The organism is Zhongshania aquatica (genome assembly GCF_027257955.1).
Taxonomy (GTDB): Bacteria; Pseudomonadota; Gammaproteobacteria; order Pseudomonadales; family Spongiibacteraceae; genus Spongiibacter; species Spongiibacter aquatica.
On the sequence record NZ_JANZNQ010000003.1, the window covers coordinates 1 to 57,671 of the forward strand.

Below are 57,671 nucleotides of genomic sequence, written 5' to 3' on the forward strand. Positions count from 1 at the left end.
GTCGCGAGTTCTTAGATTACATTGGGCGCAATAAGTCTGAGCATACTTTCACACGTTTTCGAAATGAAACGGAACGTTTTCTGCTGTGGTTGTATTTGTTCAAATCAAAACCGATGGATCAATTACGAAAAGCTGACATTTTGGAATACGCTGATTTTTGCTGGCAGCCGCCGCCAAGCTGGATTTGTTTGGCCAACTATGAAAAATTTCAACTGAGTAACGGGTACTTTTGCCAAAACCCAGAATGGGCACCTTTTAAGTTAAAACTGGCCAAAAACACGGATCACGGTGATACACAGCCGGATAAGAAAAAATACCGGCCATCGCAGCAAACACTAACAGCAACGTTCACCGCAATAATTTCCTTTTATAAATACTTAATGAATGAAGAGTATTTATACGGCAATCCCGCGCAAATCGCTAAAACCGATTGCCGACACTTCATTAAAGACTCACAAGTTAAAGAAGTTCGACGCCTTACCGAAAGCCAGTGGCAGTATGTCTTTAATGTTGCGGAAGCCCAGGCTGAGGAAGATTATCTCTATGAGCGCAGCCTTTTCGTGATTTGTGCTTTAAAGACCCTATTTCTGCGTATTTCTGAGCTGTCTGAACGACCCAATTGGTCGCCGGTAATGAGCCATTTCTGGGAGGATAGTGACGGAAATTGGTGGTTAAAGGTCTACGGCAAGGGGCGAAAGCTAAGGGACACGACGGTTCCGAATAGCTTTATAGCGTATCTTAAACGCTACCGTGAATTTAGAGGCTTAAGCCCCCTACCATCTTCTGGCGAAAATCAGCCCATTGTCGAAAAAATCCGAGGCCAAGGCGGCATGACGTCACGTCAGCTGACTCGTATCGTGCAAGATATATTCGATTTAGCTTACGAAAAGATGCGCCGCGCAGAAGGCGATGACAAAGCCAGAAAATTAAAAGAAGCGTCAACCCACTGGTTGAGACACACCGGCGCCAGCATGGAAATAGAACGCGGTCGCGCCCTAAAAGATTTATCAGAAGATTTGGGTCACTCAAGTATGGCGACGACAGATACCGTCTACGTACAAACGGAAAATAGAGTGAGAGCGCAAAGCGGCAAGATGCGCAAAGTAAATTAGGGAAGAGCGAGTTATTTACTGCGCCCTTCCCCACAGTATCGCCCTACAATTTGTTCTTCGCGCTAACGCTGTCATTACGATGAAACAAGTAATACAGCACCGGCAATACAAACAAGGTCAACAATGTTGACGATAGAATACCGCCGATAACAACCGTTGCTAGAGATCGCTGTACCTCCGCACCAGTGCCGGTATTTAACGCCATCGGAACAAAACCCAAGCTCGCTACTAGGGCCGTCATTAATACGGGGCGCAATCGCACTAATGCTCCCTCGGTTACGGCAAGCAATAGGTCGCCTTTCTCATGCCACACATCTCTAATAAACGCGAGCATTACCAAGCCGTTTAAAACGGCAACACCAGACAGTGCGATAAAACCAACACCTGCCGAAATAGACATCGGCATATCGCGAATAACAAGTGCGAATACACCCCCAGTTAAGGCAAGCGGGACGCCGCTGAAGATGATGAAAGCGTCTTTTAGTGAGCCAAACGCCATTACCAATAGGCCGATAATTAACGCTAAAGTGAGCGGCACAACAATAGTCAGACGTTGGCTGGCAGACTCTAATTGCTCGAATGTACCACCGTAGTGCAGCCAATAGCCGGCTGGAACATCTACATCTCGGGCGATGTTCTGCTTCACCTCATCGACAAAGCTACCGAGGTCACGACCTCTTACATTGGCTGTTACAACGACACGGCGCTTGCCATTTTCTCTGCTAATTTGTGCTGGCGCAGGTGCAATGTCTATGGTCGCAATTTCAGATAGCGGTACATAGCCTCCTCCACTCAGTGGAACAGGCAAAAATGACAGCCGTTCAATGTCTAGCCGCAAGGTGTTAGGAAGTCGTACAACGATCTCAAAGCGTCTATCGCCTTCATATAATATTCCGGCGCTCTCCCCGCCTATCGCCATCGCGACCCAATCCTGCAGATCCGCTACGCTTAACCCGTAGCGGCTCAATGCGATTCGTTTTGGGACGACAGACAAGGTAGGTAGCCCAGTGACTTGCTCAACACGGGTATCAGCTGCGCCCTCGACCCTGTTAAGGACTAGCAAAATGTCATTGGCTGTAACAAGCAATTGATCCAGGTCATCGCCAAAGACCTTGATACCCAAGTCGGCTCGAACGCCGGAGATTAATTCATTGAATCGCATCTGAATCGGTTGGGTAAACTCATAATTATTGCCCGGCAGCGTTTCTAGAGTCGCTTCCATTTCTTGTAAAAATTGTTGTTTGGTTTTCGAGGGATCTGGCCACTCAGAAAGTGGCTTTAGGATCACGAAGGTATCTGCGACATTTGGCGGCATTGGATCTGTGGCAACTTCTGCGGTTCCGATACGAGAAAAGACTTTTTCTACCTCTGGGAAGGTGTTTATAGTTTTCTCTACAAGCCCCTGCATTTTGACAGCTTGCTCCAAGCCAGTACCTGGAATACGCATAGCATGTAGCGCAATATCACCCTCATTAAGCTGCGGTACAAATTCAGAACCTAATGTTGTCGCGAAATACAGACTGAGCGCTACCAATCCTCCTGCGGCAGCCAAAACTAACCACTTAAATTTCATGGCTACTGCTAGAGTTGGCCTGTACGCGTGCTTCGCGCCGCGCATCAACAGGCCTTCTTTTTCGCTGATATGTCCTTTTAGAAACACCGCCACTGCGGCAGGCACGAGTGTTAAAGACAAAATCATCGCAGAAATTAAGGCCATCACCACGGTTGCCGCCATGGGGTGAAACATTTTCCCTTCAACACCGCTCAGCGAAAATATTGGGATATACACTACGGTAATAATCGCGACACCGAAAAGACTTGGCCGGATAACCTCTGCACTTGCTTCGTAGGCCACATTCAAACGCTCACGCAACGCGAGTTGACCAGATGCCTGAGCTTGCGACAAGCGTCGAATGGCGTTCTCGACGATGATGACAGCGCCGTCAACAATCAATCCAAAATCCAGCGCACCCAAGCTCATTAAGTTTGCAGAGACTCCCGTTTTAACCATGCCTGTAATCGTCATTAGCATAGCCAAGGGAATAATTGCCGCTGTAATTAGCGCCGCTCGTAAATTGCCGAGTAAGAGAAAGAGCACTGCTACAACAAGCAGAGAGCCTTCTAGTAAGTTTTTGCTTACCGTGGCTATGGCTTTGTCTACAAGGGCTGTACGATCGTAGACCGACGTGGCTATCACACCGTGCGGCAACGACACTTGGATAGCCTCTAATTGATCAGCCACGTTTTGCGCGACAGTTCGAGAATTTTCACCAATTAACATCATCGCGGTACCGAGTACAGTTTCAACACCGTCTTGCGTAGCGGCACCGGTGCGCAGCTCTCTGCCAATCGCGATGCTAGCTACATCGCTGAGCTTTACAGGAATAGTATCCCGCTCAGAAATAATCACATCTGCAATATCGTCAATGCCTGCCAAATGGCCCGGTGAGCGCACTAATAGCTGTTGACCATTGCGTTCAATATAGCCGGCGCCGCGACTGTCATTATTGGCTTTTAATGCACTGGTGATATCACTCATTGATACATCAAATTGCAGCAGCTTTTGAATATCTGGCGTGACGTGGTACTGCTTGTTGTAGCCACCAATACTGTTGATCTCAACCACGCCTTTCACTTGCGCCAATTGAGGTTTAATTATCCAGTCTTGTATCTCTCTTAATGCAATTGCATCGTAGGGTAAGCCATTCGCCTGCAGCGCATCGGCCGATGCTTGCACGGTGTACATAAATATCTCACCAAGGCCGGTAGATATAGGTCCCATTTCTGGCACTAATCCGGTCGGCAAACTACTTTTAACAGAATTGAGCGTGTTATTGATCAGGTTTCTGGCGAAATAAATATCCGTGTCTTCATCGAATACAACAGTTACTTGAGACAAGCCATAGCGTGATATTGACCGGGTATAAGCTAACTTTGGTAAGCCGGCGAGCGCCGTTTCTACCGCGTAGGTAATCCGTTGCTCCGTTTCTAACGGTGAGAAGCCCGGCGCTGCGGTATTGATTTGTACCTGTACATTGGTAATGTCTGGCACCGCATCAATTGGTAGCTTTTGATAGCTCCAAATACCAATAGCGACAATTAAAAACGTGCTGCATAAAAACAAAATACGCCGCTCAATGGCGAGGCGTAAAATAGAATCAATCATTTCACGCCCCTTAGTGTTCGTGCTTGGATTCGGATTTTTCGATATCCGCTTTTATCAGGTAGCTATTTACTGATACATATTCTGTATTTGCGGCAGCGCCGGAGAGTACTTCGATAAATTCGCTATCTGCACGACCAAGCTTAAGGGCTGTGAATTGGTAGTCATGACCCTCCTTTATAAATATCCCTATTTTACCATCCATGGTTTGTAGTGCTGATTTCAATACGGCAAGTTCAGCCTCAAATTCATGACTAACAATGTCACCCTGCACCATCAGGCCGGGAAACCAAACGCCTTTGCTGTTATCAATTTTCACTCGAGCAATGCGATATGGCGACGAATTTTCTGCAGGCAGCAAGTGAGATATACGTGCATTCGCCTCTTGCTCGCCAGCGTAGATCTGTACGGACTGGCCAACCGCAACAAGGTAGTTTTGAGCCTGAAAAATACGCATTTCTGCCCACAAGAACTCGGTGCTTAATATAGATAACAGCACCTGGTCTTGGGTCATTTCACCGGCATTGGCATGACGCTGAGTTACAATGCCATTGATGGGAGCGCGAAGTTCATAGCGCTTTAAACTTTCATTTGACTCAACCACGGCGAGCAGATCGCCGACTTCAACCTTGTCGCCAATATTTACTGCCACGGTGCGGATCACCCCTGGGAAGCGTGCGCGAATATGGCTGCTTTGCTCTGGTGCCGTAGTTAGTCTTCCAAAGCTCGTAGTGTTCTGGCGTAATACCTTCGCTCCGACTTGAGACGTCTGAATGCCCACTTTTTTTGCCATATCATCGTCAATTTTACTGATTTGTTCTTCGCCGTGACGATCTGCACTGTGTTGGGAATCTTCACCGTCGTGGTGTTCATTCGCGAAGCAAATTTGCATTGAGATACACGAGATTATAAAAAATAGAATTTTAAAAATGTTCATCGTTTATTCCTGATATTTTTTCAGTGCCGTATCAATGTACTAAGTAATTTGCTATTGATTGATACGTCGCAGTTGATTAAGAGGCTCGGCGATGAGTTGTTCTATCACCGCCTGATTCAGAGATGCGGCCACTGCGTTGTCGATAAGAGCGCGTTTTGCATCAAGCAATTCCTTTTGCGCACTGGACCAGTCTTGGTAGCTGTACCGACCTGCCTCATAGGCCTTCTGAGTTAAATTCAATGCTTTGATCAAGTCAGGAATAATCGTCTCGCGGTATGTTGTTACCGCCTGAGAATGTTGCTGCCACTGGGAGTAGGCTTCAAATAGCTGCACATGCAATTTCAACTTGGCATCTTGGTGCAAAAGCTCGACTTCGTTATGCGCTGCACGCGCCGACCTGAGTGCGCCGGAATTCCGATTTCCGCTGAACAGCGGCAGCGACATGCCAGCGATGAGCGCGGTGTCGCCACTGCCTTCAAAATGACGCACCCCTAGCTGCCAGCTTAAATCTGCCCTTGAATTTGTTTTCGCAAGATCAAGTTCCGCGCGCTTCAAACGTTTTTCACTAGCTAATACTGCAAGCGCAGGCGACGACAGCGCACGTCGGTATAGCTCGTCAAATTCCGCAGCTTGTGCAAAACGATACAGATCGCCTTCTACTTGTTTCCAGCTTGGTGAAGTATCTCCCCAATACGCTGCAAGTTTGATCACGCGTCGTTGGTGCCCCTGTTGTAACGCATTTAGAATTAAATCTGCCTTGGCAAGAGCTGCTGTGGCACGCAGGAGATCACTCTCTGGTGTTGCGCCCTTTGCCGATCGGTGCTTGACAATACTCAGTATCTTTTTAGCGAGATCGCGGTCTTCCCTGGCCAGTGATATTCGTTCTTGAAACTCAATGGTTTCAATATAGCTCGCGGTGAGTTGCCCTAAAATATCTATGGTTGAAACTTGGCGCGCATATTCCAGCTCCTGAATCCGAGCGTCGGCAAGCGCCACTCGAGAGCGACGCTTACCACCTAATTCAATAACAGAAGATAAGGCGAGGGAAATTTCAGCCGTTTGAATTCCCGAAAAATCATGGTTCCCAGCAAAGTTCTCTACCTCTAGGCCCACAATCACACTGGGCTTTAATTGATATGATTCGCGTCGACCAAGGAGTAATTGTTCTTTGAATTCAAACTGATGGAGTTGAGGATGTTGAGCTAAGGTGTTCGCAATAGCTCTATTAAGCGTTAAGGGCTAACGTGAGTTGTCTGCGATAGCCTGTGTTACCAACACGCCAAACAATACGAGACAAGAGGATACAGCGCGGCGCACGCGCCTCCCCCATAAGCTGGAGAAAAACATAGCAAAATATTCCTGCTAGATAAAATCGAATACCGACGTGAATCGGCCGTTTCTTTGTGGCAAGAATTACGCTATGGGAGGACGATATAGTGAGGTGCTTAATTTTGTGGGGGTTTGTGTAACCGAGTTAAATTTAATGGCGGGATTCGCGAAGTTTCCTATATGACTCTGCGAGGCTGGCAACACAGAACTTGTCATACCGTGGCAGTGACAACAATGATGACAATCTAATGAGTCAGTATGTTGTTCGCTGACATCATCAACAGCTTCTAAGGTGTCGAGATGGACACTTACTACTTCATGTTGATCACTGGATTGGTGGAACTGGTGCACATCCGCTACCGCCGCTAGCGATTGCAGCAACATAACGACGGTTAGTAATAAGCGTATAGACGCGCTTCGCACCTGATTCGTAACCTTCAAAAGTTCGTGGGAGTGTTAGTCTAAGGAAAACGTAATAAAGTTCAAGGCATTTAAAATTGTAAAATAAATCGCGCATACAGGAACATTCTTCCTTTATTCACTAGGTCGCTATAAAGCAAAACCTAATTTAGTGATGTCGATTTGCCAAGATCACTCCCAGTATTGTTAACGCTGTCTGGTTTTTACCTAAGGTATTTGCGTACACTGCGCAATGTTTTATACATACCTTTTTTCAACACGTTATTCAAACTGAGTCGTTTCATGAAACACCGTAAAGACGCGCACTTTCCGACAAGTAATGAAGACGCTGCAAAGTTAGATAGCATTTGTCATCTGCCGATTAGACCCATTTTTATAATGGGATTACATCGTTCTGGTACGACATTCCTGTACGACACAGTTGCGAAGTCATTTCCATTAGCGCACTTGAGCTTATACCACTTACTGTACTTTGATCGTCTGCTCACCAATAAAAGCCATGGCACCGAGCAGCGGGATAAGGACCGGCTTAACCGATATTTTGCTGCTAACGGAATTAGCGACAGAAATATAGACGGAACGCACATAGACGCTGATGCCGTTGAGGAATATGGATTTTTACTCAGGAAAAAGTCCGGTACATTTAAACTGAATGAATCAAACACCGATTTATTTGCTTGCTTGTGCCAAAAATTACTAGCAGTACAAGAAGGCAAGAAAGCGGTATTGCTAAAGAACCCCTGGGATACGGGCAATGCCAAAAAAATTCTCAGCTATTTCCCGAATGCACGCTTCATTTACATATCACGCGAACCCATCGCAGTACTTAACAGCATGTTAAACGCCTTGCTTGCGTATTTGGAGGGCCCTCAAGACTATTTAGAAACACTATTGGATAATGGTTCGGGGCGCAGTGGCTACAGAACCGGTTATATCGCTTGGGTCATATTGCGAATCCTACGAAAATTTTTGGGACGGAATATTACCGCACGACTCGCCCGCGGTCTGCTTGCAAAGGACGTTGCACGCCAAGTGGTAATTTACCGCAAGGAAATTACTGGCATGCCCCGCAGTAGTGCGATCGAAATTGACTATAAATCTTTAGTTGCAGATCCCGCTGCAACAATGCGATTACTTGAACCTTTGCTCGACATACCGATCACCGCGACCGGAGAAAATATAGAGGTAAAGCAGCGCTCAAATTTGAACCCCGCTCTACAAAATTACGAAGAGACACTAAGCGGCTTAATTTCAAATATGACTTAATCCCACAAAAAACACCCCCCCCCCTTGTAACTTGCCAGGTAAACATCACTGCAATTTTGTCTATGTAGCGCCATTAGTGCACATGCATTCAATTAGCTCGCCCTATTTTAAGATTGGCTTACCCCACAAAACTTAGAATAATCAACCTAAATCCATGCGCTTGCCGTCATTAACGCCTCTAACATAAAAGCACTACTACACATTAGGCTAAGCGTATTTCCCAAAAGTCATAACTACACACTGAATTAATAGTGTGTCGTAATGCGGAAAATAGAGCGATTTTCATAACATTAAAATCTATTCATGAGCGCTATGTCACAATATAGTAGATGGAGACATACGTATCATGTGCCTACAGCCAACGACATTAAACTAGGTGGGATTTCGGGGCGTGTCAGTGCTGTTATTATTCTTTGCTTATTGCACTCAATTAACAAAGAGATGTTTAAGCAAAAGTACATGCTGATAAAGATATTTAGCTCTCGATGAATGAATCACCGGTTCTTGTCTTACAGAAGTTTAGGTTTGGACTTTCACGTTTATTCTAGTCGACCTGACAAAACGTAAATACACCAACTAGTGAGATTAGTCCCATGACCGAAAGCATTGCCGCAAAATTACGCACTACGGCATTAGCTCTTGCCACCACAAACGGCGGTTATTCCGCCGTAGATACGAAAAACTTCTCACTATTAAAGCATCAACGGCAAACGAATCGGCCTTTAGTGGCTCCCGAGACCAAGTTTTTACCACTCGCTCAATCGCAACGCGGTCTTTGGTTCGGTGAAAAAATAGGACCAAAAGACGCGATCTACAATATTGCCGAATATTGCGAAATTCTGGGCGAGATTCAAGCGGATCTCTTTATTGCCGCACTTAAACAGATCACTTATGAAGCAGAAACCACCCGTGTCGAAATCCACGACACGGAGGACGGTCCAAAGCAAATAATACTCGATATATATAAGGGCGAATTCCCGTTTGTAGACATGAGTGCTGAAATAGATCCGCGCGCAGCAGCCGAAGCATGGATGATGAACGAACTAAATAAACCGGTCGATCTCGCCTGTGATCCGCTCTGGTTTTGCGCGCTTTTTAAAATCAGCAACACATGTTATTTTTGGTATCAGCGCAGTCACCACGTTGTGCTGGACGGCTTTGGCGCGGGTATACTTTCTAGACGCTGTGCCGAAATATACAACGCCTATCTTGAGGGTCGAGATATTGGCCCGAGTCCATTTTTGCCCTTGAGTGTCCAGCATGAGCAAGAAGCGCAATACCGCCAATCGACGCGCTTTGAGCGCGATCGGTCTTATTGGTTAGATCAACTTAAATCCCTACCCGACCCGGTTTCATTGACAAAGCACAATGCCGTCCGCGCAGGTGGTCTACGACGCAGCACCGCGTGCTTTTCAGGTGAGCTAAGCCAACAACTACGCGAACTTGCCGCATCCACCGATGCGAGTCTCCCACAAATACTAATCGCATTATTTGCGGCGTATATTTACCGTATGACTGGCGCGGAAGATTTAGTGTTTGGGATGCCCGTAACCGCGCGAGCGAATCGGGATATGCGTAATATCCCTTCGATGATGGCCAATGCGGTATCTATTAGATTGGCGTTTGACGCTGATGTTAACTTACATAGCTTAGTTGCGCAGGTATCTAAGACCGTTCGACATTCCTTGCGTCATCAACAATTTCGTTACGAAGATCTTCGCCGCGAACTTGGCCTGCTTGGCCAAGGTCAACAAATTTCTTGGGTTGGCGTTAATATAGAGCCATTCGACTACGATTTAAAATTTGGTGGTCACAAGTGCCTTGCCCACAATGTGTCTAATGGTACGGTCGAAGATTTAACCGTATTCATTTACGATCGTGGCGAGGCTCAAGGCTTACGTGTTGATTTTGATGCCAACCCATCGCTCTACACACAGTCGGACTTAGATGCCCACTGTGATCGCTTTGAAGGACTAGTAAACGAAATTTTGGCAGCGCCAAAGACCGCTATAAGTCGCTTAAATCTTCTTTCTTCGGATGAAAAGCAGCAATTATTAGTAGACTGGAATCAAACCAGCCAGCCGTTAACAAGCACGTACCTACCTGCCTTATTCGACCAGCAGGCCGCTAAAACACCAAGTGCCATTGCACTAGTGAGTAATAATCACTCGCTTACATACCAAGCTCTACAACAGCAGGTGGATTTTTTAACTCAAACTCTCCTCGCGAGACAAATTGGTCCCGGCGATATTGTCGCTGTTGCACTGCCCCGTGATGAAAGGATGTCAGCAACTCTGCTGGCCATTATGAAAACCGGTGCTGCGTATTTACCACTAGACCCAATGGCTCCCACCGAACGTTTGGCAATGATTTTGGAAGAAGGTAAGCCCTCTCTCATTGTTTCTACCTCTGCTATTAGTCAGAAACAATTTGCGAACGCCGGAACGATTTTAAATCTCGACACTGTAGACCTCAGAGCGAATTCAGACCTAGCCCTACCGCGTGAGGTTGTAAAAGGTGATACCAGCGCATATGTCATCTATACCTCTGGCTCTACCGGGCGCCCAAAAGGCGTAGAGATTAGTCACGATGGACTATTAAACTTTCTGCTAGCCATGCAGGATGAATTACAGCTTCGCGCGGATGATAAATTATTAGCATTAACCACCGTCGCGTTTGATATTGCAGCACTAGAGCTATATTTACCTCTCATCGTTGGTGCACAGGTAGTCATCGCCAGCCGTGACGTTGCAAAAGACCCTATGGCGCTTGCATCTTTGATTAACAAAGAAAAAATAAGCGTCATGCAGGCGACACCATCCCATTGGCAGGCCCTACTTGCAGACCATGCGGATCAGATACAAAACCTGCGACCACTGGTCGGTGGTGAGGCACTACCCGCCCAACTAGCGCGTAAAATGCGTAAACTCGGCTACCCCATCATTAATTTATATGGTCCGACTGAAACAACAATTTGGTCGACGATAATGCGCTTAGATGGTGACGATCTAGATTCGCCGCCGATCGGTCGTCCCATCCGAAACACTCAAGTTTATGTGTTAGACCAAACAATGCAGCCAGTGCCGCTTGGCGCAATTGGCGAACTTTTCATTGGCGGCGCGGGTGTCGCAAAAGGGTATTTGCATAGACCAGAACTCACCGCTGAACGATTCGTCTCCAACCCCTTTGGCGATGGTCGTCTATATAAAACTGGCGACTTAGCGCGCTGGCGTGCTGACGGTGTTCTCGAATATCTAGGACGCAATGATTTTCAAATTAAAATTCGTGGATTCCGGGTTGAAGCGGAAGACGTTGAAGCAAACATTCAGCGCTGCGAAGGCGTTAAGCAAGCTGTAGTTACACTTCGTGAAGATCCACGCGGAGAGAAAAAACTGGTTGCCTATATTTTACCTTTCACTACTGACGATGGAAGCGCAGTTACTATAGATACGTCCATACTTCGTAAACGGTTAGAAAAAACACTGCCGGATTATATGATCCCGTCAGTCTTTACGTGTATTGAAGAACTACCTACTAATGTTAATGGTAAATTAGATCGCAAAGCCTTACCCTCGCCAATCTGGCAGATTACGCACGAGTACATCGCGCCAAGAACACCTCTAGAATCTCAGCTTGCAGAGTTGTGGTGTGAGGTATTTGAGGTGGAACGTGTTGGCATACACGATAGCTTTTTTGATTTAGGCGGTGATTCACTTACTGCGGCAAGAATGGTCGCTCGCTTACGTGAGCTATTAAAGCGGGACATTCCACTCGCCGCCATTTTCGAAGCGAGTACGATCGCTGAACTTTGTGAGCAGTTAGAGAACCAGCAAACCGTAGACCCACTTGGAATGATATTGCCGCTAAAGTCTACTGGCACATCCTCTCCCCTTTTCTGTATTCATCCCGTCATTGGCTTGAGCTGGGCGTACACAGGCTTGGCTAGATATATAGGCAGCGAGCAAAATCTGTATGGCGTACAGGCACGAGGACTTAGCCTAGACTATATCAACAATGACACAGCGAGCTTGCCGCAAAGCATTGGAGAGATGGCAAGCGAGTACATTGATCATATTCGCCGTGTGCAGCCCGCAGGGCCGTACAAGCTTTTAGGCTGGTCGCTAGGTGGTTTGTTAGCCCATGAGATTGCTCGACGATTAGAAGCCGACGGAGAGAAAATTAGTAACCTTACCATCTTAGACGCTTACCCCTATGTTCAAGGTGAGGATAAGGTTTCAGACGAAGTCCAATTGGTACGAAGTGCACTTACCTTCATGGGTTTACCTTCTGAATCGCTGCCATACGGTTCAGAAAATATGGCGGAGCTAACGTCCCTCCTCTGCCGAGAGTACGACATTTACAATCTCCCCTTTGTCAAAGAAATGCAGCAAAGCAATAGCAATATAATCGAAGGAGTCCGTCAAATTATCGAAAATAATTTAGCGATTTCCCGTGCCTTCGTACCCGGGAGAGTATCTGCGGACATGTTATTTATTGGCGCATCACAAACCGCAAAAACAAATATGGGCGATGTGCTGCACAATAATGCAACTATCTGGGAAAACCATGTTGGTGCTCTAAAAGTACATAGTGTGGATTGTCATCATCAACAAATGTTCGACGCTGAGCCGTTGGCATCCATTGGGCCGCTAATAGCTGAATCCCTAAATGTATAAGACATCCGCTAAACAAAGTATAGGCATCAAAAAAAGGCACCTTGGCTAACAATGAATATCACTATATTCAGCATCGGAACCCAAGGAGATGTTCGGCCTTTTATCGCTTTGGGGCTAGGACTGCAAAGTGCGGGTCACAGGGTACGCATAGCAAGTGGCATGACCTGTGAAAATTTAGTGTTGAGTCACGGATTGGAATACGCTCCGCTGACCGCAGACTTTCTTGAGGTTATGGCTAAAGATCCGCGAGCCATTCAGCGTGGACTGAACCCTGTGGCCTTGATGAGCACAGCGCGTCGGCACCTAAAAGAAATGTCTGCACATTGGGCGGAAGAAGGGCTAGCAGCGGCACAGGGAGCTGATCTTCTGCTGGGGAATGGCATGATGGCCGTACTGGCGAATTCGCTGGGTGAGGCACTCAATATCCCCATGGTGGAAACTCATTTACAACCGGTGACCCCCTGCCCTGATATTCCACCGATGATGTTGACGCCACCCGACAGGCCACGAAATGGCAAAATAAATGAGATGCTATACCACGTTTTACGTGCTGTGACATGGCGAATGCTCAGCGCTGCATACAGCCCTGTGCGCAAGTCGTTAAATCTAAATTCGTTGCCGTGGTATGGTCCCTACTACCGTCAGAAAAAAGAAGACCGTCGTATTCTCTACGGCTACAGCCCTGCACTGTTACCGCCTTCGCCCAGTTGGCCCACAGGAGTTCAAGTTACAGGAAACTGGTTTCTTACCGGTGAATCTCAGTGGCAGCCTAGCGCTGAACTTGAGCATTTTCTTGCAAGCGGAGAAGAGCCAATCTATATCGGTTTTGGAAGTATGCTGAGCGACGACACGGATAACCTCAGCGCGATAATTTACGAAGTCTTAGCTCAATGTGGTCGTAGAGCGATTATTGCAACCGGTTGGGGTGGACTTGCCAAGCAGGAACAGGAACAGGAACAGAAGAATGTCTTAGTCATTGATGCCGCTCCCCACGATTGGCTTTTCCCAAGAGTCGCACTGGCGGTGCATCATGGTGGCGCCGGAACAACTGCTGCGACAATACTTGCCGGCATCCCGTCGGTTGTTGTGCCCTTCTTTGGTGACCAACCATTCTGGGCTTGGCGGCTAGCTCAAAATGGCGTAGCACCTAAAGCAATTAGGCGTGATAGCTTGACTGCTGATAAATTAGTCGCGGCGATAGCGGAAGCAAGTTCGGAAAATATGCAGGTCGCTGCCAAGTCACTAGCGGCTAAAGTGGCAAAGGAAGATGGCGTTAAAACGGCGATTTCATTGCTTGTGCAATGGGGACTAATCGATAAGGGCAATTCTCCTATTGATACGAATGCGGCATCCTGTGGAGATGAGTTATCCATTCAAAAATCATGCGAAACACAATCTACTGAGCACCCTGATTTCGGTGCGTCCCGGCCTGAACCTTCCCCCAGAACTGTATAGGGATAGTCGCGATGAATCCTGCGTCGGCGTCATTGGAGTTTGTCGCTAAAACGGACTGTCTCACTCTCGCTGGTTTTAAGGGGGTGTGCTTATTCACCCATTTCAATCCCCTACATTACAGCGATGAGTTATTTGCTGTCTACGGCGTGCAATTTCCCTCGGCCCTAAACAGTGCTAACAGTAAAAGGAAAGCTGCATTTTTAGCTGGACGGATTTCGGCTAACCTCGCATTTTTGAAGTTAGGATTAACACCTCAAACTGTGGGAATAGGTACCCATCGAAAACCTTTATGGCCGAAATCAGCTATAGGATCTATTAGTCATCACAGCAACACCGGATATTGCATGTTGATGCATCGGCCGGTTAACTTATCGCTCCAAACTGCCGTGGGGATTGATGTTGAGTCGGTGCTACCAGCGAATGAATGTCAATTACTCGCGCCCAGCGTGATATCTATACCAGAAACACAATTGCTATTAGAAAACTATCACGGACTGGATCGCGCACTAACCCTTGCATTCTCAGCTAAAGAGGCTGTATTCAAGGCGATCTACCCCGCTGTCGGTCAGTATTTCGATTTTTTAGATGTTCGTATATCAACAGTCTCTATTGAGACGGCAACATTAGAGATAACATTAGTGAAAGACCTTTCTCCAGAATTCCTCAAGGGCCATGTCTTTAAAGCACACTACCAACTTGACGACAAAAAGGTGATTAGTTGGGTGCTTCCATAATAATGACGATTCGATTCTCATCGTCATAGCCCCCTTTTAAAATTGTGTTAAACGCCTTACTCTCTCGTGCAGCGATACAACGATCGAATAGGTTAATACATGCACGACCATCACCACCATCACACCGCTTCTGAACGCATCGGCTGGGCCTTTGCCCTAAATTTCTGCTTTACGATTATCGAATTCATCGGCGGCTGGTTAACAAATAGTACGGCCATTATGGCCGATGCGGTGCACGATCTCGGTGACTGCCTGGCAATTGGTATGGCGTGGTGGTTGAACAAGCTTGGCGCCAAAGAAGCCAATAGCCGTTTTAGTTACGGCTTTAGTCGCTTTTCGTTATTAGGCGCGTTAATCAACGGTGTGATTCTTGTATTGGGTTCTTTATGGGTTCTCAGTGAAGCTATCCCCCGGCTTTTAAACCCTCAAATGCCGGATGCGCAAGGAATGCTGGGCTTAGCTGTATTGGGTATTGCCGTAAATGGCTATGCGGCATATAAACTAAACGATGGCAAAACTCTGAATGAGCGGATGCTAAACTGGCATTTACTCGAGGATGTTTTGGGTTGGGTGGCGATCTTCATCGTATCCATTGTGTTGATGTTTGTGGAATTACCGATTCTTGATCCGGTTTTATCGATTGGCTTCACACTGTTTATATTATTTAACGTCGCTAAAAACCTGACCGAAACCCTGCGCTTATTTTTACAGGCAACCCCCGATCACGAATTGCGCGAGCAGATCTTAGAAAATTTAGCTGCGCTAGATCACGTTAGCGATATACATCACCTACACCTTTGGTCTCTGGATGGCGAACAACATGTTTTAACGGCGCACCTGCTGTTAAAACAACATTATGAGCAAACCGAGCTACTCCGTTTAAAAGTATTAATTGCTAGCGCGATGAAAGGTTTTCCACTTAGTCACACCACGATCGAGTTTGAATTCCCCGATGAATCTTGTCGCGACGATGCGGCGAATGAACTAGCCCACCATCATCACTAAAGGCGGCGCACCATTTATAATGCGCTACTCGACAACCCCATAGCCGAAAGAGCGGATAATGGTCTTGGCCTTATCCGATATTAAAAAGGCCATAAATTCTTTTGCGGCGGCACTATCTTTCGCTGTTTTTAGCAGCACGGCATCTTGCTTGATCGCACGGTAAAGTTCGGGGGGGACAATCCACGCCGAGCCGCTTTTTAACTGACCATTATCCATTATTTGTGACAGCGCAACGAAGCCAAGATCTGCATTACCCGTGCTAACAAATTGGTAAGTTTGGGCAATATTTTCGCCCTTCACCCAAGACCTGCGCGTTGACTCTTCTATTGATAAATATCGTAAAACGTCGAGCGCGGCGGCGCCGTAAGGAGCTAGTAAGGGGTTAGCCAAGGCTAGCTTATCAAATGATCCTGAACGTAAAATCTCGCCATTCCCATCTACTAACCCTGACTTAGATGACCAAAGTGCTAGAGCACCTACTGCGTAGGTAACGCGGTTTTCAGGAGCGACAAAGCCCGCCGTTATTAAGGCTTCAGGTTTTGTTTGGTCAGCAGACAAAAAAACCTGAAATGGCGCGCCGTGGATTATTTGCGCGTAGAACTTACCCGAAGAGCCATAGGATACATTGAGATTATGTCCGGACTCCTTTTCAAATTCAGCACCAAGCTGCCGCATTGTTGCAGTGAAGTTAGATGCAACGGCAACAGAAAGTTGTTCTCCTCTGCTTACGCTCGCGACAAAAAAAACGCATATCGCAACCAGCGTGTGGCGGTAAGAATACATCTTTATTTTATATCCACCTTGTCAATTTTAATTATTACTCGGCCTCACTGTCACACAGAGTGTAAACGTTTTTTCAACTGTCGCTATGTTTATAGGTATCTGAATCATGTCCTGCGCATTCCATAAGGTGACTTGGTCTATGAACGCATCAGAACCGGGAAGCCCATCTTGACCTCCAAGCATCGCGAACCAATTTGAATCGGTATCGCCAAGGTCAAAGAAATATCGTGCGGTGGAACTCATGCCTACGTAATGCTTACCTTTTGCAAAGCCGTGAGCGGATTTCATTAGGGTTTCATTCGCACCGGCGACCGCAGATTCACCATAGCGCCAGCGCTTGCCTAATACGGGCAAAGCCGCAAGTGGGTGATTCATGCGTAGGCGATGGACAGCACCCCAAGTACCGTATTTTTGCAGTGCGACCTTACACTTCGAAAGTGCCTCATTTAATGCTTCTGCCAATACTGGAGCCGGGACATGTTGTATGTCTGCCATGAGTAAACTCCGTGGGTCCCAGCTCACGGTCATCACATCCATATCTTCTTTACCGTGTAGTGCTAGCGCAAAATGGTAAAGCAGAAATTCAAATACCAATGCGCCAGCGCTATCAGTTGTATATTCGCCGTTCCAGTTGGCCAAACACTCATACACGTGAGTATTCTTTATTTTGATGAACGGTAGTATTGCGTTTCTTAACTCGACCCCGGTATCGCTCTTAACATCCGTCATTAATGCCCTCAGCAGGGAACTGTCGATATTTGTAGCTTCGCTAAGAACTGATTTCAGTCGCTCTACCCTGTCGTCCGGAGAAAAAAAGCAGCTGATTAATACATCAGAGTCTACGTCTGGCTTATTATTCGAGGAGGCCACAAAACCTATGTCTGGGTTATGTATTGTCGGCAGCGCGCGTGTATCTATCATATGATTCCAATACTGATGTTCTGACACATCGAGAACCACATCGCTAGGCCTTTCGCTTGGTCGCTTAGGCAGTCGCGCAGCCATCAGTTGACCAATATTACCTGAGGTGTCGGCGTAAACCATATTTTGACCAGCAACAGCAAAGTCCTTTAAGGCTGTTTGAAACTCACCAAAAGTGCGTGATCTCGCCACACCCAACATCGCGGTGATTTCATCGCTTACCTGATGTCCAACCCATCGAAATGCAAACTTGACGTCATTTGATTTGGTATTGGAAGAATTGGCAGTGGGCGACGTTGGATTTGAAAACATCGGCGCGTCGGTAAGTAAGGGGCCGTAGTCTGAATCTCGTAAGGTGACTGTTTTGTTGCCTCCCCATCGAGTTTTAATCGTTTCTGTACGGGTTTTAAAACTACTTGAAGCTTGATGGGAAACATCGAATAGATCACTAGATGCGGCGTGCATTGACGACCCACCCCATGCTATATCGCCACTCCTGCCAACCATAACTGCAGGTAAGCCAGGCAACATATATCCCACGGCTTTTAATGTTGGACAATACAGGCCACCAAGTATCCAAAAGTTCGGTAGCACCATTGGCAAGTGTGGATCACCACTAAGCAAGGCATTTCCCGCTGCGGTCTTCTCTGCGGCGATTGCGACAGCATTAGACCCGCCGGGCTTGCCAAACAAACCGCTTAACCACTCCAAAGCATCATCGCTTGATAGATCATTATGCTTAGGGACTGGCGGGCCGCCACCGAATTTCATCAAGTGTCGCCAGACGGCAAACCAATCTTTACGTTTTCTTAAGGGTAAAAGTTTAGGCCACATTCCCCATGTAAAATCAGCGCAATTCAGCCTAGCCAATGTGAGCAGGTCTTCAACTGCCCAGCGGGTTGGTTGAACATTGAGTATTTGGAATTCTTCAGGCCAGAGCGACTTGTTGTCACTTATGTTTTCTACCACATAGTTAATGCCTGCCGCGTATGATTGCATCCACTTTTGAGTGCTTTCTGGCATTGCTGCGTAGCTTGCCTTGCTGACTTTGCCTAAATCGAGAACACGCAACGTATGATCTATGTCGTTAGCTATTGGGCCAAGTAACTCTGACAATCGTCCTTGGCTAACGTACTTAAGAAACTCAATTTGGCCAAGCCGTAAATGAGCGTGGCTAATACCGAGGCCAACCGCGAGATCACTTTCATTTTCAGCGTGTATAAAAGGTATGAGATTATCATTCCAGTGGATCTTAATACTATCTATGAGAGGCGCGTTGTCTAACGGAAGTGCATCAACGCGTTGTTTAATCGAAAAATTCTGGCGTGGGGTTTGGATATGACCGATAGTCAGGCGCAGCAATAATGCAATAATTCCTGGTACGTCCTTGAATTGAGGCATTCAATAATCCGAAGTGTGAGTCTTTAATCCACCACTGTAAACAGCGTGATTAGCTCGGTAAAGCAAACCATAAGATAAATGTGACCCACTATAAATTAATTTCTGTATTCCTTTTATTTGGTCACATAACCCCGTATGCGAAGACTGATATTTAGGGGGATAGGTCGCACTCACCAAATACATCAAAATCGAAATCAGAGGTCACATTCAAGCTCTCCGTGACAAAAAGAACAATACATATTTAGTACTTGACCCTCCCATGATGGGAGGCATTAACCTCAGTGGCGTAGGGTCAAAGTTGTGTAAGGAGCACGGCATGTCAGCACAAATCAACGAACTGAAGGAAATAGAACTTCCGATCATGGGCATGAGCTGCGCCTCATGCGCCGGACGTGCCGAAAAATCGCTTAAAGCCTTAGATGGTGTTGATTCGGTGCAGGTAAATCTGGCGACAGAGTCTGCGTATGTCGCGCTGGATAAGGAAGTATCACTGGAAACACTATGCTCCGCCATAAAACACGCGGGCTACTCAGTAGCGACCGAAGAGTTTCAAATTCTAATTACTGGTATGAGCTGCGCCTCATGCGTCGGCCGCGTGGAAAAATCGATTTATACAATCCCAGAGGTAATTGAAGTCAATGTGAACTTGGCTACTGAATCCGCTTACGTAAAGGTATTAAAGGGCCGAGTGACTAATTCTGACATTATTTCCGCCATCAAAAATGCGGGCTACGCAGCAACCACACCCGGTGAGGAATTAAATCCAGAAGGTTCCGATACACCAAGCAAACAGAATACAAATTCAAACACTCAGCACAGCAAAGAAAGTCGCCATTTATTCATTGCAGCTTGCTTATCAGCGCCCCTAGTACTGGGGATGCTAGCAAGTAGCATCGGTCTCAATGCTATGCCGCCACCTTGGCTGCAATTTCTGATTGCCACGCCAATTCAGTTTTGGCTAGGTGCCCGTTTTTATCGTGCAGCATGGTATGCCCTTAAAGCGCGTACTGGAAATATGGATTTACTAGTCGCCATTGGTACGAGCGCAAGCTACGGTCTGAGTGTATTCGAATTACTCAAACAGTATGTCATTCAACCCAGTCATACCATGGGGCACTACTATTTTGAAGCATCCGCCGTTGTCATCACTCTAATACTCCTCGGTAAGTGGTTAGAGCGGCGCGCTAAACAGCAAACCACCGAAGCAATAAAGGCATTGCAATCCTTGCGTCCGAACACCGCGAGACTCCGCAAGAACAATGTGGATACTGTAACCCCAATAGAGCATATACGCAGCGGTGATATTGTCGTGGTAAAGCCCGGAGAACGAGTTCCTGTTGATGGTTCGATTATTGAAGGAAGTGGCTATCTCGACGAATCGATGATTACCGGCGAGAGCATGCCGGTGCATAAATCCGTAGGCGACTCTCTCACCGGCGGAGTTATCAATACTGATGCATTGCTTCTCATTAAGACCACTGCGGTGGGCGCAGAAACAACTCTCGCACGTATTATTCGCTTAGTGGAAAGTGCGCAAGCAGCGAAAGCACCAATTCAAAGCCTTGTAGATAAAGTCAGCATGATTTTTGTGCCGGTGGTTATTGCAATCGCTATCGCGACTTTAGTGGCTTGGTTTTTGTATAACGGCGATATTCAAAGTGCCATTATCAATGCCGTGGCGGTATTAGTCATCGCCTGCCCCTGCGCGTTGGGATTAGCGACACCCGCAGCAATTATGACCGGGACAGGTGTTGCCGCCCGGCACGGCATTCTAATCAAAGACGCACAAGCATTGGAGTATGCTCATAACATCAATACCGTGGTCTTCGATAAAACTGGCACGCTGACCGTCGGCAAGCCAAGCTTACGGGAGTATGTTGCCTGCGATGGCGATACAGACAAACTAATGAGCGTTTCTGCCTCTCTCCAAAAAGGTAGTGATCACCCACTGGCCCAGGCGATTCTGAACGAGGCTGCCGACAAAACGTTTTCTATTGCCTCTGCAAAGGAATCGAAGGCCCTTGCCGGACGTGGAGTGTCGGCAACTGTAAACGGTAAGTTTTTTTTACTCGGCAATACTCGCCTAATGCAAGAATACAAGGTGTCTTTGACAGGCTTAGAGTCCAAAGCCAAAGAATTGGAGAACGAAGGCAATACTATATCGTGGCTTGCTGAAGCGGGCGACACACCCAGCTTGATCGGTTTGCTTGCATTCGGCGATGAAATAAAGCCCTCTGCGAAGTTAGCGATTGAGCGCCTTAGTAATAAGGGTATAAAAACGGTGATGATCACCGGTGATAATGAAGGTAGCGCCCGCGCGGTTGCCGCTAAATTAGGCTTGCACGACTATATTGCCAACGTTCTTCCCGAGGGCAAAGCCGACGCCATTCGGGAGCTACGTAACGCTAACAATATTGTTGCTATGGTGGGCGACGGTATCAATGATGCCCCCGCCTTAGCTGCGGCTGATGTTGGCATTGCCATGGCGACCGGTACTGATGTTGCCATGCATACTGCGGGAATCACGCTAATGCGTGGCGATCCAGCGCTCATTGCAGATGCCATAGATATTTCCAAACGAAGTTATCAAAAAATTCGCCAAAACTTATTTTGGGCTTTTATCTATAACTTCCTCGGAATACCTTTAGCCGCGAGTGGATTGCTCAGCCCGGTTATCGCGGGCGCGGCAATGGCATTTAGTAGCGTGAGTGTTATTAGTAATGCGCTATTATTGAAACGTTGGAAACCAAAGGCTTGAGCCAAGTCAAATACAGATTAGCGCAGATGGAAAAAGATATTTACGAGGTAGCACGAGTATGAATATTGGCGAGGCAGCTAAGGCCAGTGGAATATCTGTAAAGATGATTCGCCATTACGAATCACTTGGTCTAATAAAAGAGGCCGAGCGCACCACAGCCGGGTATCGTCTTTATTCCGAAAGTGATATTCACAGCCTGAGTTTTATTAAAAGCGCGCGATCACTGGGATTTTCTTTGGCCCAAATAGAGCAGTTGTTGTCACTTTGGGCAGATCGAGACAGAGCAAGTGCCGACGTCAAGGCCCTAGCAACAGAACATATCGAAGAGTTAAATATTAAAATACGCGAACTAACTGCAATGCGTGATTTACTAGCCGACTTAGCGTCAACTTGTCACGGTGATAATCGCGCTGAGTGCCCTATTCTCTCGGGCTTGGAACGCGACCACAGTACAGTGGATATGTAAGCTAAATTTTAATGAAAACGTACCGCACTAAAAATATAGCCCTTTGGATTATGCTAGTATTTTTCAGCAAAATGGCCTTCGCTATTGTCCAGCCACTGCAAGCCTTAACATTGTCTACGACGCCTGCAAAGATGATGTTTTCGCATCAACATGAAGAAGCGCTAAACAAATCAACTTTAGTAATGAATAGTCATTGTCAACATGATGAGGGCGGCGAATCCGACTCTCCAACGAATCATCACAACGCAGATTGCAATACGAAATGCGATTGCTGTATCGGTCATTGCAACACACCGGTCCTGTTTATCACGGGCGTTAATTACTCTGATAAACACCTTCAGCACGTTAGCGATCAACGTCCTCTCTTTAAAGCTCTGCCACTTGTCACCTCGTTGTTTAGACCGCCGATTTTGGGCTAACACAGGCTCATTCCGCCAGTGATTCGGGTTTTTCAGTAATACTGCATACCTCTATGTAAATTTAGCGTACATGAATCTTCATGTTTATTGCTCGATTCTTATGCCTTAGCTAATGGTTAGGAACTATTATGAAAACAACATCCTACGGTCTTTCACGCCGACGCTTCGTTAAAGGCGCTGCCGGTGCCGGCGCTTTAATAGGTATTGGCGGTGCGCCCCTGAGTTTTGGCTCAGATAGTCTGCCAAAGATGAAATCTCCAGAAGTACTACAGGGGCGCCATTTCGAACTCAATATTGGCTATCAACCGGTCAATTTTACCGGCAGTCACCGTATTGCCACCGCCATCAACGGCAGTGTTCCAGGCCCGATTTTGCGCTGGAAGGAAGGCGAACACATCACCCTGAGAGTGCATAACCACCTTCATCACGATAGCTCTCTCCACTGGCACGGCATGATTCTGCCAACGGGTATGGATGGCGTACCGGGAATGAGTTTTGCCGGAATAAAGCCCGGTAGTTATTTCGACTATGCATTCCAAGTTCAGCAAAACGGCACCTATTGGTACCACAGCCACTCTGGCTTTCAGGAGCAAACCGGGGTCTATGGTGCCATAGTTATCGAGCCAGCAAATCCAGATGCGGTGACTTATGACCGCGACTACGTTGTGCAGCTTTCGGACTGGTCAGATCAGCGGCCAGAAGAAATCTACAACACCCTTAAAAAACGCGGTGACTATTACAATTTCAAGCAACCGACGGTTAAGGATCTTTGGCAGGACATAAAAAACAAAGGGCTCTCCCAGAGCTGGGCAGACCGTCGCATGTGGAATGAGATGCGCATGAGTCGTTCCGATATCGCGGATGTGACCGGCTATACCTATACCTACCTCATGAACGGCAATACGCCAGAACAAGGTTGGAATGGCGTTTTCAAACGCGGTGAAAAGGTGAGGCTGCGTTTTATAAATAGCGCTGCAATGACTATCTTCGATGTGCGTATTCCCGGATTAAAAATGACCGTTGTCGCCGCTGACGGACAAAATATCGAACCAGTTAGCGTCGATGAATTTCGTATAGGTGTCGCGGAAACCTACGACGCTGTTGTCGAGCCAAGTGACGATAGTGCCTATTGCGTGTTCGCGCAAAGCATAGATCGCAGCGGTTATTGCCGAGGTACACTGAGCCCAAGCCCAGACTGGCAGGCGGAAGTACCAAAAATGGACTACTCGCCTCTGCTCGCCCATAGAGATATGGGAATGGCTATGTCTGGACACGATATGGGCGCAATGGCCGGTATGGGACCAATGCAAGGTATGGATCATAGCGGTCATGATATGTCTGGCATGACACACAATATGGACATGGGGCAGCATAGCGACATGAATATGCAGCATGCTATGCACAAAATGCCTGTCGAAAAACCAGCCCCAGCGGGTATGGGAAGTCAGCGGAAAATAGCGCATGTAAACACCGAATTTGGGCCGCAGGTTGATATGCGTTCACAGTCGCCAATGGACGGTTTAAGCGACCCAGGCGTCGGTCTTCGAGATCACCAAGAACGTTACGGACGCCGAGTACTGCGTTATTCAGATTTGCGTAATTTATATCAAACCGAAGATCGTCGTGATCCTCAGCGGGAAGTTCAATTGCATCTAACAGGCAATATGGAACGCTATATGTGGTCCATGAATGGCATACCCTTTGCCGATGCCGAGCCATTGCAATTTAAATATGGGGAGCGGCTGCGTATCGTTTTGGTTAATGACTCAATGATGACGCATCCGATACATATGCACGGTGTGTGGAGCGAGTTAGAAACTGGCGATCCTATGCATATACCTAAAAAGCATACCGTCATAGTTCAGCCGGGCTCAAAAATAAGTTATTTGGTGAGCGCCGACGCGGTTGGTCGCTGGGCCTACCACTGCCACCTGCTCTACCATATGCCGGGAATGATGCGGGAAGTGCATATTAGTGAACAAGGAGACCTATCATGAAATACGGTTTCTTAACTCCCGTTTTAGCCTGTTTACTTACAAACCTTACACCCTACGCATGGGCTCATTCAGACGCTGATCCTATTGTCAGCATGCTGTCGTTCAAACAGTTCGAGCAAAGCAAGATAGGAGATGACACGGCAGCAATTTGGAATGTAGATGCCTGGATCGGCAAGGATTATGACAAGCTGTGGATTAAAACGAATGGCGAATTCGCACACGGACAGCGGCAGGACAGCAGCATTGAAGTCTTGTATAGCCGCGCCGTTGCGACGTACTGGGATATACAAACAGGTTGGCGCGGTGATTTTAATGACACAGAAAATCGTCAGTGGTTCGCTTTCGGGCTGCAGGGCCTAACGCCCTATTTCTTTGAAACCGAGCTGACATTCTATCTCGGTGAACACGGCCAAACCGCGTTAAAAATCGACACTGAGTATGAGCTTTTATTTACTCAAAAACTCATTCTCTCACCAGAGCTTGAGGTTAACATCCATGGTCGTAACGACCGCCAAACTGGAACCGGTGGAGGTCTATCTGATATTGAAGCTGGCCTAAGATTACGTTATGAATTCACGAGAAAATTTGCGCCGTATATCGGTGTAAACTATCACAAGAAATACGGCCAAACGGCGGAGTACAGTCGAGATTCTGGAACAGATACCGAGACAATGAGTTGGCTTATTGGCCTACGATTCTGGTTTTAATGTTAACGTCGTCCCTGAGAATTGTCTTAGGAACGACGTCTTTATTCACGTTTGCGCACAGTGTTTTCAGGGATGCTCAGAATGATATTCGCGCTATTGTTGGCGTAAAATTCATTATCTGTGTTCGCAAATATGCTGCTCGTCAAAAACACGTTTAGCCCACCGTTATTTAGTAAATCTGCGAGTATACGGTGCCCCAGCTTTCCCGAACTCAATGTTATCTCGACCCTATTGCCACCAAATAATCTAGAAATAACACGCGCATACTGCCGGTCTTTTTCGACCAATCTAGAATAACTTAGTAGCACTTGCGGACGATGGCCGTTTAATTGGGCGCGCCAGATTGTATAAATTCGCTCTAAAATTTTAATGACACGTTTATTTTTGTGGAAGCGACCGCCGATACACAAGACCAGCTCTGCTCGCAATTGATAAGCCGCTATTAAGGCAGGATAACTTCCCGCGCTACAGCCCATCGTTCGGTATGTGCCGTACTGGCTTAACTGCTTATGATTGACGAGCCAGTTAATAACATCGCTGACCTTGTCTCCTAGAAATGGAATACCCTTTCGGTAAGATTGGTTTCTGGGCTCCGCGAGAATTAATACATCGTAATCCGCGGAATTAGTATGCTGAAGTAATACGGGGTTTGAAATCATCATGCTGCGATCACCTCTTCCCGGAAAGCATATCAAAAGGCCTTTTTCGCTTGGCACTCCGGCGCCAATAAATACCATGGCGGTGGGCGCGATTCGCTGTAATACAAAGGCTTCCGGCTTTAGCGTGAGGGACTCAGATAATTGTTTCTGCAGCGTGTCTAGCCAGCTGCCGATGGCTAACTGATACTTTTGATTATGGTTTGCCGCGACGAGTTGACCTTGACGATTTCGTCTACTTAAAAGGTCAATATCAAGCGGTGTCAGGCGATATTCAAGCGTCGATAGCGCCCGATTTAAATGGGCGACTGTCGGACAGACCCTAACGATGCGGCGAAAAAATCGTACTATATAAGGTAATTCCTCTGTGATGACATCGTTGTTGGAATACTGAACCTTAGTATCGATACGAGACTGCTGCGATTGCAGTGTTAATACCCGCGCAACAAGATTGCCAAGGTAGCGAAAACTAGCATACTCGTTGGGATGAATAACAACGTCATAGGCCAGCTCCAAGACCACTAATAATTCCATGCGGCCGATTGAATCTAAGTCGATTTTTCGCAGCGGAATATCCGTGTTACCAAGCTCGAATTCAGCGATTTGCGAAGCTCTTAGTGGTTTTTTTGCCTTGGAACTTAAGGCTTGGATAATAGTTTTACGTATTGAACCAGCTTTCGCGGAAAGCGTCGCTGCGTCTTGGCGAACGATTTTTCCCGCCGCATTCCTCGGGATCTCGTCGACAATAATAAGTTGCCGCGGTGCTCTTAAGCCAAGTCGTTGCTTTAAAAATTTTTCTAAGTCTTTCAGTCTAGGTCTCACCTCTTTTGAAAATACCACAAGGGCAACGGGAATATTGCCGTGTACAGCGGACGGTTTGGAGAAGACCGCGGTGTCTACGATATTTGGAAATTGGCTAATTTCGGACTCAATATCTTGCGGGTAAATATTTATGCTATTGAAGACGAACATATCGTCGCTTCGGCCGTATAAATGAATGCGCGCTTCTTTATCAAGATAGGCAATATCACCCGTGTGGAACCAGCCATCAATAAGTCGGCTTGCGGTCAATTCAGGCTTGCCAGAATAGCCACGAAACATACCTTTACAACGTACAAGCAACTCCCCAGCTTCGCCGCTAGCAAGTATTTTTCCACTTGCGCTACGCACTTGTACTTCTATTCCCGGCAGCGCTCGTCCAACACTATTATCCGAGCCGGCATCATCTGGGTCAGTAAAGGCGATAGCGCCGGTTTCTGTTGTTCCGTAGCCCGCCCGTAAATCGCGAGTAATTTTATTTCGCAGTGCTGTTCGAAGCGTCATTGAGACGTGGGAACCACCGAGTTTTAATTGAATATTAGACAAGGCCTGAATGCCGGGTATTGCCAGTAGTTCTTGGGCTTGAAACGCTGACACATGCATAACGTTGACGTTGAGAGATTGGCACTGACTGAGCAGCGAGTTATCTCTAATATCGATAAAAACGTTGGTGGCGCCCATCGCCACGCAGTAGAGGCGATGACGCTTAGCAAAATTGTGTTCCATTGAGGCCAAACAGACAAATCGCTCGTGGGCGGAAACGATGTGCCGATGGGCCTGTGCAACAATATCACTGTCATGATGAACGACCAGCTTTGGCGTACCAGTAGTCCCCGACGTTGAAAACAACAGCTTCGCTGTTGTAGCTGCGTTTCGACCGTCGGTATTTACTTGCGAAACGATAGCGCTTTTATCATCGACAGCGTAGCTTTCATCAATAACATGACTAACACCGCAATTCTTATTGATTGCCTGCTGTGTCTCTTCAGATTCGTATAAGGGTATAGTGCAAGATGTTGCACCTACGTAGGCAGCGGCAAGGCAGAAAGTGAGATGTTGTGTGTCGTCGGCGCATTTAATTCCGAGCAGTGAACTAGATGGAATTCCTGCCTCATAGAATTTGTAAGCCTGAAGCTGCACAAGTGAAGCGAGTTTGGCGTATGACAGCGTAACATCCATACAGACAATGGCGTCGTGGTCGGGATGCATTCTTGCGTGGTAGAAGAGTCGGCCAATTAATGAGTGATATTCCTTAGCTTGAGCGGCTAACGTCACTTTGTGACCTTAAACAACACGTGCAAGGGTTCATTTTTCAGCGGCGAAAAAAATGCCTCATCAATGGCGATAAGTTCTGGTGTCACGGTTAATTCTTTTACTTCGGGCATGGTGGTAAAGCCCGCATTCCGCAAACAATCGAAATAATCACTAAAGGTTTTGTGCACACATTGCACGTGCAAGGGCTCCCCGCTTCGCTTCCAAATCTCCCCTTCAAACTTTTGATCCACGTCGGCAAAATAATTCTTGCCCGTGGAATTAAAGTAAAACGGCGCTGATTGTTTGTTGTGCACAAAGGGAAAAAACGGATGGGGTACGCTAAAAATGAATTGTCCTCCCTCTTCCAAGGACTGGTACACCATTGAAAATACCCGTTGCATTTCATCCACCCGAAGGTAGTTAAACAAAAATACCGCTACACTTAGATCGAACTTTCGTTCAGGAACGAACTCCAGCACATTAAGTGTGCGATACTCTATACCCAGTTGATCTTCCGCTTCTTGAACCTGCGCGGCGTCAATCATCTGTGCTGATAGATCTACGCCAAGGTAGTCGCCTGCTCCCCGACGCTTCAATTCACGCGCACAATAACCTTCGCCACAACCAATATCTAGCACCGAGCGATTATTGAGTTCACCACATGCGTCAAACACGAAGGGTCGTGCAGTAAAATCGGATAAGGAACTGGGTTCTAAGCGTAGCCATTTCTTGGCGTTGTCGTCGTAAACTTTTCTAGTATCCAAAGTTTGAAATTCCCTTTGACTCAGGAGTAGTTACGGTTGTTAAGCACTGTGCTCGCTCCAACAAGGCATCCCAGAATGCTGTCCGCAAGTCGAGCGCGGACTTAACACCAAATTCTATTTGGGCACACGCCTCTTCGTCGGTAGCAAGCTCGCTAGCAACTATCAACATTTGCTCTGCATGATCATCATCGCAAGAGCTATGTAAATCAAAAAATACACGTTGCTGCATAGTCAGCGCGTCGTAACTTTTAAGGCCGGACAGAATCTGCTGGTAAATATTAGATACAATTAACTCCGTCCCAATTCCAATGGCGCCAACTCCAACATACTCGTTAGTATTGCAAAGCGCTAGAAACCGCCGGGACCATAATCCGCCGGCTAGATCCTCAGATAGACTAGTAGGATCTTCGGGATTTACGCCCAACGCTTGCTGAAAACGCTGAAATAACTGCGCGTGTGATTGCCCCTCAATACTGGCTAATACCTCGCTTGGCAATTCGCCATCGGCAATATGTCCCTTCTCTTCCGCTAAATTAGACAGGAGTATTTTCTGGTGAGAAACATTCCGTAAATTCGAGATCAGCGCTTTTAAATAGCGAGTAAATTGCGAACTGTACAAACCATATTGAAAAGCAAAATCTCTCCACGCCATATCAACGTCAGGAAAATCGCTCTTTTGTAGCGCTTGCAGATAAGGATGGGATACAGCTGAGGATTTTAGTGCTTCTTCACCTAAACGTCTGACGAAAGTTGCCGCTTTGTAGTTTTTATTCATGATGGCTTTTCGAATTGTATGACAGTCGGCTAATTATTTTGTGACAAAAACCCTATCAATTGCAACAAGCTTGAGCCTACCTCGTTTAATCCATCGTAAATCGGCCTACTTTGTATGACCTCGACAGTTATGCGCCTCAAAACAGTGCAAAAACTTTTCCTTCTGAGAAGCTCATAAAGTAAGAGGTTTATCTCAATGACCACTGCGGATCGGTAGTTAAAATCTATCTTTGCAAAGCTTCATTGGCTTCGTCTATCCATTCATCAACGCTTTTAAACTCACTTTTATTTCCATGGGTAGCAACGCCAAGAACGATCTCAGCAGATAAGCGACCATGTTGACCAGGAATTACAACTGCTCTACTCGCCTCCACTAAGCGCAGGCCGATCTGATTTGTGTCATCTTCTAGGGTGTCGTGGAGCAAAATGATAAAGGTAGTGTCGTTGTAGCGAGAGATCATATCACCCGCCCTAAGTTTACTTTTTAGTGTATTTGCTTGTTCTGCTATAAACGTGTCCGCCCCGTCTTTTAGTACTTTTTTAATCGCCTTTAAGTTGCGAATTTCTATCATCAAAATACTTAAAATCCGTCCTGCGCGACATGCTAAACTAAATGAGTCTGGTAAGTATCCATTTATAAAGTCTCTGGAAAACACACCGCTCACTGGATCTAATCGGCTTGCTATATCTACCTTTTCCGCTTTGCGAGACTTGCCGCGGGTCTTCGTCATATTTTGCAGACTAAGCTCTGCGAGTGTTTCATTTGCTTGTTCCAATAATTCAGACTGACTCTCGCTTTCAGTCAACTTCACATTAAACAACGTTTCCATTTCAGGAATTTGGTCAAGTAAAAAGCTAATTAAGCCGTCTATTTTTGCCGCGGGTAGCCCTAAGATACGCTGAGCCTGCATGTACAATTGTTTCCGTGCATCAGCAGACTCACCAAGAATGATAAAATCAGCGGCCGTACCGGACACACAAACACAGCGCACAAACTGTCCATCCACATCTGTTTTAGAAAACTGAACAGGCTTATGGCTAGTAGCAATGGCTAGAGTCGTTCGGTCTGCAAGCCCCCAATGTTTACTCAGCCAAGCACCAGCTTCCGCGTGATCACCGCCCATTCGTTCAATTTCATATTCACGAACACGTTGATGGAACACTTGGTCACTTCGTAAATCAGTGTAGAAATCAGGATGTAATCGATCTATTGCGATCATCCCTATATCTTGTAGCAAACCCGCAAGAAATAATTCTTCAACCGCACGCTCCCCCGTTATACGCCCAAGTTCCCGGGCAGCGACGGCGGCAATCAGAGAACGACGCCACAACAAAGGGTAGTGAAGACCAGATTGAGATTGCTCTTTTAGTGAGGAAGTTAGAGAGAAACTCAAGGCGAGATTTACCGTGGTATCTAAACCAAGCAGTACAATAGCGCGGCGCAAATTTTCTATTTTTTGTTCATTGGCATACATCGGTGAGTTGGCGAACTGCAATGTCTTCGCCGCCAAAGCGGGATCGCTCGCTATTAACGATGCTAAATTTTGAATATCTACCTCACCCGAACGCGCCATCTCAACGATTTTGGCAACAACACGAGGGATGGACGGCAGGCGCGCAGTATTGTCAATAAATGGGCTAAGATCTATCGCCATGTACTATTCCAGATTAGTTGATTGCCCATATAAACCTAGAGGCAAAAATCTGACAATACGGGTTAGCCGTTGTTTGGCCGTGATTAATGCGGATTATAAGCCTATTTCTCAAACACAGTGGCAATCTGTCGGCTAAACATTACCGCTTTTCCATCAGGCCCCCACACGGTAGCGTAGTTATGAAAATAGCCATTCCCGGCCGCTTGGGTTTTGTAATCGTAAAACCACCAATCAGACATACTTGCCGTAGGCAGTGCTTGCGGGAACTCTAGATACCAGCTCAATGAACTACCAATGCCTGGCGGTGTGATCATATTGAGACCGGGCATTGGCGGAACATCTCCTAAAGCGACCAATGCCGATAAGTCGATTGACCCCGGCTCTTTAAAGCGCAGCCACATAGAAAAATCGGCGGAATCTGCGCCGCTAAATGGCAGGCTGCCGGTGCACATCCGCATCTCATAATGCTTGGTAAAGGCAGGTGTTAAACCTTCGATAAAATGAAAAGCTTCGCACTCTTCCGGTTCGGGTACGGTTGGCATCTCTGGCCCCGGTAAAGCAATTGCCGATTGACGGTCTTTGCCGAAGGCGGCACTCACCGTGGCCCCGACTTCACCGCCGCACAGGATTTCGCCCTGAATATGAGTTACTGACCCACCAACCCGTAATTCGCGAAGCACAATACGGTGCTCTCCCACCGGCACCGGCCCCACAAACATAACCGCGAGTGAGCGTAAACGTCGATCAGCGGGAACTTGCTTACTCATGGCCTTTACTATCAAGGCTGCACTTAAGCCTCCAAAAGCGGTTCGTCCTTGTAGCCATGACGCCTCAATGGACGCACTGTACTCATTTTCAACTCCAGTAGCCTGAACGCTATTCAGTAGAGCCTCAAAATTCTGCATTTGTATTCCTTAGTTCAAAAAGGGTTCGTACGCACAGTGTATTATTGGCCTCAATACCGGCTTACTCGCTCGCCCACCTGAAATCTGCGTGCTGCGCCCGAATGTCTTTTTTGCTTAATTTACCAGTGGCTGTATGAGGTAGAGAATCTACAAACAGACATTCCTCCGGTATCCACCATTTTGCGACCTTGTCATCAAACCACGCCAACATCTCTTCTTGGCTTAGCTCTTCCTCTTCTTTGAGGATAACAAGGAGCAAAGGACGCTCGCTCCATTTTGGATGAGGCATACCAACAACGGCCGCCTCTGCTACCTTTGGGTGGTTGACCGCACAGTTCTCAAGCTCAATAGAGCTAATCCACTCACCGCCAGACTTGATAACGTCTTTGACACGGTCAGTGATCTGCATATAGCCGTATTGATCGATGCTTGCGACGTCACCGGTTTCAAACCAGCCGTCATCGTCTAGCGTTTGGCCATCGTAGCGATAGTATTCATTGATAATCCATGGTCCGCGCACCTTAACCGCGCCAGCGCTTTTCCCGTCCCATGGTAAGGATTTGTTATCCTCATCCACTATTTTCATTTCCACACCGAATACTGGGCGCCCCTGTTTTAAGCGCATTTTGTCGTATTCATCACTCGGTAGTTCACTCACCGCACTAGGAACATTGCCGTTAAACGTGCCCAGCGGGTTCATTTCGGTCATGCCCCAACCTTGCTGCACGTCAACACCGTACTTTTTGCGGAACACATCAAAAATAGTAAACGGGCAGGCCGCACCACCTACTGTTAAGCGGTTGAGGCTTTCGACAGTACTTCCAGATTTGTTTAAATAATCTAACAACGCCAACCACACCGTTGGTACCCCAGCCGAAACGGTAACCTTTTCGTCATTAATCAGTTTACACAGCGTTTCACCACAGCCCATTTTATGACCGGGCATAACTAACTTAGCCCCAGTCATCGGCGCCGAGTACACCATGCCCCAACCATTAACATGGAACATGGGAACAATAGGCAGCGCGACATCTTTGACCGATAAACCAAATACGTCAGGTGCGATGCTGGCATAGCAGTGCAGCAAAGTAGAACGGTGGGTATACATCACGCCTTTTGGATTACCTGTGGTGCCCGACGTGTAACACAGGGCTGATGGTGTATTTTCATCAAGCTCTGGCCAGTCGAATTCTGACGACTGCCCTTCTAATAAGGTTTCGTAGCAATGTGCGTTGTTGAGCTTGGTTTCTGGCATATGTGCTTGGTCGGTCATTACCACAAAACCTTTAACGTCGGGCATAAGGTGTTGCAGTGATTCGAGTAAAGGCACCATGGTTAGATCGATGAATATCCACTTATCTTGACCATGATTCACAATGTATTCAATTTGCTCAGGAAACAGCCGCGGATTTATGGTGTGGCAAACAAATCCGCTGCAAGATACAGCGTAATAAATTTCTAAATGGCGATAATCATTCCATGCGAATGTTGCCACCGTGTCGCCACGCTCTAAACCAAGGGATTTTAAGACATTTGCCAAGCGTCTAACGCGCACAAATGCGTCTCGATAGGTATAACGATGCCTAGGGTTGTCAGCGGTAACGGACACGACCTCGACACTGCCATTTACTTGTTCTGCATGCTTCATGAGTGAGGTGATGGTGAGTTGGGTGTTCATCATGGGAATCATTATTATCGACCTTTATTAATTGGATCAGCACTTGCACGAAAGCAAATGTACGCAGAGAATACATTCTTTGAGCAATCTTATGTGAAGGTGTGATAGGTATCAACATTTAGCATCTTTAATCGAATAGAAACTGATCAAACTAAAAATATAACAGTAAGTTAGCGTGTCAATTTAAACCTAATGATGAAGATAAAATCCTATGACGACTCCCCTGCTAAATAGCCGAGACATCGATTTTTTGCTTTATGAACTACTCGATACCGAATCGCTTCTCACTAGACCACGCTATCAAGACCATTCTCGTGAAGTATTTAACGCTACCTTGGAAACCGCGCAGACCATATCGCAACGCTATTTTGCCAATCATAACGCCAAGGGAGACGCTAACGAGCCGCAATTCGACGGTAAAGAAATACAGATGATTCCCGAAACCAAGGAGGCGTGGAATGCGCTAGCCGAAGCTGGTTTCTTAGCAGCACATTACGACGCAGATGAGGACGGACTCCAATTACCGGAAATCGTTCTGCGGGCCGCAATGGCGTATTTTAATGCCGGGAATATAGCGAGTGCCGCTTACCCCTTTCTAAGCATTGGCGTTGCCAACTTGATTCATTCTTTTGGCAATGAAGAACAAAAAGCGCTGTATTTACCACCGATGCGAGAGGGGCGATTCGCCGGCACAATGGCGTTAACCGAACCAAACCAAGGATCTGCACTTGCCGATATTACTACCACCGCAAGGCCAAGCGCTGACGGCACTTATAAGATCACCGGCCAGAAAATGTACATATCGGGCGGTGACCAAACGATCACAGAAAATATTGTGCATATGGTACTTGCCAGAATTGACGGCGCACCAGTAGGGACAAAAGGTATTTCCCTATTTATATGCCCGAAGTATCTGGTCAACGACGACGGTTCGCTGGGAGCACGTAATGATGTTGCGCTAGTGGGCTTGTTACACAAAATGGGCTACCGGAATACCACGTCGACGGTGTTGAATTTTGGTGAAAACGGCGGTGCAACAGGTTATCTCGTTGGCGAGGCTCACAAAGGCCTTCAATATATGTTTCAAATGATGAACGAAGCCCGAATTGGCGTTGGTCTTGGTGCAGCCGTACTCGGCTATCAGGGTTACAACTACTCATTGAATTACGCACGCGAACGTCCGCAAGGGCGATTACCGTCTAACAAAGACCCGAAATCGGCCCAGATAGCTATTATTCAACATGCTGATGTTCGGCGTATGTTGTTGGCTCAGAAAGCCTACGCCGAAGGCGCCCTCGCCTTGTGTCTTTACGCCACATCGCTGTATGAAGATTCGCGCACTGCGGGCACCGAATTTGATCGTCAGCAGGCCTTTTTACTGCTCGACCTGATTACACCTATCGTAAAATCTTGGCCCTCAAAATATGGCTTAAAAGCCAATGAGATTGCGATTCAAGTATTAGGGGGATCTGGCTACATACGGGAATATCCGGTGGAGCAATACTATCGAGACAATCGCCTAAACCCTATTCACGAAGGTACCGAGGCAATCCACGGTATAGACATATTAGGCCGCAAAGTGCTGCTGAATAATGGCGCGGGGATAAAAATCTTAAATCAAACCTTTGCAGATACCTTGTCTGAAGCCAAGGACCATCAAGAACTGGCTGAGCTAATTACGCCCGTTGCTGACGCACTTCAAACCCTCAATACTGTCACTGCCACCCTGCTCGGAAATATGGCGGAGAACACCGATCTTAGCTTGGCGAATGCAACAGTCTATTTAGATCTATTTGGCCGTGTTCTAGTATCTTGGCTGTGGTTAAAACAAGGTGTGAGTGCCGCAAAAGGGTTGAACTTGCCGGGCGCACACGACGCCGATCAAAACTTCTACCGCGGTAAGCTAGAGGCTGCGCGCTACTATATAAACTGGGAATTGCCAGAGATTGGACCTCAAGCTGAGCTGCTTTGCCGCTTTGATGACGTGCCCTTTAATATGAAAACCGAATGGTTTTAAAACCCCAATGCCGTGATGTCAGCGAAACTTTCATCACGGCATATCGCGCCTGATCTCACTAAAATCTAGGGCGTACTCATATTCTCTTCGCCCCAAAACGCTTTCATGGCGACTACTTTGTTGTCGTCGTTAAATTTGAATTGATCGATGACGTCTATTCGTATTTCACCATTGCCCGGATTTAACTCGACGACAAAAGGAAATACAGCGTGATTTGCTGAAAATCGCACGGGGCCATCAAGTCGAGCAGAAATTCCGGAACTAAATGCGACTTCATAGAATCGTATGATAGCAGCCTTGCCGGATAGAGGATCACTACCTACGGGGTCCTCTATTGTGGCGTCGTCTGCATATAAATCGGTAATAGCAGCCATATCTTGATTGCTTAAGGCGCTGATATAGTTTTCCACTGCGGCTAATTTTGGATTTTTACTCACGAGAACTGCTCCATTTCATTTGTCACACATTGATTAAAAATAGTGTAACGCGAGAGAGGGCTTTGGAATATGGCGATTTCGTATACAAAGAATGACTTTTTAGTGCAGTAAATATGCTATTAACCTACGCACATTCTAGATATTTGTGCGCGCAGTGCTTTTAACACCACGACTTTTTGGTAGATCATGTTTGAAGTGGCCGCCAGACCTGCATTACGCGCGCTGGCGGTGTAACATAGCAATGTCACCTAGGCTTTGAGATGCGGTATTCAATGTTAACTATAAAATCATCACGCAATCGTAAATTCACTTGCGCGGTTATTGTCGCCCTATTCCTATCAGTATTTAACCTTTCGGCGTGTGCCGACGGCGCGATCAAAGCCTTGGTGCCTGATGAATCGCATAAGACTGCAATTCACGACATGATCGAGCAACTCAACAGCCGCCATTACGTGAAGCTGTCATTAAATGACGAGTTGTCGGGTAGGCTACTGGATGCTTTTCTCGACGACTTGGACCCGAATCGACTTTTTTTACTTAAAAGTGATATCGCCGAGTTTCAAAAATATCGTAGCACGTTGGATGACGAGCTAAAGAAATCGGACCTCAGCGCCGGCTTCTTCATTTTTAACCGCTATCGCGAACGCATGACCACGCGTATGCAAGACATCTTGGATACGCTAGCAGCCAATGTGGCGGCGATGGATTTCAGCGTAAAGGAAGACATTGAGCTAGATCGGACTAAAGCGAAATGGCCTGAGAACAAAGCCGAAGCCGATGAAATTTGGCGCAAACAAATTAAGAATCGTGTTCTAGGCTTACGTCTGGCGGATAAAGACAACGACGCTATCGTCGAATTACTCAGCAAACGCTTTAAAAACCAAATCAAGCGTATGAATCAATTGGAGTCAGAGGACGCGTTTCAAATTTACGCCAATGCCTTTGCCTCTCTCTACGACCCACATACCGATTACTTTTCGCCGCGGATTTCTGAAAACTTCCAAATTAACATGAGTCTTAAGCTAGAAGGTATCGGCGCAGTTTTGCAAATGGAGGATGACTACACCAAGGTTGTCCGTCTAGTGCCAGCTGGGCCTGCCGACAAGGAAGGCCAGCTCCAACCTGCGGATAGAATTATTGGAGTTGCTCAAGGCAAAAAAGGTGAAATGCAGGATGTTATCGGTTGGCGTCTAGACGATGTCGTCGATCTAATCCGTGGAGCGTCAGGTTCTTTCGTCCGGCTTGAAGTTATTCCGGCCATCGCTAAAAGTGATGAAGCACGCCGTGAAATCCTCATCGAACGTAATGAAGTTAAGTTAGAAGATCAAAGTGCCAAGGGCGAAATGATCGATATCACCGGTAGCGATGGCGAAGTGCATCATGTTGGTGTGATAGATGTGCCAACATTCTATTTAGACTTTGAAGCTTACCGTCTTGGCGATACTGAATTCCGCAGCACAACGCGAGATGTACATCGGATTCTAGGAGAGCTTCTTAGCCAAGGGGCCGAAGGGATTATCATCGATCTTCGTGACAATGGCGGCGGCTCGCTCGCTGAAGCAAATGGCATGGTAGGACTCTTCATCGAATCAGGCCCAACGGTACAAATTCGGCAGTCAAACGCCCGTGTATTGAAAGAGGGTAAGCGCCGCAGCTCGCCCTACTACACTGGTCCGCTTGCGGTTCTAATAAACAGAATGAGTGCGTCGGCATCAGAAATCTTCGCTGGTGCGATTCAGGATTACCAGCGCGGCCTCGTTATTGGAACCCAATCCTTTGGCAAAGGCACCGTTCAATCAGTAAATGAACTCAGTCACGGTCAATTGAAACTCACAGAATCTAAGTTTTATCGTATCTCTGGCGACAGCACTCAGAACCGTGGTGTAATTCCAGATATCGCTTTCCCTCCGCTTTACAGCAAAGAAGATATTGGTGAAAGCGTTCTAGACAACGCTCTGCACTGGGATCGTATTCCACAAGCTAATCACCGCTACTACTTCGATTTGAAAGACGGACTAGCAACACTGCAACGCAAGCACGATAAACGCATTGCCAAGGACCCAGAGTTTCAGTTTTTGCAGGAGCAAATCCATGTCATCGAAAAACTGCGTAGCAAAACCCACTTATCGTTGAATATTGATCTGCGTAAAAAAGAACGTGATGAGCAAAAAGTACAACAGTTGGCAATGGAAAATCGTCGCCGCGTCGCCAAAGGTGAAGAACCTTTAGAGGCACTTGAAGACGACACGACCGCCGAGCTTGCCATGACTGAAGAAGAATTAGAGGCAAAAGCAGAGAAGGACGAACAAGACAAAGATAAGGAAAAAGAGCCTGATCCACTGCTAACCGAAGCTAGCCATATTTTGGTAGACGCGGCGCCCTATTTTGAACCTGAGCGTTTAGCCAGACGCCCCTAGCGTCTGGTTTTTCCTTGGTCTATGAATAGGGATTAGCGACTAGCTTCTCTCATCGTCACAAACTCTTCAGCAACTGTCGGGTGTATTCCAATCGTCGAATCGAAATCGGCCTTAGTTGCACCCGCTTTAATCGCCACCGCAATCCCCTGAATAATCTCTCCTGCGTCGTCGCCCATCATATGAGCGCCGACCACTTTGTCGCTGGCCTTATCAACAATCAACTTTAAAAACGTCTTAGTCATGTTGCCGCTTAAAGTGTGCTTTAAGTGGGTAAACCGAGAGGTAAATACAGCGATATCGCCGTAGCGTTCCCGCGCGTCTTCTTCACTAAATCCGACAGTCGCTAAGTTAGGTTGTGAAAAAATTGCCGTTGGAATAAAGCTGTAATCAAGAACGGTTTGGTCGCCTTTAAACAAACGTTTAGCTAAGTTCATGCCCTCAGCGAGCGCTACCGGCGTTAATTCCATGCCAGCGGTGACATCACCAACGGCATAAATCGAAGGCTCCGTTGTTTTAAAACCTTGATCAACAGCAATATAACCCTCGTCGGTTAAGCTCACACTGGTATTTTCAAGGCCAAGTCCATCCAGTAACGGTTTGCGACCAGTTGCATATAAGACTTGGTCGGTAACTACATTTTCTCCGCTTTCTAATGTCAGTTGGTAGCGCCCGTCTTTCTTGATGATTTCCGCCACGTTATCGTTGAATCGTAACTTGATACCCTTGGCACGCATCTCCTCGGCTAACTGCGCGCGTATTTCTGAATCGAATCCGCGCAAGAACAAATCACCACGATAAATTTGCTCTACGTCGACACCTAAACCATGCAAGATTCCGGCAAATTCAGTGGCGATATAACCGCCACCAACAATCACCGCATGTTTAGGTAAATGTTCTAAATAAAAGAATTCATTGGAGCTGATCGCAAACTCGCGGCCCGGAAACTCTGGAATAAACGGCCAGCCACCTACAGAAATTAAAATAGACTTCGCTGTGTACTGCTTTCCTTCCACCTCAACGGTATTTGGATCGATAATTCGCGCGTGGCCATTAATTAACTCAACCCCGGCGTTGCGCAATAAATTCCCGTAAATGCCGTTTAATCGCTCAATTTCTTTGGTTTTATTGTCCCGAAGACGCGGCCAATCGAGCTCTTGAACCTCACAGTCCCAGCCAAAGCCCTTTGCATCACTGAAGTCTTCACGATAATGCGCGGCGTAACTGAATAGTTTTTTAGGGACACAGCCAACATTTACACAGGTGCCGCCTAAATAACGGGATTCAGCAATAGCGACTTTAGCCCCAAATCCAGAAGACATTCGAGCAGCGCGCACACCGCCAGAGCCAGCGCCAATAACAAACAAGTCGTAATCCGTCTCGCTCACGGGTTCTCCTTTAAATTCTTATAGGTATTGTGTGAAATAAGATGTTTATAGTGCAGTAGAAGCCAAATCGTATTTTTCATACCACGCTAGCTTTTCACGCAACTTAACTACTTCACCAACAATAATTAACGTCGGCGCACGAACTGGCTCGTCTTTTAGTGTATCAACCATTGTTGCCAATGTTGCTACTACGACTTTCTGATTCGGCGTCGTTCCTTGCTGAACAACCGCAATTGGGGTTTCAGCGGGACGACCAAACTCCATCAACTTTTCGCAAATAGTGGGTAAGCCTACGAGGCCCATATAAAAAACCACGGTTTGCGCGGGCCTGACCAATTCGTCCCAGGGCAAATTGATGCTGTGATCTTTCAGATGGCCAGTCACAAAACGCACTGACTGAGCATAATCTCGGTGGGTTAACGGAATACCTGCATAACTTGCACAACCAGCTGCCGCGGTAATACCAGGCACAACTTGAAAGGGAATTTTTTCTTCGGCTAGTAGCTCGATTTCCTCACCGCCGCGACCAAAAATAAAGGGATCCCCCCCTTTTAAGCGGGCAACTTTCTTCCCCTCTTTTGCGTATTTTACCAGCAGCATATTTATATCCTGCTGGGGGACCGCGTGATCTGACCGTGCCTTACCGACATAAATACGTTCTGCGTCTTTGCGGCACATGTCAACAATCGCGGGTGCCACCAACCTGTCGTATAAAACCACGTCCGCTCTCTGTAAAAGGCGCAAGGCCTTGAACGTCATAAGATCTGGATCACCTGGCCCGGCGCCAATTAAATACACTTCACCGCCTGGCTCTACCGTGCCATTTTTTATCGCGTCGCCGAGCATAGTCGCCGCGGCATTTTCGTTGCCAGCAAACACCATTTCAGCAATTGGGCCCTGTAGGGTTTGCTCCCAGAAATGCCGACGATCCTCAATATTGTCAAAACGAGCCTTCACTTTATCACGGAACTGGCCAGCCAAATTGGCCAAACGACCGTAAGCCGCGGGAATGCTGGATTCTAACCGGGAGCGCATTAAGCGCGCGACAACTGGACTTCGACCACCGCTACTGATGGCAATGATTAGTGGCGAGCGGTCGATAATCGCAGGCAAAATAACACTGCATAAACTTGGGCTATCAACAACATTCACGGGAATATGACGCTTATGACAAGCCTGCGAAACACGAGTATTTAAATCATGGTCATCTGTCGCGGCAATAACTAAAAATACGTCATCTAGCAGATGCTCGCCGTATTCACCGCGAATACATTCGCCACCGGCATTTAAACAGAGTTTTGACAACTCTGGCAGAATGTCATGGGCAACTAACCGTAATTTCGCGCCGGCTTTGCAGAGCAAACGCGCTTTGCGCAGCGCGACTTGCCCGCCACCGATCAGTAAGCAGGGTTTGTTGCGAAGATCAGTAAAAAGGGGGAGAAACTCCATTGAATCAGAGCTCTCCCGGTAGTAAATGTTGTATGCCGCCCATATACGATTGCAGTGCTGTGGGTACGTTTAGTGAACCATCGGCTTGTTGGTAATTTTCAAGTATCGCAACCAGAGTTCGTCCAACCGCGAGGCCAGACCCGTTTAGCGTGTGCAATAATTCTGACTTACCCGTTTCAGGATTGCGCCAGCGCGCCATCATTCTCCGTGCCTGAAAATCGCCAAAGCTACTGCAAGACGATATCTCTCGATAAGCGCTCTGCCCCGGCAGCCACACTTCCAAATCATAGGTCTTGCGTGCGGAGAACCCAAGGTCACCACCACATAAAATCACTTTTCGGTAGGGCAAATTTAGCTTTTGTAAAATAGCTTCTGCATGTCCCGTTAACGCTTCCAAAGCTGAATCAGATTCCTCCGGGCGAACGAACTGAACAAGCTCTACTTTCTCAAACTGATGCTGGCGAATCATGCCCCGTGTGTCGCGACCATAACTGCCCGCCTCGCTTCGAAAACACGGGGTATGGCAGGTAAAGCGAAGGCCTTTTTCTAGCTCCGCGGGGTCAACGATCGTATCGCGATACAAATTGGTGACGGGTACTTCTGCCGTCGGAATCAGATAGTATTCAGAGTCGCCTTGTAATTTAAACAAGTCGGCCTCAAATTTCGGAAGCTGACCGGTACCGCGCAACGAATCTGCATTGACCATATACGGCACATAAACTTCTTGGTAACCGTGTTCACGGGTGTGGGTGTCGAGCATTAACTGAATTAGCGCGCGATGCATACGTGCCAAACCGCCACGCATTACCGCAAAGCGACTGCCCGTGATTTTGGTCGCAACTTCAAAGTCCAGGCCCCCCAGTTTTTCACCAACATCAACGTGATCTTTAACATCGAAATCAAAGTTTCTTGGCTCGCCCCAACGCAACACTTCAACGTTGTTTGATTCGTCCTTACCGTCAGGTACGTCGTCTGCAGGTAGATTTGGTACGGCCATCAACAACTGATCTAAGGCGTCGTTAGCCTCTTTCGCTTGCAGTTTAAGCGCCTCAAGTTCCGATTCTATTTTCGCAAGCGTTTCGTTTACCTGTGCCTTGGCCTCGTCAATATTAAGACCCGTTTTAATGAGCTCGCCAATTTGTTTAGAGGCCTTTTTACGCTCTGCCAACAAATTCTGGCTATTTATATCGGCCTGTTTACGCACCGCGTCTAGGGCCTCAAACTCGGCAGCATTAAAACTATAAAACTTTTTATTCAGCGCGTCGGCAACAGCCTGAGGGTCCAGCCGAACCTGCTTGATATCTAACATTAATATGAATCTCCAACCATAAGTTTTTAAATACTTTTAACTATCGGAATAAAGTCATGCCCAGCCAGCATCCAAAGACGCAGCTCGCCAGAGTTGCCAACATATAACTAAGTGCCAAAGCGATTTTGCCCGTTTCTAACATCGCGACAGATTCCAGTGAGAACGTAGAAAAAGTCGTGAATGCACCCAAAAAGCCGACCATTAGTACATAACGCCAATCTGAATGAATAACGGATTTTTCGGTGATCAATACATAGATTGCACCAATGGTGAACGAGCCCGCAATATTTACTGCAAATGTAGCCACTGGCCAATGACCTTGGCTTAGATAAGTGGCGACCGCACGGCCTATTCCGTAACGACTTAAGGCGCCACAGGCACCACCTAAGGCAATGAGAAAATAGACTTGCACGAGTTTGTCTCCGATTTGAGGCGCGCTATTCTACCGCATTCGGCTTAACGATAACGTGTATGCGGGGATGCCGCATCACGTTCGCGTAAATATCGCAGTTTTTCAGCGATTTTTTTCTCTAAGCCGCGCTCGACGGGTTGATAATAGACGGCGTCTTTTATCTCTTCAGGTAGATAATTTTCACCTGCGGCGTAAGCATCTACCTCGTCGTGGGCGTAGCGATAGCCATCGCCAAAACCTTGCGTCTTCATCATCCCTGTTGGCGCGTTGCGTAAATGCATGGGCACCTCATAGCTAGGTGCAGCCGCTATGTCGCGTTTCACGGCATTATAGGCTGTATACACCGCATTGCTTTTTGGCGCAGCGGCAAGATAGCAAACAGCCTGCGCCATCGCTAATTCACCCTCTGGGCTCCCTAACCGTTCCTGAACATCCCAGGCATCTAAACAAATACGCAGTGCACGTGGGTCGGCATTGCCAATATCTTCACTGGCCATGCGCACTAAGCGGCGGGCAACATACAAGGGTTCACAGCCACCATCTAACATTCGGGCAAACCAATATAGCGCGCCGTCAGGTGAGCTACCCCGTACAGATTTATGTAGCGCAGAAATTTGCTCGTAAAACAAATCGCCACCTTTGTCGAAACGACGGGGCTGACCACTTAAGAGCTGATCGACAATATCTTCACTCAAAACACGACCGTCGCCACGGTCAAGCACCATGTCTCCCGCAAGCTCAATAAGGTTGAGCGCACGCCTTGCATCGCCGTCGGCATGTGCGGCGATGCGCGCAATTTGCTCATCGCCAAGCTCCCACGACTCCCGTTCTACCGCGTGTTGAATAATACGGGTCAGAGCATCATCATTCAGGGCGTTAAGCTGATAAACCCGTGCGCGCGATAACAAGGCATTATTGATTTCAAACGAAGGGTTTTCTGTTGTCGCGCCGACAAATATGACAGTGCCATCTTCTACGTAGGGTAAAAAGGCATCCTGCTGCGCCTTATTAAATCGGTGTACTTCGTCGATAAATAAAATCGTTCTGCGCTTAAAAAACTGCTGCTTTTTTGCTTCGTCTACGGCAGCTCGAATGTCTTTCACGCCGGCAAGTACTGCCGAAATACTGATAAAATGCGCATCGCAAAGCTGGGCGATCAATTGCGCAAGTGTGGTTTTACCCACACCTGGCGGCCCCCAGAAGATCATGGAGTGAAGTTGGCCGGAGTCTAAGGCCCTGCGCAGCGGCTTATCTTCACCCAGCAGATGTTCTTGGCCGAGGTAGTGCTCTAGGGTTTGCGGCCGCATACGCGCCGCTAGCGGCATTCCTGCTTGTATGGGCCCATCAATCAAGACTGGCGAGCCTCAGCCTCGTTAAACTCGAAGGTTTTCGCGTCAAACTTGCCGTTGTATTTAGGCTCGATAAAATCGATTTGAGTCGTCTGCTCCAAGGTGTCCTTTAAACGCATACCGGTCAATTTGCCCATGGTGAAGAGCAGACGCATTTCAGAAAATGCACCGGGCTGTTTAGGAAGCAACACGAATTCTCGGGTGTTTCCTGATTTAATCACGCTTACATCGTAGTCCGCCGCCAGCTGATCTATTGATGCGCCAATAATCATTGCAGGGGTTTGCGACATTTGCGAATCGAAAGGATCAGAATTCAGCTGGTCAAGATCAGCATCATAGCGCCATACCGTCTTACCATTGCTCACCAGTAGATAGTGAAACGGTTCAAGACTCTCCCAGCGAATAAAATTAGGACGTTTTAGCGCAATTGTTCCCTTGCTTTCTTGCAGTACCTCACCGCTAGCGTCGCGAACTTGCTGAATAAATTTAGAGTTTAGACTTTGGGCACCGGAAAGATGTAGATGTAATTGGGCAACGTCGCCCTCTGCATAGGCTGAAATTTGTAACAGAGATAAGCATAAAAATAGAAACAACTTACGCATAATTTTCACTTTTAATCACGTGGCGGCGGAGCCAGCACTTCCCTACTTCCGTTGCTGGCCATTTCAGTTACGACACCGGCCGCTTCCATTGTTTCAATTAATCGTGCTGCGCGATTGTAACCAATACGTAATTTACGTTGCACGGACGAGATCGAGGCCCGTCTGCTTTCGGTAACATATTGCACCGCTTCGTCGTATAGTGCGTCACCCTCGCCGTCATCACCGCCGCCTTCAGGTGCCATACCCGGCATCGCATCGGTGGCACTACCCTCTTCTAAGAGGCCGTCAATATATTGAGGTTCACCGCGACGCTTCCAATCCGCAACCACGCGATGAACCTCTTCATCGGAGACAAACGCGCCGTGAACACGAATAGGAATACCTGCGCCAGGCGGTAAATAAAGCATATCGCCATGGCCAAGTAGCTGTTCAGCACCACCCTGATCAAGAATCGTCCTAGAATCAATTTTGGATGACACTTGAAAACCAATACGCGTCGGCACGTTTGCTTTGATTAAACCGGTAATAACGTCCACTGAAGGCCGCTGCGTCGCAAGTAATAAGTGAATACCCGCCGCTCGTGCTTTTTGCGCGATACGGGCAATTAATTCTTCAACTTTTTTGCCGACGATCATCATCATGTCAGCAAACTCGTCAATCACCACGACGATAGATGGCAGAACCACCAAGTCTGGTGCTTGGGCCTCTTCTAAGCCTGCTTGATAATGGTCTTCCGGTTTCCAAAGCGGATCTTTTATGGGCTCGCCCGCTAAAATGGCGTCTTTAATCTTGCGATTAAAGCCCGCTAAATTACGAACACCCATTTTCGACATAAGCTTGTAGCGCCGCTCCATCTCAGCTACACACCAGCGCAGTCCATTGGCGGCGTCTTTCATGTCGGTTATTACCGGTGTCAATAAATGAGGAATACCGTCGTAGACCGACAGTTCCAACATTTTCGGGTCTACCAACATCAAGCGAACTTCTTCAGGCGTTGACTTGTATAACAAACTTATCAGCATCGCGTTTACGCCCACTGATTTACCCGAGCCTGTGGTACCAGCGACCAATAGATGCGGCATCTTACCGAGGTCCGCGCATACTGGTTCACCGGAAATATCGTGACCTAGGGCTAGCGTTAACGGCGATTTACTGGACTCAAATACCTCAGAAGCTAATACGTCATGGAAGTTAACAATCTCGCGATCTTCGTTCGGGATTTCGATGCCCACATAAGGTTTGCCAGGTATAACTTCAACAACCCGAACACTAATAACCGCAAGGGAACGAGCCAAATCCTTCACCAAGTTCGAGATCTTGCTGACCTTCACTCCCGCATCTGGCTCCAGCTCAAATCGCGTAATAACCGGACCGGGAAATACCGCCACTACTTTTGCAGATACCCCAAAATCCAGTAGTTTGATCTCTAATAAGCGCGACATTGCTTCTAGGGTTTCTGGCGAAAAACCGCGATCCGGGTTGTGAATGGCTTTATCTAATAAACTCAAAGACGGCAAGGTGCCGGTGACCGGGCCATCAAATAGCGTTGTCTGACGTTCCTTTTCTGGGCGCGCTGATTTAACGACCGGCTTTGGTGGCGGCGATATCTGCGGTGGAACTCTGGTTTTTAAAATTTCGGTTTTGGTGGTGAATGCTTCGTGACGCTCTTTTGCTGCGGTTGCGGCCTTTTTCTTCTCTGCACGGGCTTGACGATAACTATATATCGCGTCAATGCTACGATCATATAATTTCAACGTTAGTGCGCCGACAGAGTCCATGAGCCGTATCCAGGACAAGTCCGTGAACACAGTAAGCCCGAACAACAATATAGCCAGCAATAGCAAACGGCTACCGAATTCATTAAACGACGCCAAGGTAGCGTGACCAACGGCGTCGCCAAGCACGCCACCCGCACCAAATGGCAAACCACTAGTGCCGTAATCGCCATTTGCCGCAAGGCCAGTACTGGAGATCATCACCAACACCAGCCCAATAGTACGGAGAGAAAATATTAAGGAATCGAAGGCTGACGGCCGATAACGCGACTTGAATAGCCGCCATGCCCGAAACGCCAACATACTGGGAAACAAATAAGCCATATAGCCAAACAACGCAAAAAACACGTCTGCCAACCATGCACCAACAGGTCCGCCGGCATTGACTACGCCATCACCGTTACCTGTTCTAGACCAACCGGGGTCATTTCCGCTGTATGTTAAGAGAGAAACAAAAATATAGATGCAAACCGCGACGAATGCGATTAACAAGCCTTCGCGTAGTCGCAAATGCAAAATTTCGCGGTTATCCGCAGATGTCGTTGTCGGTTTAGGCAAAAGAAAACAAATTCCTAGTTACATCGAGCTAAAACAGCAGATTGCCAGCAGCATACTTGCCGTTACGAGAAAAATTTAATTCAAATTATGTTAATGGCGCTGACAGCAAGCCTATTGAAAATACCAATTCGGGCCCAATATTAGCACTATGTCAGGTCATTTGTCGCCGCATAGACATTTTGATGCGGCCGCAGAATTAACCTATGATATGCGCCTTATATCAGTCATTTCGGAATGAACCAAGTTCACTCCCCCTGAATGGAATACAGTAATTTTATGAGCGACAGCCAACACCATCGTCTAATTATTCTCGGTTCGGGTCCTGCCGGTTACACTGCGGCCGTTTACGCTGCCCGTGCCAATCTTAATCCTCTGGTTATAACCGGTATTCAACAAGGCGGTCAGCTCACTACCACTACCGATGTAGATAACTGGCCAGGTGACCAAAACGGCGTTCAAGGCCCAGAGCTTATGGTCAGAATGCAAGAACACGCAGAACGTTTCGACACAGAGGTTATTTTCGACCATATCGAGTCTGTTGACCTCAAAAATAAGCCTTTTACGCTAACGGGTAGTAAAACCTATACCTGTGACGGTTTAATTATTGCTACTGGTGCGTCCGCGCAATATTTAGGTCTCGCTTCAGAAGAGGCGTTTATGGGCAAAGGGGTTTCGGCCTGCGCAACCTGTGATGGCTTCTTTTACCGAGGTAAAAAAGTAGCCGTTATCGGCGGCGGTAATACGGCCGTTGAAGAAGCGCTGTATTTATCTAACATCGCATCTGAAGTGACCTTGATTCACCGTCGCGATAGCCTGCGCTCAGAAAAAATCCTTCAAGATAAACTGCTTGAGCGCGCAGCAAACGGCAATGTAAATATCTTATGGAATAACACCCTAGACGAAGTCTTGGGTGACGACAGCGGCGTAACTGGCTTACGTATAAGAAGCACCAAAGACGACAGCACCCAAGAAATTGACATTGCTGGGGTGTTCATAGCCATTGGCCACAAACCAAATACTGATATTTTCGAAGGCCAACTTGAGATGAAAGATGGCTACTTGAAAATTCACAGCGGTACTGAAGGCAACGCGACCCGCACCAGTGTTGAAGGTGTATTTGCCGCCGGGGATGTTGCTGACCACATTTACCGCCAAGCGGTAACATCTGCGGGCTTTGGCTGTATGGCGGCACTTGACGCTGAGCGTTATCTCGACGATTTAGTTTAATCCTTAGCAGCTTATCAATATGCCAACTATTCCATGGCTAGACGTTGATAAGCTGGTTTTTCCGGACGTCGAAAATGCATTAGATGATCCCAACGGCTTGCTTGCCGTTGGTGGTGATCTCAGTAGAGCGCGCATTATAACTGCCTATCGTCAAGGCATCTTTCCTTGGTATGAAGATTCACAGCCTATTCTTTGGTGGTCACCGCATCCAAGAGCGATACTCATCCCTCAACAGGTCTATATCAATCGTAGTCTGCGCAAAATATTGCGCCGACAGGACTATTCAGTTCGGTTTGATACCGCGTTTAGAGAGGTTTTAGCCGGTTGCGCGACACTAAGCCCCAAACGCACCGGTACATGGATAACAGACGATATGTCCGCCGCTTATCAAGACCTGCACGAGGCGGGCTGGGCCCATTCGGTTGAAGTCTGGCGAAATGAAAAACTGATTGGCGGTCTATACGGCATGGCGATTGGCAAAGTGTTTTATGGTGAGTCCATGTTTAGTCGTGAGACGAACGCATCCAAAATCGCTTTAATCCATCTTTGCGGGCAACTTGAGGACTGGGGATATCCACTGATTGATTGTCAGGTAGGAAATGACTACCTTGGCAGTATGGGCGCGCAAGACATTAGCCGCGAGGCCTTCAAAGAACATCTAGAGCAGTACACGAACACCCCTGGTAAACCCGTTGAAAAGTGGACTATGAATTGGCGATATGGACATTCGTCGCTAGTGGAATAAGCATGACAGACTCGAAGGAAATAAAACTCTACGCAACCTACCCCCATCCCTGTAGCTATTTTGATGATCGGGAAGCGAAGACGATTTTCATTGATCCTGATATGTCTCCCTCACCAACCTTATACAGTGAATTATCGCGCCGTGGATTTCGTCGCAGCGGCAGTCACATTTATAGACCGGACTGCAGTCGCTGCAAAGAATGCATCGCTAGCCGGGTGCCGGTGAACACATTTGCGCCGTCTCGGAGTCAGCGGCGAACGATGAGTCGCAATGATGATTTAAGAAGCGAAATTTCACCAACACTGTCCTCAGACGCCTACGAATTGTACGAACGCTATATAAATGGTCGGCATCGCGACGGCGATATGTTTCCACCGTCAAAAGAACAATTTGATAGTTTTCTAGGTCAAAGCAATGCCACAACGGTGTATGTTCATTTTTACGAAGGTACAAAACTCATTGCCATCGCGGTCACTGACGTTTTAGACGATGGCTTATCGGCGATATATACCTTCTATGATCCAGACTTAACCCGTCGAAGCCTTGGTGTTTACGGTATTCTTTGGCAAATATCGTACGCTAAATCGCTTGAATTGCCCTTTATTTACTTAGGATATTGGATTCGCGACTGTCAAAAAATGAGTTACAAAATCGACTACCGACCCATAGAACTGCTGATAAACAGTCGTTGGGTACGACTTAACTAAGAGGGATCTTGTGGTAAGTCGTATCAATCACCCGTGTAAATTGCCAAACACCGTAAATTAAGGCAAAATGCGCGCAGTTTTGACAGCCCACCGTGGCCATCAGGGCCTCTCTATCATTAATTCTTAAAGACTTTCGAGGATAGTTGCCGAATGGCGAAAGAAGACCAGATTGAAATGGAAGGCGAAGTCATCGATACCTTGCCAAACACAACCTTTCGCGTGCGCCTAGAAAATGGACACGTAGTGACTGCCCATATCTCGGGCAAAATGCGTAAGCATTACATCCGTATTCTTACCGGAGATAAGGTCAAGGTTGAATTAACCCCCTATGACCTTAGCAAAGGTCGCATTACTTTCCGCGGTCGTTAATACTTCAATCGCAGGTCTGGCTCTCCTCCTCATCCACCGTAACTGCGGTTAGAGCTAGACCATCATCCTTAACGGTGATGTTTACCACCCCGCCTTGTTTTTCTAAGCTGCCGAATAGCACCATTTCAGCCAGCGGCTTTTTGATGTGCTGCTGAATCACTCGTGCCATAGGCCGAGCACCCATGGTTTTGTCGTAGCCATTGGTAACTAACCAACGACGTGCGGCATCATCCACATTGAGTACGACTGTCTTATCATCCAACTGCGCCTGCAATTCAACTAAGAACTTATCAACCACCGTGAGAATAACATCCGGCTCTAGCGGCGCGAAGGAAATCACGCTATCTAAGCGGTTGCGGAACTCTGGTGTAAACAGGCGGTTAATTGCCTCCGACGAATCCGTCTGATTATCTTGCTCAGTAAAACCAATCGAACGACGGCTCATACTTTCTGCGCCGGCATTCGTGGTCATCACAAAAATCACATTACGGAAATCTGCCTTACGACCATTGTTGTCGGTTAGCGAGCCGTGATCCATTACCTGCAATAACAGGTTAAAGAGATCTGGATGCGCTTTCTCTATTTCATCTAACAACACCACCGAATGCGGGTGCTTTGTTACCGAATCGGTTAAGAGGCCGCCTTGATCAAAGCCAACATATCCAGGAGGCGCGCCTATGAGTCGAGAAACCGTGTGGCGCTCCATGTACTCAGACATATCAAAGCGAATCAGCTCTAATCCCAAGAGGTTGGCTAACTGGCGACAAATTTCAGTCTTACCGACCCCGGTAGGCCCGGCTAACAAGAAGCTACCGATTGGTTTCTCCGCTGACTTCAACCCTGCTCTCGCAAGCTTAATTGACGCACTGAGTTCCGCAACAGCTTGATCCTGCCCAAAGACAACCATCTTGAGGTTATCTTCCAATTTAACGAGTGAGGCTCTGTCATCAGACGACACACTCTTAGGCGGAATGCGGGCGATTTTAGCCACGATTGCCTCAATTTCAGCTATGTCGATTTTTTCAACGCGATTATCCGGCTTTTGCAAACGCTGGTATGCGCCCGCTTCATCGATCACATCAATGGCTTTGTCTGGTAAAAAGCGATCATTGATGTAACGTGCCGACAATTCTGCTGCAGAGCGCAATGCACCGTCGGTATATTTAAGATCGTGGTGAGACTCGAACCGCGACCGCAACCCCTTAAGAATTAAATAAGTGTCTTCTACCGAAGGTTCATTCACATCGACCTTTTGGAAACGACGACTCAGGGCGCGATCTTTATCGAAAATTCCACGATATTCTTGGAACGTTGTCGAGCCTATGCAGCGCATTTGACCCGAGCTAAGCAGCGGCTTAAGTAGGTTTGACGCATCCATGACACCACCAGAAGCAGCGCCAGCACCAATAATGGTGTGGATTTCGTCTATAAACAATATAGCGCCGGGACGTTTTTTAAGGTCTGCCAAAAGGCCTTTTAAGCGCTTCTCAAAATCGCCGCGGTATTTGGTACCTGCAAGCAAGGCCCCCATATCAAGCGAATACACTACGCTTCCAACAAGAACGTCTGGAACTTCGCCATCCACAATGCGTTTAGCCAAGCCTTCCGCAATTGCCGTTTTACCCACGCCAGATTCACCCACCAGTAGAGGGTTGTTTTTACGACGACGGGTAAGTATTTGAGCGACGCGCTCTACTTCATCAGCGCGACCAATTAGTGGATCGATACGCCCCGCTTTCGCTTCTTCGTTTAAATTAGTGGCGAAGTTTTCTAATGGACGTTGTTCTGGATCCGCATTTTCCGAGTCTTGATCTTGTTGCTGGTCATGCTCAAGACCTTCGGCGCCAGACACTTTAGAAATGCCGTGGGTAATGTAATTCACCACATCCAAACGATTTACGTTCTGTGATTTTAGGAAGTAAACCGCTTGGCTTTCTTGCTCACTGAAAATAGCGACCAATACGTTTGCGCCAGTTACCTCTTGCTTGCCGGAGGACTGCACATGGAACACCGCCCGCTGCAGCACGCGCTGAAAACCCAATGTTGGTTGGGTATCACGGTCGGCATCGTCTTCAGGAATTCGAGGCGTGGTAGCCTCTACGAATTCTTTTAACTCACCCTTAAGTTGAGTTAAATCTGCACCGCATGCTAGCAGCACCTTGACAGCGGCTTCGTTATCGGCCAAAGCCAATAGTAAGTGTTCGACGGTCATAAACTCATGCCGACGACTTCGAGCCGATTTAAATGCCTGGCTCAATGTTGTTTCGAGATCTTTGCTCAACATAGACTACGTCCGCCTTTTGACATTAAAAATTTTAATCATCGCTTTCTTCTATCTCAGCAAGAAGCGGATGCCCATTATCCCTTGCATACTGATTTACCTGCGCCGCCTTTGTTTCGGCGATGTCTTTGGTAAACACGCCGCACACTCCTTTACCCTTGGTGTGCACTGCAAGCATTACTTGGGTGGCGCGTTGCCGATCCAAATAAAAGAAATCTTCTAAAATCTCAACGACGAACTCCATGGGAGTGTAGTCATCATTTAATAACACCACTGCATACATACGTGGCTTCTTAAGTTCTGGTTTCGACTCCTGAATTGCCAAGCCACTACCGTGATCTTCGTCTGACTTATCACCTATGTTTTGAATATCAATGTACATTTTCACTGGCTTTACCTGAGCTTATCACCACTTTAACCCCGCGCAATAGGGAAATTCACCAACTTCACCACTTACATCTTCTTAACTTGACGGCGAGGCCGGACTGTTTTAAAAATGGGGGCTAAGTCGAAAGAAAACAAGGTTGTTTGCGTAAAGATGACAATAACTATAACGACAATTAAGGATATAAAGCTATGCAGCAGGGTGTTGTAAAGTGGTTCAATAACGCCAAAGGCTACGGCTTCATCGTCTCTGAAAATAGCGAAGATGAAGTTTTTGCTCACTACTCGGCTATTACTATGGAAGGCTACAAAACCTTAAAAGCGGGTCAAAATGTCAAATTTAGCGCCGAACCCGGTCCTAAAGGACTTCATGCCACCAACATACAGGCATCGGACGAGCTATAAAATAGAAAGGGAGTACGAAATTGAAAACATCACCACCGGCATATGCCGGTGGTGATTAGTCTTTAAGCCATGTGCTTAATAATGGCATCACCGAACTCTGAACACTTCAGCAAGGTTGCACCTTCCATCAGACGCTCAAAATCATACGTTACGGTTTTGGCTTGGATTGCGCCGTTCATCCCATTAATGATCAGGTCTGCAGCTTCATTCCAACCCATGTGACGCAGCATCATTTCCGCTGACAGAATTAATGAACCGGGGTTCACTTTATCTAAGCCAGTGTACTTAGGCGCTGTGCCGTGAGTAGCTTCAAACAGTGCGATGTTATCGCTCAGGTTTGCGCCTGGGGCAATACCGATACCGCCAACCTGCGCAGCCAACGCGTCAGACAGGTAGTCACCGTTCAAATTAAGTGTTGCGATAACGCTGTATTCGTCGGGGCGCAACAGAACTTGTTGAAGCATCGCGTCAGCAATTACATCTTTAATAACGATTTCTTTACCGGTATTTGGGTTTTTAATGCTAACCCAGGGGCCGCCATCTATTAGTGAACCACCAAACTCTTCCATAGCTAGCTCGTAAGCCCAGTTTTTGAAAGCGCCTTCCGTGAATTTCATGATATTGCCTTTGTGCACGATGGTCAGTGACGGCAAATCTTGATCAATGGTGTACTGAATTGCTTTGCGTACCAGACGCACGGTGCCTTCTTTGGACACGGGCTTAATACCGATACCGCATTCCTGCGGGAAACGGATTTTAGTAACACCCATTTCTTCTTGGAAAAATTCGATTACTTTATCAGCTTCTGGCGTACCCGCTTTCCACTCAATACCTGCATAGATGTCTTCCGAGTTTTCGCGGAAAATAACCATATTGGTTTTGCCCGGCTCTTTTACCGGAGAAGGCACGCCTTCAAACCAACGCACTGGACGCTGACAAACATACAAATCCAATTCTTGACGAAGCGCCACGTTCAAAGAACGGAAGCCGCCGCCAACAGGTGTAGTCAGTGGGCCTTTAATACCGACAACATAATCTTTAATAGCATCCAGAGTTTCAGCGGGGAACCAGTCTCCGTCATACAGCTCTGCAGCCTTTTCGCCAGTGTAAATTTCCATCCAGCTTATTTTCTTAGCGCCTGAGTAGGCTTTTTCAACGGCTGCATCAACTACGTTGATCATCACCGGAGTAATGTCGACCCCGATGCCGTCACCTTCGATAAAAGGAATAATTGGCCGATCGGGTACATTGAGGGAAAGATCCGCATTAACGGTGATTTTCTCGCCCGCAGTAGGTACCTTGATATGTTGGTATCCCATTTTTGACTCCATGGTTTATCAGTTAGTATCTGTGCTCGTGCTCGCTCACAAACGAAAACAGCTGCAAATTGCTACAATGCAGCTTCTGTAAAAAGCGGCACATTATAACACTTTATACCCAGATTTCTTCTATGAATGAGCCTATTTTCTTGTGAGCGAACTTTTTTTATTTAATAAGCCCTTCCAAGTCATGAGTCAATTTACCGACGCTGACGGCCGAGCCAATCTCTCTGATTACATCAGGATACCGGCGATATATCCAGCCGGTAGACTCGATTATGACTCTGAAGGCTTGATGATTTTGACCGGAGATGGCGAATTACAGCACCAAATAAGCCACCCAAGACACAAACTCGCTAAAACATATTGGGTGCAGGTAGACGGCGACATAGGCAAAGATGCTATTTCAGAATTGCAACGAGGCGTGCATTTAAAGGATGGCCCGACGCTGCCAGCATTGGTATCAAAAATTATCGAACCAGAAAATCTCTGGCCACGCACACCACCCGTGCGGTTTAGAGCAAACATCCCTACCAGCTGGATAAAACTTACTATAAGCGAAGGCCGCAATCGCCAAGTTCGGCGAATGACCGCTGCCGTCGGTTTTCCTACACTGCGGCTAATTCGGGCCAGCATTGGCGATTGGAGCATCGAAAATCTCGCGCCCGGGGAGCACAAAAAAGTCACTCTAGGAGCAGACTTTGTGCGATATAAATCCCGCAGCAACACAAGCCCCAAGCCAAAGCGACCTAAAACTCACACACCTACTGGCCGCAGGCGTAGTCCTTAAACCCTCGGCCCTGTTACAATTCGTGCTTTAGCACTCGGAAAACACTATGGATTGGCAGCCCCACGTCACCGTTGCTACCGTCGTCGAAAATGATGGCAAGTTTTTGTTTGTAGAAGAGATTAAAAACGGACGCCGAGTAATCAATCAACCGGCGGGGCATTTAGAAGCTAACGAAACCTTGGTTGATGCCGCCATACGAGAAACACTGGAAGAAACCCAGTGGCGAGTGGAAATCCTTGGTGTCGTCGGCTTCGGCTTATACACTGCGCCCGCAAACGGCGTGACCTACCATCGAACCAGCTTTTTCGCGCGACCTATTGCTTTTTGTCCGGAACAAAAACTTGATGGCGATATCGAGCAAGCGATTTGGCTAACACCCGATGAGCTACGCGAACGCAGAAGCAAACTGCGCAGTCCAATGGTTTTAGACTGCTTAGAAAGATACTTAAAGGGACAGCGCTATCCCTTATCGATGATCTACTAACGCACACCCACAGCGTTTTAGCGGCAAATATGTTTAACGGATTACACGAATGAAGCAACAAAGCCCCAACAACACCAAAGTCATTGTCGGCATGTCAGGCGGCGTGGATTCGTCGGTTTCAGCCCTACTCCTTATTCAGCAGGGCTATCAGGTCGAAGGCCTATTCATGAAAAACTGGGACGAAGATGACGGCACCGAATACTGCACAGCGAAGGACGACCTCGCGGATGCTAGCGCTGTTTGCGAAAAACTAGGTATTCACCTGCACACGGCCAATTTCGCCGCAGAATATTGGGACAATGTATTTGAACACTTTTTGGAAGAGTACAAAGCCGGTCGCACGCCGAATCCCGACATATTGTGCAACCGTGAAATTAAATTTAAGGCCTTTCTCGACTACGCCCTTGTCCTGGGCGCGGATTTTATCGCCACAGGTCACTACACCCGCCGCAGAGACATGGATGGAACAACCCAGCTTTTAAAGGGGCTGGATCCAAACAAAGACCAAAGCTACTTCCTTCACGCAGTAGGCAGTGAGCAGCTCGCAAAAACCTTATTCCCCGTCGGAGAGATCGAAAAACCCGAGGTTCGAGCACTAGCAGAGAAACACGGCCTGATCACCCACGATAAAAAGGACAGCACCGGTATCTGCTTTATTGGTGAACGACGCTTTAAAGACTTTTTGCAGCAATATTTACCCGCCAAACCCGGTCGAATTGAGACTCTGGATGGCGTTGATATGGGCCAGCACAGCGGCCTGATGTACCACACAATTGGCCAGCGCCAAGGTCTCGGCATTGGCGGCGTAAAAGGCGGTGGCGAAGAACCGTGGTATGTCATCGAAAAAGATTTAGAGCGCAATGTACTGCTGGTTGCACAGGGTAGTCAGCATCCGGCGCTTTTTAAGCACGCACTGCAATCCAGTGAAATTCACTGGATTAGCGGTCAAGCGCCAACCATGCCGCTGAAATGCACCGCCAAAACCCGCTACCGCCAAGCTGATCAAGAGTGCGAAATCCGCAAAACGGGCACCGGCTTTGACGTCCACTTCAGCGAGCCACAGCGCGCGATCACGCCTGGGCAGTCTGTTGTGTTTTACGACGCCGACGTGTGCTTAGGTGGCGGCATTATTGAAACGGGATATCAGTATTGATGAGTGACGACAGGCAAATTGCAAAGATCGACAAAGACCTACA

Annotated in this window: 44 protein-coding genes (1 of these 44 running past the window's edge); 21 read left to right on the top strand and 23 right to left on the bottom strand. The window is 47.3% G+C overall.

The features are described from left to right. The coding region (locus tag O9X78_RS03440) for a tyrosine-type recombinase/integrase (protein ID WP_269618218.1) at window positions 1–1,112 on the top strand (1,112 nt) is incomplete at its 5' end. 43 nt (window positions 1,113–1,155) lie between these two features. Here the strand turns inward: O9X78_RS03440 and O9X78_RS03445 are convergent. The 4 genes from O9X78_RS03445 to O9X78_RS03460 all read right to left on the bottom strand — a co-directional run bounded on the left by O9X78_RS03445 (window position 1,156) and on the right by O9X78_RS03460 (window position 6,964). Further along, on the bottom strand, window positions 1,156–4,278 hold the full coding sequence (locus O9X78_RS03445; protein WP_269618219.1) for an efflux RND transporter permease subunit: 3,123 nt from the start codon (window positions 4,276–4,278) through the stop codon (window positions 1,156–1,158). Window positions 4,279–4,288: 10 nt separating this feature from the next. Next, on the bottom strand, window positions 4,289–5,212 hold the full coding sequence (locus O9X78_RS03450) for an efflux RND transporter periplasmic adaptor subunit (RefSeq protein WP_269618220.1): 924 nt from the start codon (window positions 5,210–5,212) through the stop codon (window positions 4,289–4,291). A gap of 51 nt (window positions 5,213–5,263) precedes the next feature. Continuing rightward, entirely contained in the window at window positions 5,264–6,325 is a 1,062-nt protein-coding gene (locus O9X78_RS03455) for a TolC family protein (RefSeq protein ID WP_492220222.1), read from the bottom strand. Between the two features lie 300 nt (window positions 6,326–6,625). Continuing rightward, a complete protein-coding gene (locus O9X78_RS03460; protein ID WP_269618221.1) occupies window positions 6,626–6,964 on the bottom strand; it encodes a hypothetical protein in 339 nt (112 codons plus the stop codon). 279 nt (window positions 6,965–7,243) lie between these two features. On the opposite strand from O9X78_RS03460, the gene O9X78_RS03465 reads away from it, so the two are divergent. The 5 genes from O9X78_RS03465 (at window position 7,244) to O9X78_RS03485 (ending at window position 16,097) form a co-directional block, all read left to right on the top strand. After that, window positions 7,244–8,227 carry a sulfotransferase gene (locus O9X78_RS03465; protein ID WP_269618222.1) on the top strand — a complete coding sequence of 328 codons (984 nt, stop codon included), beginning with the start codon at window positions 7,244–7,246 and terminating at the stop codon, window positions 8,225–8,227. A 593-nt stretch (window positions 8,228–8,820) separates the two neighbouring features. Beyond that, on the top strand, window positions 8,821–12,903 hold the full coding sequence (locus O9X78_RS03470) for an amino acid adenylation domain-containing protein (RefSeq protein ID WP_269618223.1): 4,083 nt from the start codon (window positions 8,821–8,823) through the stop codon (window positions 12,901–12,903). 51 nt (window positions 12,904–12,954) lie between these two features. Continuing rightward, a complete protein-coding gene (locus tag O9X78_RS03475) occupies window positions 12,955–14,358 on the top strand; it encodes a glycosyltransferase (protein WP_269618224.1) in 1,404 nt (467 codons plus the stop codon). An 11-nt stretch (window positions 14,359–14,369) separates the two neighbouring features. Further along, window positions 14,370–15,092 (top strand): 4'-phosphopantetheinyl transferase family protein, encoded by a 723-nt coding sequence (locus O9X78_RS03480; protein ID WP_269618225.1) that lies wholly within the window; start codon window positions 14,370–14,372, stop codon window positions 15,090–15,092. A gap of 99 nt (window positions 15,093–15,191) precedes the next feature. Next, the gene (locus O9X78_RS03485) at window positions 15,192–16,097 is read left to right on the top strand and encodes a cation diffusion facilitator family transporter (protein ID WP_269618226.1); all 906 of its coding nucleotides are present in this window, start codon (window positions 15,192–15,194) and stop codon (window positions 16,095–16,097) included. Between the two features lie 24 nt (window positions 16,098–16,121). Here O9X78_RS03485 and modA read toward each other — a convergent pair whose 3' ends face one another. Together modA and O9X78_RS03495 are read right to left on the bottom strand one after the other, a co-directional pair. After that, window positions 16,122–16,880 (bottom strand): molybdate ABC transporter substrate-binding protein, encoded by a 759-nt coding sequence (modA, locus tag O9X78_RS03490; RefSeq protein WP_269618227.1) that lies wholly within the window; start codon window positions 16,878–16,880, stop codon window positions 16,122–16,124. Window positions 16,881–16,907: 27 nt separating this feature from the next. Beyond that, entirely contained in the window at window positions 16,908–19,202 is a 2,295-nt protein-coding gene (locus O9X78_RS03495; RefSeq protein ID WP_269618228.1) for a penicillin acylase family protein, read from the bottom strand. A 316-nt stretch (window positions 19,203–19,518) separates the two neighbouring features. Here O9X78_RS03495 and O9X78_RS03500 point away from each other — a divergent pair, with 316 nt between their 5' ends. The 4 genes from O9X78_RS03500 to O9X78_RS03515 all read left to right on the top strand — a co-directional run bounded on the left by O9X78_RS03500 (window position 19,519) and on the right by O9X78_RS03515 (window position 25,549). After that, window positions 19,519–21,960: a heavy metal translocating P-type ATPase gene (locus O9X78_RS03500; RefSeq protein WP_269618229.1), complete on the top strand. Its 2,442-nt coding sequence runs from the start codon at window positions 19,519–19,521 to the stop codon at window positions 21,958–21,960. A 58-nt stretch (window positions 21,961–22,018) separates the two neighbouring features. Then, window positions 22,019–22,426, top strand: coding sequence for a Cu(I)-responsive transcriptional regulator (gene cueR, locus O9X78_RS03505; protein WP_269618230.1), 408 nt, complete (start codon window positions 22,019–22,021; stop codon window positions 22,424–22,426). Between the two features lie 547 nt (window positions 22,427–22,973). After that, entirely contained in the window at window positions 22,974–24,842 is a 1,869-nt protein-coding gene (locus tag O9X78_RS03510) for a copper resistance system multicopper oxidase (protein ID WP_269618231.1), read from the top strand. Then, window positions 24,839–25,549 carry a copper resistance protein B gene (locus O9X78_RS03515; protein ID WP_269618232.1) on the top strand — a complete coding sequence of 237 codons (711 nt, stop codon included), beginning with the start codon at window positions 24,839–24,841 and terminating at the stop codon, window positions 25,547–25,549. The genes O9X78_RS03510 and O9X78_RS03515 overlap by 4 nt, the downstream gene beginning before the upstream one ends. Before the next feature lie 41 nt (window positions 25,550–25,590). Here O9X78_RS03515 and O9X78_RS03520 read toward each other — a convergent pair whose 3' ends face one another. The 6 genes from O9X78_RS03520 to O9X78_RS03545 form a co-directional block, all read right to left on the bottom strand. Next, window positions 25,591–28,299: a class I adenylate-forming enzyme family protein gene (locus tag O9X78_RS03520; protein WP_269618233.1), complete on the bottom strand. Its 2,709-nt coding sequence runs from the start codon at window positions 28,297–28,299 to the stop codon at window positions 25,591–25,593. Beyond that, window positions 28,296–29,042, bottom strand: a complete 747-nt coding sequence (locus O9X78_RS03525; RefSeq protein ID WP_269618234.1) for a class I SAM-dependent DNA methyltransferase — start codon at window positions 29,040–29,042, stop codon at window positions 28,296–28,298. Before O9X78_RS03525 ends, O9X78_RS03520 begins: the two co-directional genes overlap by 4 nt. Then, window positions 29,032–29,817 (bottom strand): iron-containing redox enzyme family protein, encoded by a 786-nt coding sequence (locus tag O9X78_RS03530; protein ID WP_269618235.1) that lies wholly within the window; start codon window positions 29,815–29,817, stop codon window positions 29,032–29,034. Before O9X78_RS03530 ends, O9X78_RS03525 begins: the two co-directional genes overlap by 11 nt. 223 nt (window positions 29,818–30,040) lie before the next feature. Next, a complete protein-coding gene (locus tag O9X78_RS03535; RefSeq protein WP_269618236.1) occupies window positions 30,041–31,471 on the bottom strand; it encodes a sensor domain-containing diguanylate cyclase in 1,431 nt (476 codons plus the stop codon). A 101-nt stretch (window positions 31,472–31,572) separates the two neighbouring features. Further along, window positions 31,573–32,376: an acyl-CoA thioesterase gene (locus tag O9X78_RS03540; RefSeq protein ID WP_269618237.1), complete on the bottom strand. Its 804-nt coding sequence runs from the start codon at window positions 32,374–32,376 to the stop codon at window positions 31,573–31,575. A 61-nt stretch (window positions 32,377–32,437) separates the two neighbouring features. Beyond that, the gene (locus O9X78_RS03545; protein ID WP_435056042.1) at window positions 32,438–34,066 is read right to left on the bottom strand and encodes a long-chain fatty acid--CoA ligase; all 1,629 of its coding nucleotides are present in this window, start codon (window positions 34,064–34,066) and stop codon (window positions 32,438–32,440) included. A 199-nt stretch (window positions 34,067–34,265) separates the two neighbouring features. On the opposite strand from O9X78_RS03545, the gene O9X78_RS03550 reads away from it, so the two are divergent. After that, window positions 34,266–36,071 (top strand): acyl-CoA dehydrogenase, encoded by a 1,806-nt coding sequence (locus tag O9X78_RS03550; RefSeq protein ID WP_269618238.1) that lies wholly within the window; start codon window positions 34,266–34,268, stop codon window positions 36,069–36,071. Window positions 36,072–36,136: 65 nt separating this feature from the next. Here O9X78_RS03550 and O9X78_RS03555 read toward each other — a convergent pair whose 3' ends face one another. Next, window positions 36,137–36,508: a nuclear transport factor 2 family protein gene (locus tag O9X78_RS03555; RefSeq protein WP_269618239.1), complete on the bottom strand. Its 372-nt coding sequence runs from the start codon at window positions 36,506–36,508 to the stop codon at window positions 36,137–36,139. 272 nt (window positions 36,509–36,780) lie between these two features. On the opposite strand from O9X78_RS03555, the gene O9X78_RS03560 reads away from it, so the two are divergent. Continuing rightward, complete coding sequence (locus O9X78_RS03560; RefSeq protein WP_269618240.1) at window positions 36,781–38,925, top strand: carboxy terminal-processing peptidase; 2,145 nt, start codon at window positions 36,781–36,783, stop codon at window positions 38,923–38,925. A 32-nt stretch (window positions 38,926–38,957) separates the two neighbouring features. Here O9X78_RS03560 and gorA read toward each other — a convergent pair whose 3' ends face one another. Genes gorA through O9X78_RS03595 form a run of 7 tightly spaced genes read right to left on the bottom strand, consistent with a single transcriptional unit; the run spans window position 38,958 to window position 47,764 of the window. After that, entirely contained in the window at window positions 38,958–40,310 is a 1,353-nt protein-coding gene (gene gorA / locus O9X78_RS03565; RefSeq protein ID WP_269618241.1) for a glutathione-disulfide reductase, read from the bottom strand. 45 nt (window positions 40,311–40,355) lie between these two features. Continuing rightward, window positions 40,356–41,759, bottom strand: coding sequence for a siroheme synthase CysG (gene cysG / locus O9X78_RS03570; RefSeq protein WP_269618242.1), 1,404 nt, complete (start codon window positions 41,757–41,759; stop codon window positions 40,356–40,358). A 4-nt stretch (window positions 41,760–41,763) separates the two neighbouring features. Then, window positions 41,764–43,068, bottom strand: a complete 1,305-nt coding sequence (gene serS, locus O9X78_RS03575; protein WP_269618243.1) for a serine--tRNA ligase — start codon at window positions 43,066–43,068, stop codon at window positions 41,764–41,766. A 40-nt stretch (window positions 43,069–43,108) separates the two neighbouring features. Then, window positions 43,109–43,480 (bottom strand): fluoride efflux transporter CrcB, encoded by a 372-nt coding sequence (gene crcB / locus O9X78_RS03580; RefSeq protein ID WP_269618244.1) that lies wholly within the window; start codon window positions 43,478–43,480, stop codon window positions 43,109–43,111. 44 nt (window positions 43,481–43,524) lie between these two features. Further along, window positions 43,525–44,805 (bottom strand): replication-associated recombination protein A, encoded by a 1,281-nt coding sequence (locus O9X78_RS03585; protein WP_269618462.1) that lies wholly within the window; start codon window positions 44,803–44,805, stop codon window positions 43,525–43,527. Between the two features lie 23 nt (window positions 44,806–44,828). Further along, window positions 44,829–45,431, bottom strand: a complete 603-nt coding sequence (gene lolA, locus O9X78_RS03590) for an outer membrane lipoprotein periplasmic chaperone LolA (protein WP_269618245.1) — start codon at window positions 45,429–45,431, stop codon at window positions 44,829–44,831. A gap of 11 nt (window positions 45,432–45,442) precedes the next feature. Next, window positions 45,443–47,764 carry a DNA translocase FtsK gene (locus tag O9X78_RS03595; RefSeq protein WP_269618246.1) on the bottom strand — a complete coding sequence of 774 codons (2,322 nt, stop codon included), beginning with the start codon at window positions 47,762–47,764 and terminating at the stop codon, window positions 45,443–45,445. A 276-nt stretch (window positions 47,765–48,040) separates the two neighbouring features. Here O9X78_RS03595 and trxB point away from each other — a divergent pair, with 276 nt between their 5' ends. The 4 genes from trxB to infA all read left to right on the top strand — a co-directional run bounded on the left by trxB (window position 48,041) and on the right by infA (window position 50,812). Next, window positions 48,041–48,991 (top strand): thioredoxin-disulfide reductase, encoded by a 951-nt coding sequence (trxB, locus tag O9X78_RS03600; RefSeq protein ID WP_269618247.1) that lies wholly within the window; start codon window positions 48,041–48,043, stop codon window positions 48,989–48,991. 19 nt (window positions 48,992–49,010) lie between these two features. Beyond that, a complete protein-coding gene (gene aat, locus O9X78_RS03605; protein WP_269618248.1) occupies window positions 49,011–49,736 on the top strand; it encodes a leucyl/phenylalanyl-tRNA--protein transferase in 726 nt (241 codons plus the stop codon). 2 nt (window positions 49,737–49,738) lie between these two features. After that, complete coding sequence (locus O9X78_RS03610; RefSeq protein ID WP_269618249.1) at window positions 49,739–50,443, top strand: arginyltransferase; 705 nt, start codon at window positions 49,739–49,741, stop codon at window positions 50,441–50,443. A 150-nt stretch (window positions 50,444–50,593) separates the two neighbouring features. Continuing rightward, window positions 50,594–50,812: a translation initiation factor IF-1 gene (gene infA, locus O9X78_RS03615; protein ID WP_008247839.1), complete on the top strand. Its 219-nt coding sequence runs from the start codon at window positions 50,594–50,596 to the stop codon at window positions 50,810–50,812. 4 nt (window positions 50,813–50,816) lie between these two features. Here the strand turns inward: infA and clpA are convergent, their stop codons facing one another. Further along, entirely contained in the window at window positions 50,817–53,096 is a 2,280-nt protein-coding gene (clpA, locus tag O9X78_RS03620; RefSeq protein ID WP_269618250.1) for an ATP-dependent Clp protease ATP-binding subunit ClpA, read from the bottom strand. Between the two features lie 31 nt (window positions 53,097–53,127). Then, on the bottom strand, window positions 53,128–53,475 hold the full coding sequence (gene clpS, locus O9X78_RS03625) for an ATP-dependent Clp protease adapter ClpS (protein ID WP_269618463.1): 348 nt from the start codon (window positions 53,473–53,475) through the stop codon (window positions 53,128–53,130). 194 nt (window positions 53,476–53,669) lie between these two features. Between clpS and O9X78_RS03630 the strand changes: the two genes are divergently transcribed. Then, complete coding sequence (locus tag O9X78_RS03630) at window positions 53,670–53,882, top strand: cold-shock protein (protein WP_269618251.1); 213 nt, start codon at window positions 53,670–53,672, stop codon at window positions 53,880–53,882. Window positions 53,883–53,944: 62 nt separating this feature from the next. On the opposite strand, the gene icd is transcribed toward O9X78_RS03630, so the two are convergent. After that, a complete protein-coding gene (gene icd, locus O9X78_RS03635) occupies window positions 53,945–55,201 on the bottom strand; it encodes an NADP-dependent isocitrate dehydrogenase (protein ID WP_269618252.1) in 1,257 nt (418 codons plus the stop codon). A gap of 151 nt (window positions 55,202–55,352) precedes the next feature. Between icd and O9X78_RS03640 the strand changes: the two genes are divergently transcribed. The 4 genes in view from O9X78_RS03640 to hflD are tightly spaced (at most 49 nt apart) and all read left to right on the top strand, a layout consistent with a single transcriptional unit that may run on beyond the window. Next, window positions 55,353–55,991 (top strand): pseudouridine synthase, encoded by a 639-nt coding sequence (locus O9X78_RS03640; protein WP_269618253.1) that lies wholly within the window; start codon window positions 55,353–55,355, stop codon window positions 55,989–55,991. A gap of 46 nt (window positions 55,992–56,037) precedes the next feature. Next, window positions 56,038–56,475: an NUDIX hydrolase gene (locus O9X78_RS03645; RefSeq protein WP_269618254.1), complete on the top strand. Its 438-nt coding sequence runs from the start codon at window positions 56,038–56,040 to the stop codon at window positions 56,473–56,475. Between the two features lie 49 nt (window positions 56,476–56,524). Beyond that, window positions 56,525–57,628 carry a tRNA 2-thiouridine(34) synthase MnmA gene (mnmA, locus tag O9X78_RS03650; RefSeq protein WP_269618255.1) on the top strand — a complete coding sequence of 368 codons (1,104 nt, stop codon included), beginning with the start codon at window positions 56,525–56,527 and terminating at the stop codon, window positions 57,626–57,628. Further along, window positions 57,628–57,671, top strand: the beginning of a protein-coding gene (hflD, locus tag O9X78_RS03655) for a high frequency lysogenization protein HflD (protein WP_269618256.1). Its footprint extends 622 nt past the window's final position; only the first 44 of its 666 coding nucleotides appear in the window; the start codon lies at window positions 57,628–57,630; its stop codon lies off the right edge, out of view. The genes mnmA and hflD overlap by 1 nt, the downstream gene beginning before the upstream one ends.

Excerpts from the sequence above, each read along its gene's own strand:
- infA (WP_008247839.1), top strand. The coding sequence starts at position 50,594 with ATGGCGAAAGAAGACCAGATTGAAATGGAAGGCGAAGTCATCGATACC.
- O9X78_RS03545 (WP_435056042.1), bottom strand. The coding sequence starts at position 34,066 with ATGATTCCCATGATGAACACCCAACTCACCATCACCTCACTCATGAAG.
- aat (WP_269618248.1), top strand. The coding sequence starts at position 49,011 with ATGCCAACTATTCCATGGCTAGACGTTGATAAGCTGGTTTTTCCGGAC.
- O9X78_RS03535 (WP_269618236.1), bottom strand. The coding sequence starts at position 31,471 with ATGGCGATAGATCTTAGCCCATTTATTGACAATACTGCGCGCCTGCCG.
- O9X78_RS03470 (WP_269618223.1), top strand. The coding sequence starts at position 8,821 with ATGACCGAAAGCATTGCCGCAAAATTACGCACTACGGCATTAGCTCTT.
- O9X78_RS03560 (WP_269618240.1), top strand. The coding sequence starts at position 36,781 with ATGTTAACTATAAAATCATCACGCAATCGTAAATTCACTTGCGCGGTT.
- O9X78_RS03475 (WP_269618224.1), top strand. The coding sequence starts at position 12,955 with ATGAATATCACTATATTCAGCATCGGAACCCAAGGAGATGTTCGGCCT.
- O9X78_RS03480 (WP_269618225.1), top strand. The coding sequence starts at position 14,370 with ATGAATCCTGCGTCGGCGTCATTGGAGTTTGTCGCTAAAACGGACTGT.
- O9X78_RS03510 (WP_269618231.1), top strand. The coding sequence starts at position 22,974 with ATGAAAACAACATCCTACGGTCTTTCACGCCGACGCTTCGTTAAAGGC.
- trxB (WP_269618247.1), top strand. The coding sequence starts at position 48,041 with ATGAGCGACAGCCAACACCATCGTCTAATTATTCTCGGTTCGGGTCCT.
- O9X78_RS03630 (WP_269618251.1), top strand. The coding sequence starts at position 53,670 with ATGCAGCAGGGTGTTGTAAAGTGGTTCAATAACGCCAAAGGCTACGGC.
- icd (WP_269618252.1), bottom strand. The coding sequence starts at position 55,201 with ATGGGATACCAACATATCAAGGTACCTACTGCGGGCGAGAAAATCACC.
- clpA (WP_269618250.1), bottom strand. The coding sequence starts at position 53,096 with ATGTTGAGCAAAGATCTCGAAACAACATTGAGCCAGGCATTTAAATCG.
- lolA (WP_269618245.1), bottom strand. The coding sequence starts at position 45,431 with ATGCGTAAGTTGTTTCTATTTTTATGCTTATCTCTGTTACAAATTTCA.
- O9X78_RS03585 (WP_269618462.1), bottom strand. The coding sequence starts at position 44,805 with ATGCCGCTAGCGGCGCGTATGCGGCCGCAAACCCTAGAGCACTACCTC.
- cueR (WP_269618230.1), top strand. The coding sequence starts at position 22,019 with ATGAATATTGGCGAGGCAGCTAAGGCCAGTGGAATATCTGTAAAGATG.
- clpS (WP_269618463.1), bottom strand. The coding sequence starts at position 53,475 with ATGTACATTGATATTCAAAACATAGGTGATAAGTCAGACGAAGATCAC.
- O9X78_RS03485 (WP_269618226.1), top strand. The coding sequence starts at position 15,192 with ATGCACGACCATCACCACCATCACACCGCTTCTGAACGCATCGGCTGG.
- O9X78_RS03610 (WP_269618249.1), top strand. The coding sequence starts at position 49,739 with ATGACAGACTCGAAGGAAATAAAACTCTACGCAACCTACCCCCATCCC.
- O9X78_RS03500 (WP_269618229.1), top strand. The coding sequence starts at position 19,519 with ATGTCAGCACAAATCAACGAACTGAAGGAAATAGAACTTCCGATCATG.
- mnmA (WP_269618255.1), top strand. The coding sequence starts at position 56,525 with ATGAAGCAACAAAGCCCCAACAACACCAAAGTCATTGTCGGCATGTCA.
- O9X78_RS03450 (WP_269618220.1), bottom strand. The coding sequence starts at position 5,212 with ATGAACATTTTTAAAATTCTATTTTTTATAATCTCGTGTATCTCAATG.
- O9X78_RS03540 (WP_269618237.1), bottom strand. The coding sequence starts at position 32,376 with ATGCAGAATTTTGAGGCTCTACTGAATAGCGTTCAGGCTACTGGAGTT.
- O9X78_RS03445 (WP_269618219.1), bottom strand. The coding sequence starts at position 4,278 with ATGATTGATTCTATTTTACGCCTCGCCATTGAGCGGCGTATTTTGTTT.
- O9X78_RS03645 (WP_269618254.1), top strand. The coding sequence starts at position 56,038 with ATGGATTGGCAGCCCCACGTCACCGTTGCTACCGTCGTCGAAAATGAT.
- O9X78_RS03465 (WP_269618222.1), top strand. The coding sequence starts at position 7,244 with ATGAAACACCGTAAAGACGCGCACTTTCCGACAAGTAATGAAGACGCT.
- modA (WP_269618227.1), bottom strand. The coding sequence starts at position 16,880 with ATGTATTCTTACCGCCACACGCTGGTTGCGATATGCGTTTTTTTTGTC.
- cysG (WP_269618242.1), bottom strand. The coding sequence starts at position 41,759 with ATGGAGTTTCTCCCCCTTTTTACTGATCTTCGCAACAAACCCTGCTTA.
- O9X78_RS03550 (WP_269618238.1), top strand. The coding sequence starts at position 34,266 with ATGACGACTCCCCTGCTAAATAGCCGAGACATCGATTTTTTGCTTTAT.
- O9X78_RS03515 (WP_269618232.1), top strand. The coding sequence starts at position 24,839 with ATGAAATACGGTTTCTTAACTCCCGTTTTAGCCTGTTTACTTACAAAC.
- serS (WP_269618243.1), bottom strand. The coding sequence starts at position 43,068 with ATGTTAGATATCAAGCAGGTTCGGCTGGACCCTCAGGCTGTTGCCGAC.
- O9X78_RS03530 (WP_269618235.1), bottom strand. The coding sequence starts at position 29,817 with ATGAATAAAAACTACAAAGCGGCAACTTTCGTCAGACGTTTAGGTGAA.
- O9X78_RS03495 (WP_269618228.1), bottom strand. The coding sequence starts at position 19,202 with ATGCCTCAATTCAAGGACGTACCAGGAATTATTGCATTATTGCTGCGC.